The sequence below is a fragment of the Amycolatopsis sp. cmx-8-4 genome, assembly GCF_046548675.1.
GTDB lineage: Bacteria > Actinomycetota > Actinomycetes > Mycobacteriales > Pseudonocardiaceae > Amycolatopsis.
Window position 1 is genome coordinate 1 of the sequence record NZ_JAEBDZ010000039.1, and the last position, 53,324, is coordinate 53,324.

General features: G+C 69.7%; 60 protein-coding genes and 1 pseudogene (1 of these 61 running past the window's edge). 29 read left to right on the forward strand and 32 right to left on the reverse strand.

Going from position 1 to position 53,324, the window contains the following annotated elements; genetic code table 11:
- Positions 1-155: 155 nt before the first annotated feature.
- Entirely contained in the window at positions 156-1,076 is a 921-nt protein-coding gene (locus ACLJQZ_RS43070; protein WP_410626906.1) for an AraC family transcriptional regulator, read from the reverse strand.
- 142 nt (positions 1,077-1,218) lie between these two features.
- On the opposite strand from ACLJQZ_RS43070, the gene ACLJQZ_RS43075 reads away from it, so the two are divergent.
- Positions 1,219-1,551, forward strand: a complete 333-nt coding sequence (locus ACLJQZ_RS43075; RefSeq protein ID WP_410626908.1) for a putative quinol monooxygenase — start codon at positions 1,219-1,221, stop codon at positions 1,549-1,551.
- Positions 1,533-1,811 carry a hypothetical protein gene (locus ACLJQZ_RS43080; RefSeq protein WP_410626910.1) on the forward strand — a complete coding sequence of 93 codons (279 nt, stop codon included), beginning with the start codon at positions 1,533-1,535 and terminating at the stop codon, positions 1,809-1,811. Before ACLJQZ_RS43075 ends, ACLJQZ_RS43080 begins: the two co-directional genes overlap by 19 nt.
- A gap of 5 nt (positions 1,812-1,816) precedes the next feature.
- On the opposite strand, the gene ACLJQZ_RS43085 is transcribed toward ACLJQZ_RS43080, so the two are convergent.
- Both ACLJQZ_RS43085 and ACLJQZ_RS43090 read right to left on the reverse strand, forming a co-directional pair.
- A complete protein-coding gene (locus ACLJQZ_RS43085; RefSeq protein WP_410626911.1) occupies positions 1,817-3,025 on the reverse strand; it encodes an Ig-like domain-containing protein in 1,209 nt (402 codons plus the stop codon).
- Between the two features lie 223 nt (positions 3,026-3,248).
- Positions 3,249-3,695: an Asp23/Gls24 family envelope stress response protein gene (locus ACLJQZ_RS43090; RefSeq protein WP_410627050.1), complete on the reverse strand. Its 447-nt coding sequence runs from the start codon at positions 3,693-3,695 to the stop codon at positions 3,249-3,251.
- Positions 3,696-3,909: 214 nt separating this feature from the next.
- Between ACLJQZ_RS43090 and ACLJQZ_RS43095 the strand changes: the two genes are divergently transcribed.
- The gene (locus tag ACLJQZ_RS43095) at positions 3,910-4,119 is read left to right on the forward strand and encodes a CsbD family protein (RefSeq protein ID WP_410626913.1); all 210 of its coding nucleotides are present in this window, start codon (positions 3,910-3,912) and stop codon (positions 4,117-4,119) included.
- A 408-nt stretch (positions 4,120-4,527) separates the two neighbouring features.
- On the opposite strand, the gene ACLJQZ_RS43100 is transcribed toward ACLJQZ_RS43095, so the two are convergent.
- Entirely contained in the window at positions 4,528-5,856 is a 1,329-nt protein-coding gene (locus tag ACLJQZ_RS43100) for a jacalin-like lectin (protein ID WP_410626915.1), read from the reverse strand.
- 516 nt (positions 5,857-6,372) lie between these two features.
- Entirely contained in the window at positions 6,373-7,305 is a 933-nt protein-coding gene (locus ACLJQZ_RS43105) for an alpha/beta fold hydrolase (RefSeq protein WP_410626916.1), read from the reverse strand.
- A 506-nt stretch (positions 7,306-7,811) separates the two neighbouring features.
- On the opposite strand from ACLJQZ_RS43105, the gene gvpO reads away from it, so the two are divergent.
- The 7 genes from gvpO to ACLJQZ_RS43140 are packed head-to-tail and all read left to right on the forward strand — an operon-like array spanning position 7,812 to position 10,946.
- A complete protein-coding gene (gene gvpO / locus ACLJQZ_RS43110; RefSeq protein ID WP_410626918.1) occupies positions 7,812-8,066 on the forward strand; it encodes a gas vesicle protein GvpO in 255 nt (84 codons plus the stop codon).
- A gap of 22 nt (positions 8,067-8,088) precedes the next feature.
- Entirely contained in the window at positions 8,089-8,439 is a 351-nt protein-coding gene (locus tag ACLJQZ_RS43115) for a gas vesicle protein (protein ID WP_410626920.1), read from the forward strand.
- On the forward strand, positions 8,436-9,386 hold the full coding sequence (locus ACLJQZ_RS43120) for a GvpL/GvpF family gas vesicle protein (protein WP_410626921.1): 951 nt from the start codon (positions 8,436-8,438) through the stop codon (positions 9,384-9,386). Before ACLJQZ_RS43115 ends, ACLJQZ_RS43120 begins: the two co-directional genes overlap by 4 nt.
- Complete coding sequence (gene gvpJ / locus ACLJQZ_RS43125; RefSeq protein ID WP_410626922.1) at positions 9,383-9,568, forward strand: gas vesicle protein GvpJ; 186 nt, start codon at positions 9,383-9,385, stop codon at positions 9,566-9,568. Before ACLJQZ_RS43120 ends, gvpJ (ACLJQZ_RS43125) begins: the two co-directional genes overlap by 4 nt.
- A gap of 30 nt (positions 9,569-9,598) precedes the next feature.
- Positions 9,599-9,850, forward strand: coding sequence for a gas vesicle protein K (locus ACLJQZ_RS43130; RefSeq protein WP_410626923.1), 252 nt, complete (start codon positions 9,599-9,601; stop codon positions 9,848-9,850).
- Complete coding sequence (gene gvpJ / locus ACLJQZ_RS43135; protein WP_410626925.1) at positions 9,847-10,224, forward strand: gas vesicle protein GvpJ; 378 nt, start codon at positions 9,847-9,849, stop codon at positions 10,222-10,224. Before ACLJQZ_RS43130 ends, gvpJ (ACLJQZ_RS43135) begins: the two co-directional genes overlap by 4 nt.
- Complete coding sequence (locus ACLJQZ_RS43140; protein WP_410626927.1) at positions 10,221-10,946, forward strand: GvpL/GvpF family gas vesicle protein; 726 nt, start codon at positions 10,221-10,223, stop codon at positions 10,944-10,946. Before gvpJ (ACLJQZ_RS43135) ends, ACLJQZ_RS43140 begins: the two co-directional genes overlap by 4 nt.
- A gap of 66 nt (positions 10,947-11,012) precedes the next feature.
- Here the strand turns inward: ACLJQZ_RS43140 and ACLJQZ_RS43145 are convergent, their stop codons facing one another.
- The 3 genes from ACLJQZ_RS43145 to ACLJQZ_RS43155 all read right to left on the reverse strand — a co-directional run bounded on the left by ACLJQZ_RS43145 (position 11,013) and on the right by ACLJQZ_RS43155 (position 14,023).
- Positions 11,013-11,894, reverse strand: a complete 882-nt coding sequence (locus ACLJQZ_RS43145; protein ID WP_410626928.1) for a substrate-binding domain-containing protein — start codon at positions 11,892-11,894, stop codon at positions 11,013-11,015.
- A 627-nt stretch (positions 11,895-12,521) separates the two neighbouring features.
- On the reverse strand, positions 12,522-12,956 hold the full coding sequence (locus ACLJQZ_RS43150) for a class F sortase (RefSeq protein ID WP_410626930.1): 435 nt from the start codon (positions 12,954-12,956) through the stop codon (positions 12,522-12,524).
- Between the two features lie 236 nt (positions 12,957-13,192).
- Positions 13,193-14,023 (reverse strand): DUF4397 domain-containing protein, encoded by an 831-nt coding sequence (locus ACLJQZ_RS43155; RefSeq protein WP_410626932.1) that lies wholly within the window; start codon positions 14,021-14,023, stop codon positions 13,193-13,195.
- A gap of 190 nt (positions 14,024-14,213) precedes the next feature.
- Between ACLJQZ_RS43155 and ACLJQZ_RS43160 the strand changes: the two genes are divergently transcribed.
- The 3 genes from ACLJQZ_RS43160 (at position 14,214) to ACLJQZ_RS43170 (ending at position 16,346) form a co-directional block, all read left to right on the forward strand.
- On the forward strand, positions 14,214-14,882 hold the full coding sequence (locus ACLJQZ_RS43160; RefSeq protein ID WP_410626934.1) for an RNA polymerase sigma factor: 669 nt from the start codon (positions 14,214-14,216) through the stop codon (positions 14,880-14,882).
- Positions 14,839-15,570 (forward strand): anti-sigma factor domain-containing protein, encoded by a 732-nt coding sequence (locus ACLJQZ_RS43165; protein ID WP_410626936.1) that lies wholly within the window; start codon positions 14,839-14,841, stop codon positions 15,568-15,570. Before ACLJQZ_RS43160 ends, ACLJQZ_RS43165 begins: the two co-directional genes overlap by 44 nt.
- A gap of 215 nt (positions 15,571-15,785) precedes the next feature.
- Positions 15,786-16,346 (forward strand): hypothetical protein, encoded by a 561-nt coding sequence (locus ACLJQZ_RS43170; protein ID WP_410626937.1) that lies wholly within the window; start codon positions 15,786-15,788, stop codon positions 16,344-16,346.
- Here ACLJQZ_RS43170 and ACLJQZ_RS43175 read toward each other — a convergent pair.
- Positions 16,319-16,951, reverse strand: coding sequence for a DUF6292 family protein (locus tag ACLJQZ_RS43175; protein ID WP_410626939.1), 633 nt, complete (start codon positions 16,949-16,951; stop codon positions 16,319-16,321). The genes ACLJQZ_RS43170 and ACLJQZ_RS43175 overlap by 28 nt on opposite strands.
- Before the next feature lie 73 nt (positions 16,952-17,024).
- Complete coding sequence (locus tag ACLJQZ_RS43180) at positions 17,025-17,465, reverse strand: Hsp20/alpha crystallin family protein (protein WP_410626941.1); 441 nt, start codon at positions 17,463-17,465, stop codon at positions 17,025-17,027.
- Positions 17,466-17,566: 101 nt separating this feature from the next.
- On the opposite strand from ACLJQZ_RS43180, the gene ACLJQZ_RS43185 reads away from it, so the two are divergent.
- Positions 17,567-18,178, forward strand: a complete 612-nt coding sequence (locus ACLJQZ_RS43185; RefSeq protein ID WP_410626942.1) for an HSP18 transcriptional regulator — start codon at positions 17,567-17,569, stop codon at positions 18,176-18,178.
- Positions 18,179-18,572: 394 nt separating this feature from the next.
- On the opposite strand, the gene ACLJQZ_RS43190 is transcribed toward ACLJQZ_RS43185, so the two are convergent.
- The 4 genes from ACLJQZ_RS43190 to ACLJQZ_RS43205 form a co-directional block, all read right to left on the reverse strand.
- Positions 18,573-18,956, reverse strand: a complete 384-nt coding sequence (locus tag ACLJQZ_RS43190; protein WP_410626944.1) for a hypothetical protein — start codon at positions 18,954-18,956, stop codon at positions 18,573-18,575.
- A 375-nt stretch (positions 18,957-19,331) separates the two neighbouring features.
- Positions 19,332-19,982 carry an alpha/beta hydrolase family protein gene (locus tag ACLJQZ_RS43195; protein ID WP_410626945.1) on the reverse strand — a complete coding sequence of 217 codons (651 nt, stop codon included), beginning with the start codon at positions 19,980-19,982 and terminating at the stop codon, positions 19,332-19,334.
- 1,299 nt (positions 19,983-21,281) lie between these two features.
- Positions 21,282-22,724, reverse strand: coding sequence for a HEAT repeat domain-containing protein (locus tag ACLJQZ_RS43200; RefSeq protein ID WP_410626947.1), 1,443 nt, complete (start codon positions 22,722-22,724; stop codon positions 21,282-21,284).
- A gap of 316 nt (positions 22,725-23,040) precedes the next feature.
- Positions 23,041-23,817, reverse strand: a complete 777-nt coding sequence (locus ACLJQZ_RS43205; protein ID WP_410626949.1) for an ANTAR domain-containing protein — start codon at positions 23,815-23,817, stop codon at positions 23,041-23,043.
- A gap of 514 nt (positions 23,818-24,331) precedes the next feature.
- Here ACLJQZ_RS43205 and ACLJQZ_RS43210 point away from each other — a divergent pair.
- Together ACLJQZ_RS43210 and ACLJQZ_RS43215 are read left to right on the forward strand one after the other, a co-directional pair.
- Complete coding sequence (locus tag ACLJQZ_RS43210; RefSeq protein ID WP_410626951.1) at positions 24,332-24,955, forward strand: SGNH/GDSL hydrolase family protein; 624 nt, start codon at positions 24,332-24,334, stop codon at positions 24,953-24,955.
- A gap of 73 nt (positions 24,956-25,028) precedes the next feature.
- Positions 25,029-25,919, forward strand: a complete 891-nt coding sequence (locus ACLJQZ_RS43215) for an IS982 family transposase (RefSeq protein ID WP_410626953.1) — start codon at positions 25,029-25,031, stop codon at positions 25,917-25,919.
- 139 nt (positions 25,920-26,058) lie between these two features.
- Here ACLJQZ_RS43215 and ACLJQZ_RS43220 read toward each other — a convergent pair whose 3' ends face one another.
- Genes ACLJQZ_RS43220 through ACLJQZ_RS43235 form a run of 4 tightly spaced genes read right to left on the reverse strand, consistent with a single transcriptional unit; the run spans position 26,059 to position 27,050 of the window.
- On the reverse strand, positions 26,059-26,370 hold the full coding sequence (locus ACLJQZ_RS43220) for a DUF1048 domain-containing protein (RefSeq protein WP_410626955.1): 312 nt from the start codon (positions 26,368-26,370) through the stop codon (positions 26,059-26,061).
- A 1-nt stretch (position 26,371) separates the two neighbouring features.
- Positions 26,372-26,572, reverse strand: coding sequence for a DUF1048 domain-containing protein (locus tag ACLJQZ_RS43225; protein ID WP_410626956.1), 201 nt, complete (start codon positions 26,570-26,572; stop codon positions 26,372-26,374).
- Positions 26,572-26,727, reverse strand: a complete 156-nt coding sequence (locus ACLJQZ_RS43230) for a DUF1048 domain-containing protein (RefSeq protein WP_410626957.1) — start codon at positions 26,725-26,727, stop codon at positions 26,572-26,574. Before ACLJQZ_RS43230 ends, ACLJQZ_RS43225 begins: the two co-directional genes overlap by 1 nt.
- The gene (locus tag ACLJQZ_RS43235) at positions 26,724-27,050 is read right to left on the reverse strand and encodes a PadR family transcriptional regulator (protein ID WP_410626959.1); all 327 of its coding nucleotides are present in this window, start codon (positions 27,048-27,050) and stop codon (positions 26,724-26,726) included. The genes ACLJQZ_RS43230 and ACLJQZ_RS43235 overlap by 4 nt, the downstream gene beginning before the upstream one ends.
- Positions 27,051-27,229: 179 nt before the next feature.
- Between ACLJQZ_RS43235 and ACLJQZ_RS43240 the strand changes: the two genes are divergently transcribed.
- On the forward strand, positions 27,230-28,786 hold the full coding sequence (locus ACLJQZ_RS43240; RefSeq protein WP_410626960.1) for a Na+/H+ antiporter: 1,557 nt from the start codon (positions 27,230-27,232) through the stop codon (positions 28,784-28,786).
- A 6-nt stretch (positions 28,787-28,792) separates the two neighbouring features.
- On the opposite strand, the gene ACLJQZ_RS43245 is transcribed toward ACLJQZ_RS43240, so the two are convergent.
- From ACLJQZ_RS43245 to ACLJQZ_RS43255, 3 genes are all read right to left on the reverse strand, one after another.
- Entirely contained in the window at positions 28,793-28,927 is a 135-nt protein-coding gene (locus ACLJQZ_RS43245; protein ID WP_410626962.1) for a hypothetical protein, read from the reverse strand.
- 298 nt (positions 28,928-29,225) lie between these two features.
- Positions 29,226-30,878 carry a SulP family inorganic anion transporter gene (locus ACLJQZ_RS43250; protein WP_410626963.1) on the reverse strand — a complete coding sequence of 551 codons (1,653 nt, stop codon included), beginning with the start codon at positions 30,876-30,878 and terminating at the stop codon, positions 29,226-29,228.
- Positions 30,875-31,285 (reverse strand): ArsR/SmtB family transcription factor, encoded by a 411-nt coding sequence (locus tag ACLJQZ_RS43255; protein WP_410626965.1) that lies wholly within the window; start codon positions 31,283-31,285, stop codon positions 30,875-30,877. The genes ACLJQZ_RS43250 and ACLJQZ_RS43255 overlap by 4 nt, the downstream gene beginning before the upstream one ends.
- Before the next feature lie 151 nt (positions 31,286-31,436).
- Between ACLJQZ_RS43255 and ACLJQZ_RS43260 the strand changes: the two are divergent.
- Together ACLJQZ_RS43260 and ACLJQZ_RS43265 are read left to right on the forward strand one after the other, a co-directional pair.
- Positions 31,437-33,856 (forward strand): annotated as a pseudogene (locus ACLJQZ_RS43260) (PQQ-dependent sugar dehydrogenase).
- A 450-nt stretch (positions 33,857-34,306) separates the two neighbouring features.
- Positions 34,307-35,131 (forward strand): response regulator transcription factor, encoded by an 825-nt coding sequence (locus ACLJQZ_RS43265; RefSeq protein ID WP_410626966.1) that lies wholly within the window; start codon positions 34,307-34,309, stop codon positions 35,129-35,131.
- Here ACLJQZ_RS43265 and ACLJQZ_RS43270 read toward each other — a convergent pair.
- The 3 genes from ACLJQZ_RS43270 to ACLJQZ_RS43280 are packed head-to-tail and all read right to left on the reverse strand — an operon-like array spanning position 35,062 to position 37,003.
- Positions 35,062-35,757 carry a hypothetical protein gene (locus ACLJQZ_RS43270; RefSeq protein WP_410626968.1) on the reverse strand — a complete coding sequence of 232 codons (696 nt, stop codon included), beginning with the start codon at positions 35,755-35,757 and terminating at the stop codon, positions 35,062-35,064. The two genes, ACLJQZ_RS43265 and ACLJQZ_RS43270, sit on opposite strands and share 70 nt — an antisense overlap.
- Complete coding sequence (locus ACLJQZ_RS43275) at positions 35,754-36,635, reverse strand: ATP-binding cassette domain-containing protein (protein ID WP_410626970.1); 882 nt, start codon at positions 36,633-36,635, stop codon at positions 35,754-35,756. The genes ACLJQZ_RS43270 and ACLJQZ_RS43275 overlap by 4 nt, the downstream gene beginning before the upstream one ends.
- Positions 36,632-37,003: a GntR family transcriptional regulator gene (locus ACLJQZ_RS43280; RefSeq protein WP_410626972.1), complete on the reverse strand. Its 372-nt coding sequence runs from the start codon at positions 37,001-37,003 to the stop codon at positions 36,632-36,634. The genes ACLJQZ_RS43275 and ACLJQZ_RS43280 overlap by 4 nt, the downstream gene beginning before the upstream one ends.
- A gap of 350 nt (positions 37,004-37,353) precedes the next feature.
- Between ACLJQZ_RS43280 and ACLJQZ_RS43285 the strand changes: the two genes are divergently transcribed.
- Together ACLJQZ_RS43285 and ACLJQZ_RS43290 are read left to right on the forward strand one after the other, a co-directional pair.
- Complete coding sequence (locus tag ACLJQZ_RS43285; protein WP_410626974.1) at positions 37,354-37,788, forward strand: STAS domain-containing protein; 435 nt, start codon at positions 37,354-37,356, stop codon at positions 37,786-37,788.
- 78 nt (positions 37,789-37,866) lie between these two features.
- Entirely contained in the window at positions 37,867-38,148 is a 282-nt protein-coding gene (locus ACLJQZ_RS43290; protein ID WP_410626976.1) for an iron-sulfur cluster biosynthesis protein, read from the forward strand.
- Positions 38,149-38,184: 36 nt separating this feature from the next.
- Here ACLJQZ_RS43290 and ACLJQZ_RS43295 read toward each other — a convergent pair whose 3' ends face one another.
- A complete protein-coding gene (locus ACLJQZ_RS43295; RefSeq protein WP_410626978.1) occupies positions 38,185-38,532 on the reverse strand; it encodes a cytoplasmic protein in 348 nt (115 codons plus the stop codon).
- A 36-nt stretch (positions 38,533-38,568) separates the two neighbouring features.
- Here ACLJQZ_RS43295 and ACLJQZ_RS43300 point away from each other — a divergent pair, with 36 nt between their 5' ends.
- A complete protein-coding gene (locus tag ACLJQZ_RS43300) occupies positions 38,569-39,165 on the forward strand; it encodes a TetR/AcrR family transcriptional regulator (protein ID WP_410626980.1) in 597 nt (198 codons plus the stop codon).
- Positions 39,166-39,259: 94 nt separating this feature from the next.
- Here ACLJQZ_RS43300 and ACLJQZ_RS43305 read toward each other — a convergent pair whose 3' ends face one another.
- Both ACLJQZ_RS43305 and ACLJQZ_RS43310 read right to left on the reverse strand, forming a co-directional pair.
- A complete protein-coding gene (locus tag ACLJQZ_RS43305; protein ID WP_410626981.1) occupies positions 39,260-39,712 on the reverse strand; it encodes a hypothetical protein in 453 nt (150 codons plus the stop codon).
- 62 nt (positions 39,713-39,774) lie between these two features.
- On the reverse strand, positions 39,775-40,038 hold the full coding sequence (locus ACLJQZ_RS43310) for a hypothetical protein (RefSeq protein ID WP_410626983.1): 264 nt from the start codon (positions 40,036-40,038) through the stop codon (positions 39,775-39,777).
- 812 nt (positions 40,039-40,850) lie between these two features.
- On the opposite strand from ACLJQZ_RS43310, the gene ACLJQZ_RS43315 reads away from it, so the two are divergent.
- Positions 40,851-41,183, forward strand: a complete 333-nt coding sequence (locus tag ACLJQZ_RS43315; protein ID WP_410626984.1) for a MerR family transcriptional regulator — start codon at positions 40,851-40,853, stop codon at positions 41,181-41,183.
- Between the two features lie 302 nt (positions 41,184-41,485).
- Complete coding sequence (locus tag ACLJQZ_RS43320) at positions 41,486-42,379, forward strand: hypothetical protein (protein ID WP_410626986.1); 894 nt, start codon at positions 41,486-41,488, stop codon at positions 42,377-42,379.
- A gap of 109 nt (positions 42,380-42,488) precedes the next feature.
- Here the strand turns inward: ACLJQZ_RS43320 and ACLJQZ_RS43325 are convergent, their stop codons facing one another.
- Together ACLJQZ_RS43325 and ACLJQZ_RS43330 are read right to left on the reverse strand one after the other, a co-directional pair.
- On the reverse strand, positions 42,489-43,190 hold the full coding sequence (locus tag ACLJQZ_RS43325) for a TetR/AcrR family transcriptional regulator (protein ID WP_410626987.1): 702 nt from the start codon (positions 43,188-43,190) through the stop codon (positions 42,489-42,491).
- A 58-nt stretch (positions 43,191-43,248) separates the two neighbouring features.
- Positions 43,249-43,947, reverse strand: a complete 699-nt coding sequence (locus tag ACLJQZ_RS43330; RefSeq protein WP_410626988.1) for a TetR/AcrR family transcriptional regulator — start codon at positions 43,945-43,947, stop codon at positions 43,249-43,251.
- Positions 43,948-44,056: 109 nt separating this feature from the next.
- On the opposite strand from ACLJQZ_RS43330, the gene ACLJQZ_RS43335 reads away from it, so the two are divergent.
- Both ACLJQZ_RS43335 and ACLJQZ_RS43340 read left to right on the forward strand, forming a co-directional pair.
- Positions 44,057-45,130, forward strand: coding sequence for a medium chain dehydrogenase/reductase family protein (locus ACLJQZ_RS43335; protein ID WP_410626990.1), 1,074 nt, complete (start codon positions 44,057-44,059; stop codon positions 45,128-45,130).
- A gap of 677 nt (positions 45,131-45,807) precedes the next feature.
- Positions 45,808-46,464, forward strand: a complete 657-nt coding sequence (locus tag ACLJQZ_RS43340) for a TIGR01777 family oxidoreductase (RefSeq protein WP_410626991.1) — start codon at positions 45,808-45,810, stop codon at positions 46,462-46,464.
- Between the two features lie 55 nt (positions 46,465-46,519).
- On the opposite strand, the gene ACLJQZ_RS43345 is transcribed toward ACLJQZ_RS43340, so the two are convergent.
- On the reverse strand, positions 46,520-47,107 hold the full coding sequence (locus ACLJQZ_RS43345) for a TetR/AcrR family transcriptional regulator (protein WP_410626992.1): 588 nt from the start codon (positions 47,105-47,107) through the stop codon (positions 46,520-46,522).
- 83 nt (positions 47,108-47,190) lie between these two features.
- Here ACLJQZ_RS43345 and ACLJQZ_RS43350 point away from each other — a divergent pair, with 83 nt between their 5' ends.
- Positions 47,191-48,129: an alpha/beta fold hydrolase gene (locus ACLJQZ_RS43350; protein WP_410626994.1), complete on the forward strand. Its 939-nt coding sequence runs from the start codon at positions 47,191-47,193 to the stop codon at positions 48,127-48,129.
- A 97-nt stretch (positions 48,130-48,226) separates the two neighbouring features.
- Here ACLJQZ_RS43350 and ACLJQZ_RS43355 read toward each other — a convergent pair whose 3' ends face one another.
- A complete protein-coding gene (locus tag ACLJQZ_RS43355; RefSeq protein ID WP_410626995.1) occupies positions 48,227-49,255 on the reverse strand; it encodes a putative zinc-binding metallopeptidase in 1,029 nt (342 codons plus the stop codon).
- Positions 49,256-49,273: 18 nt separating this feature from the next.
- The gene (locus tag ACLJQZ_RS43360; RefSeq protein ID WP_326950190.1) at positions 49,274-50,416 is read right to left on the reverse strand and encodes an AI-2E family transporter; all 1,143 of its coding nucleotides are present in this window, start codon (positions 50,414-50,416) and stop codon (positions 49,274-49,276) included.
- A 317-nt stretch (positions 50,417-50,733) separates the two neighbouring features.
- Between ACLJQZ_RS43360 and ACLJQZ_RS43365 the strand changes: the two genes are divergently transcribed.
- Positions 50,734-52,989, forward strand: coding sequence for a catalase (locus ACLJQZ_RS43365; protein WP_410626997.1), 2,256 nt, complete (start codon positions 50,734-50,736; stop codon positions 52,987-52,989).
- 12 nt (positions 52,990-53,001) lie between these two features.
- Positions 53,002-53,324 carry the 5' portion of an ankyrin repeat domain-containing protein gene (locus ACLJQZ_RS43370; RefSeq protein ID WP_410626999.1) on the forward strand. The gene runs 76 nt beyond the window's last position, so the window shows 323 of its 399 coding nt (coding positions 1-323); the start codon lies at positions 53,002-53,004; its stop codon lies beyond the right edge, outside the window.

Here is a 53,324-nt window from a genome sequence, read left to right on the forward strand (position 1 = left end):
CTTGCCCGGCGGGATGAGGGGCTCGACCAGCGCCCACAACTCGTCGGGTACCAGCCGTCGTGACAACTCGTCCATCACGCCATGATCTTGCCCGCACCTCCGTCAAGATCCAAGTGAGACACGCTCTCAGACGTCGACGGCACCGAAGAAGGTAGTCAGGTGACGCGGGAGTCGCGCCGGAACTGTGCCGGCGGTGTGTTCAGTTCCCGGCGGAACGCGCGGCTGAAGGCCGCGACCGACGTGTATCCGCTTTCGGCGGCTATGTGCTCGACGGTGTCGTCGCTGTCGCGGAGACGGCGTGCCGCGAGGTGCATCCGCCAGCGCGTGAGGTAGGTGGCGGGACCGTCGCCGGTCGCTGCTTCGAACCGCCGGTTGAGCGTCGTTCGCGACACGGCTGCTTCCTTCGCGAGCGTGGCGGCGGTCCAGGCGCGGGACGGGTCGCGGTGAATCGCTGCCACAGCGGCGACGACGGCGGGGTCGCGGAGGGCGCGCCACAGGCTTGATTCACATTCCGTCTTGCCGTTCGCCCAGGATCGCAGCGCGCAGGCCAGGAGTACGTCGACGAGCCGATCGATGATGATCCGGGAACCCGCGCCGGGCTCGGTCAGCTCGAGGTCGAGCAAGTGCATGGTCGTCACCGTGCGCGCGTCGGTGGCTTCGGCGCGAATGTGGATCACATCAGGGAGCTGGTGAAGCCACGGCAGTGGCGCGATCATGTCGCGGGAATAGGACGTGGCGATCAGCTGGACGGTGGCGTCGCCGGTGCCGAGCCTCATGAAGTCACCGCTGTGCTGCGCCTCGGCGACGGCCCGGCCGTCGCACATCGCGGCCTCGGCGGACGGGGAGGAGGCGATGACGTGCGCGACACCGGAGGTGAGCAGCAGGACGTCGCCCGCGGCGAACGGACGTATGCCGTCTTCCCGGGTGAGGAGCACTCCTTCCCCGGAGACGACACCGTAGAGCGCGGCGTCCGTCCACTCGGGTCGCATCATGCCCCAGTCGCCGCCCGCGACGATACGCAGTCCCGAGCTCGCCGTGATGCCGGACGCGGCGAGCACTTCGGACAGGACGTCCATGCGCTCCACCCTAGAGCGAATGGGTCAAACGGACAAGTTAGCGCTCCATTGTGTCATTGTTCGGCCCAGATCTGCTGTCTAGGCTCGTGGTAGCAGGTTCACGGCCAACTGGCGAAAGGCACAACGAATGAGTGACACTGACGTGGCTGAAGGTCCGCTACCGGTCGACATCGCGACCTCGACCGGCCCGGTCGCCCTGGTGGGTCAAGCCCGGGTCCTCCCAGGGAAGGAAGCCGAGTTCGAAGGGCTGATCCGCTCGATCCTGCCGAAGATCCGGCAGGAGGACGGGAACGTCCACTACACGGTCAACCGCTCGCACGAGGACGCCTCGACCTATCTCATCTACGAGGAATGGGAGAACGGAGCTTCGATCGTGAAGCACGTTCAGCAGCCGTTCATGGTCGAGTACTTCGGGCAGGTACCCGGACTCATGGCGCCCGGCGCCGACGCGCCCGGATGGAGCTCGCCCCTCTGAACGCGCCCTTGCCGGCTCGGGCCGTGGTCGGCCCGGGCCGGGCTCCGGACGCCGAAGAGCACTACCGCACCGCGTTGGCGGCCACCGGGAAAGTGGCCGGCCGCTACGCCGCGGCGCGCGCCCACGACGGCTTGGCGCACTTGCGGGCCGAGGCTGGTGACCGTCCGGCGGCTCGTCGGCTCTGGCTGGACGTGCTGGACACCTACGCCGCCCTCGGCGTCGCCGAAGCCGGCCACGTACGCGACAGGCTGGTCGATTAGGGGGCTCAGCCGCGCAGGGCGCTGCCGGCCTGCCAGGCGCTCCAGCTGATCGCCCAGTCCCCGTGGCCGTTGTTGATGGACAGCTGCGGGCCGCCAGAGTTGGTGATCTCGACGACGTCGCCGGCGTTGAAGTTGTCGAAGAACCACTTGGCGTTCTCGGTGTTCATGTTGAGGCAGCCGTTGGAGACGTTGTCGCTGCCCTGCACGCCGACCGTCTTCAGGTTCTCGTGCAGGTATTCGCCGTCGTTGGAGATCCGGACGTCCCAGTTCTCCGGCGCCTTGTAGTAGCCGGGGTCGCCCTCGCACACGCCGTAGCTGCAGGAGTCCATGATCGTGTGGTCCACCTTCGACAGCACGGTGTGCGTGCCGTTGAACGTCGGCGTCGGGCCACGCGGCGGGGTGTCGACAGTCTTGCCCATGCTGGTCGGCGCGGTCTTCACCAGCTGCCCGTTGTGGAACGCCTTGATCTGGTGCGTCTTGCCGTCCGCCTTGGCGACCCAGGAGTCGTGCACCTTGTAGGTGGCCGAGACGTCCTGGCCGCCGTACACGCCGCCCCCGATCGGCATCCCGAAGGTCGTGGTCTCGAGCTTCACGGTCGAGCCGGCCTTCCAGTACTCCTGGGGCCGGAAGTGCACTTCGCGCTTGCTCACCCAGTACCAGCCGCCGCCCTGGGCGGGCGAGGACGTCACCTTGAAGGACTTCTCCGCCGTGGCCTTGTCGGTGATGGCGTGGTCGAACTTCAGCCCGAGGATCAGGCCGACGCCGATATCGCCCGACGCCGGCTGGAAGAGCGAGGCGGTGGCGACCCCGGACGGCTTGAGGGTGTGCACTTCCCCGCGCTGCTCGCTCGTTGCACCCGCCTGGTTCACCGCGGTGGCGACCGCTTGGTAGGTGGCCCCGTACCGCAGGTTGTCCGCGCTGGTCCAGGTGGTCTTGTCCGGCGACAGGGTGCCCTTGACGGCGTTGCCGGTCTGCGGGTTCGTGACCGTGACCGCCTGTAACGTGCCGCCCGACGCCTTGACGACGATCGGGTCCTTCGGGCTCAGCTGGTCCCCGCCCTCGAACGCCACCGTCGCGGCCGGCATCCCGGGCACCTTCGCCGTCCCGCCCACTCCGACCGCTCCGACCGGTTGCGCGGTCCCCTCGGTCTCGGTCTGTCCACTACACGCGGCCAACAGCAGGGCCACCAGGCCGAGCCCGGCGATGCGGATCACTCTCACGATCCATCAGACGTTCGATCCCGCTGCAAGTTGCGTCACGATCCGGTCTCTCGAGGACGGCTCATCGCCATGTGACGCGCTCGAGCGCGGCCGGTTCGCGGGGAAGTGCCCGCGGGCCTCGACCGCGGGGCGCCTGTGGCGATTGCTCCGAGGTGGCAGCCGTGCGGGCCCGCCACCTCCGGCAGGGCCCGCACGGCCTCGGACGAGCTGCAAGGGCTCACTCGACGCGGTCGGTCTCGGCGGGCGCGTCGTCGCTGTCGGGCAGGTGCAGGTCGCTCACGCTGATGTTGACCTCGACCACCTCGAGGCCGGTCATGCGTTCGACGGCGGTGATGACGGTGCGGCGGATCGAGCGGGCCACGTCGGCGATGGCGGCGCCGTAGTCGACCACGATCTGCAGATCGACCGCGGCCTGCTTCTCGCCGACCTCTACCGAGACACCCTGCCCGGCCGAGGCGGTCGCACCCGGGATCCGCTCCCGCAAGGCGCCGAACGCCCGTGCCGCGCCGCCGCCGAGGTCGTGCACGCCGGGGATTTCGCGGGTCGCGAGCCCGGCGATCTTCTGCACCACGACCTCCGCGATCGTGGTCGAGCCCGGCGCGCCGGTGTCGTTCTTCGCGACCTCCGTTGACGCGTTGCGGGACGTGGTCGACGTGTCGGTCATGGTCGTCATCGTGTCTCCCTCGGTCGTTCCGGGCCCGGTTTGTTCCGGACCTTCCAGGTGTTCATCGAAACGACCCGGCGCAGAGGAAAGCCGCACGCCCCGAACGGGTGGTGATGATCACCTGCGTGGGTGCGTGACCGTTCCGAGCGCGGTCGTGTCGGGGACGGTGGATGCATTCCGCGTCCGCGGTTCGACCCGTGAAAAGGAGATCTTCATGTCGATGGGTGACAAGATCGGTGCGAAGGCCGACAACCTGGGCGGCAAGGCCAAGGAAGCCGCCGGCTCGGTGACCGGTGACGACTCGCTGCGCGAGGAGGGGCGTGCCGATCAGGCCAAGGCCGGGATCAAGGAAGCCGTCGCGAACGTCAAGGACGCCGTCGGTGACGCCGCCGACAAGGTGAAGAACGTGCTCAAGAAGGACTGACCGCGGCGACGTCGACCGCGGGCACGGCGATCGGGACTCGGGTTTCCGTGCCTGCGGTCGACCACGCGTGAATCGTTGACATGCGCCGTTCCGCGAGCCGGCTGCATGTCGATTTGTGGTTCGGAACTGTCCAAAGATCGGTGTTTCCGGCCCGACACGCCAGGCCGGGGCCGGCGAGAGGGGCGCTGTGAGTGACACGGTCCGAGTCGAGCGCCGCGAAGACTTCGAGGTTTGGACAGTTACCGCGTGGCCGGCGCCTCGATCCTGCTCGGGCACCTCGGTCGTGGCCGGCGACGACGCTGGGAAGCGCGGACGGCGGTTTGCGGCGCTCGCATGGCAAACACTTTCCGCGATAGTGGATCGCCGTCGTGATCGGTTGCTGACCGTGGACGTCTCTGGCCGAGCCCGTCAGCGTGCGGTGAAGACGAGGCCCAGCTTGTCGACCTCGGCGCCGGATCGGCCGTGGAAGCCGGCGATCTGCCAGCCCGCCGGTGCGGTGTAGGTGGTGCAGTCCGACGTCGTCGTTCCGCCTTCGAGGGTTTTCCCGGAGTTGGTGGTGAATCGGGCGTAGAAGAGCCGGGCGTGCCCGTTGTAGCTGCCTCGGCACAGATAGGCAGTCGTGGCGTATTCGCCGGCCGCCAGCGTCAACGACTTCGCGGTGCCGCCACTGCCGCCGTGGTTCAGTGTTGTGCCGTCGGTCAGGGTGAGGCCTACCTGGTCGACCCGGGAACCGGTGCGGATGGTCAGTGCGGTCGCGCGCCCGCCGGCGGGAACCCGGCCCAGATCGGTGTAGTAGTCGCCGTGTGGTCCGCCGAACTGATCGCTGAGCTGGTAGCCGGGGTTGCGGGTCCAGCTGAAGCGGACTGTGATCGGGTCGTGGTCGGACAGCATGGTTCCGGCGGAGTCGAGGAATTTCCCGTGCTCGTTGTTGTAGAACGTCGCGCCGAGGTTCACCAGCCGGTTGCCCCGGTAAAGCACCTTGTCGACGACTTCGCAGTCGTTGGTGACCGCGTTCTCGTCGCACACCAGGGCGTCGCTCCCGGCGGCCGGGGGCACGCCGCCCCGCTGAAGCTGCACCCAGGCGTCGGTAAGCCCGTTGCGGGAGGCGAAGTCCCGGATGGTGTCGGCTGCGCGGGTGTAGCGGGTGTTGGTGTCGCCCATGACCAGTACGGCGTTGCCCGCCGAGTGGCCGGCGATGAAGGACGACAGCTGGTTGAGGTTGTCCGCGCGGGAGGCCAGGTCGCCGGCGGAGGTGCCGGCGTTGGTGTGCACGTTGTAAGCGTCGACGTACACCCCTGCGGCCAGCCGCAGCCGCATGAAGGTGAAGCCCTTGGGGGTCAGGCAGTCGCCGGAGTCGAGCTGGCAGGAGTTCCACCGGACGCGTTCGAAGTCGTCGGAGTCGTAGGGCAACGAAGACATGGAGTTCAGGCCGCTGCCGATCCCCGCGCTGCCGCTGGTGGGCGTCCGGTAGGGGTGGCTGTCGGCAGCGTAGAGGTTGGCGTGGTAGTTGAAGTCTTCTTGGACATGGACGAAGTCGTAGGAACCGAGCCGCTCGCCGATGGTGGTGGTGCTCGACGCGCGCGGGGTGGGCGCGCTCGAGATTCCTTCTGGGAGGCCGGCGACGTTGTACGACAGGACGGAAAGCGTCCCGGAGTCGGTGCCCGCGGCTTCGGAGGTGCCGGTGAGCACGCACGAGGTGATCGCGACCGCTGTCAAGGCGGCGAGGGTTCTGCGCATGACGGACCCTTCTGCTGATCATGGAGGGCGGGGGGAGTGCTGAGCCCGGCACACTGTGCCACAGTGGAGGCGCTATCGCGAACATTTCTCATGTTTGACGATTGTTAACGTGAACAGTGCGTGCCACGCGGTCCGTCTTTGCTTCTGTCGTGCAAGCTTCCGGCTTTGAATCCTTCCGTCGGGCAGTTCGCGCCACCTGATCTCCCCGACCGCCATCGGATCTCATGTCTCGGACACGACGAATAGGCCCTGAGCCCGAGCCGGGTGCAGCGCTTCGGATCACGCTCGTCTACGACATCCCGCACGACATCCAGGTCAAACGGCAGTACAAAGTGGACTCCTTCCCGCAGGAGAAGCACAACCCGCTCACCGACCACGACGATGCATCAACCGAAACAAGACCTGCAACGCCTGACAACAGAGGATCCGTCGGCGAGGCGCCGTCTCGCCGACGGATTCTCCTTCTCGTCGACGTTCGCTCGCCGTAGGACGGGTGAGAAGCACCGCGCCCCCGGATCATTTCGGTGATGGCGATCGCACGTGGGCAATCGCGGCCGTGACGGCCGCGGCGAACTCCGCGGGGCGGACGACCGGAGCGTCGTGGTCGGCCGGTAGTTCGAACGACCGGGCTTCGAGCTGGTCGGCGAGCTGCTGCTGGGTGCGGGGGTGGCAGACCGTGTCGTGAGTCGTGATCACGACCGCCGCGGGTATCCGGCGGAGTCCGGCGACCCGGTGGCGCAGGTCGTATCTGCTGACCGCGCGTCCGGTCGCGAAGACCCCGCTGACCGGAGTGCGAGCCAGCTCGCCGCGGAGCCACGGCCACATCGCGGCGAGATCCGGTGACGTCCGGCGGCTCAAGCCGAAGTAGCGGGCGGAAATCGAGGAACCGATCCCGAGCCGGGCCAGCGGTGTCGTGGCGGTGAGGACACGCCACACCGTCCGGTCGCGGAGCGTCTGACGGTAGTTCAGCGCGGTGGCGGCCAAGACCAGCCCGGCGACCCGGTCCGGATGGGAGAGCGCGAGGTGCAGGGCGACAGGACCGCCCAGGGAGTACCCGGACACGATGACCTTGCCGATACCGAGCAGATCGAGCAGGGCCAGGGCGTCCGCGGCAAGGTCTTCGATTTCGAACGGACGGTCGGCGGGCAGTCCGCGTCCGTGTCCTCGCTGGTCGTAGCCCAGGAAGCCGATTCGGTCCGCGACGAACCTGGACATCACGCCGAAGTAGTTGACGTCCAGCGACCAGGACCAGCCGTGCAGCAGGAGCACCGGTGGATCGATCGCGTCGGCGGGTCGATGATCGCGCACGAACAGCTCGCCTCGTCCGGGCAAGGTGATCAGCCGGCCTGGTGGGAGCGATGGCGCCGCGGTCCGGCCGCTCGCCGGGGTGCGGGCCGGTCTGAGGGCGGCGAAAAGCCGCTGCCGCATGGCGCGGACCTCGTCGTCCATGTCCGAATAGTTACTGACAGAGGGTCAATAGTCAACCGTCGGCGGGGCGTCGGCGGCACGCCTCCCTGCCGGCTCCCGTGGGGGATGGTGAGCCGTCGGGTGCAGCGGTAGAGCGCACCCGGTTCTGTCCCGGTCCACTGTGGTGAGTGCCAAGTCGTTGGTGTCGCGGATTGATCGCGAGCGCGGCTCGCTTGTCGTGGCTCAGCGGCTACGAGTCCAAGCGTTATCTTTTCGTTGTTTTTGGCGATTCGATAGCCCGACCATCTTGTTGGCCCATTGTCAACTAGTCCGGGTGGCGCTCTGTGATGATCCGAACACCCCAGGGATCCGTGAACGGCTATCACCACGGGTCGGCCGGCGTCCGATGATCGCCGGATCCGCTGTAACGCCGGCGCGCTCGCCTCGGATGCCTACCTGCGATGACTGTGCCATCATCGGGAACCTCGGATTTCCCGCATAGCCCACCTGTAAATCCCACACCCGCTGTCCCGCCGACGACGTCAGCGTTGACCGCTTCGCGCGCGATTCGTGCTGCCACAGAGGTTTTCACGGCGATCACCGGCCGGCAGCCGGAGGGCGTGACGGGAGCGCGACCTACTGCCGACCGGGGCTGGTCCGTGCTCATCGACGTCGTCGAGCTGGAACGAATACCCGCCACCACGAGCGTCATCGGCACCTACCGGGTCGATGTCGACAGTACCGGCGAACTCGTCTCCTACGAACGAATTCGCCGGTTTACCCGCGGTACCACCGATCTGTAGTGAAGAGCAGGAGTTGTTCCGGGTGGACAGTCAGTCGAGTTCGCTTGCCGATGTGCTGGAACGTGTGCTGGACAAGGGTGTGGTCATCGTCGGTGACATCGCGGTGAACGTCGTCGACATCGAGCTCCTCACCTTGCGGCTCAGGCTCTTCATCGCCTCCGCGCAGACGGCGCGCGAGATGGGGATGGACTGGTGGACGAACGATCCCTTCTTCTCGCCCGGCGCGGCAAACGCGAAGACCCTGCAGGCCGACGCTCCGCCGGCCGGTGAGCTGGATGAACTCCGTTCCCGGGTGAAGCAACTCGAGACAGCGCTGCAGGTGGCCACCTCGGTCGCGACGAATGAACCGGTCGGTCGGAGGGAGGGCTTGTGACTGCCGCGGCGGAGTTCGATCCGGAAGTGACGGCACTGGCTCGGCGCCACGCCCCGCAGGTGTGGGAAGCTGCCTTGCAGGCAGCCAAGAGCGCGGCTGTCGAAGTGCTCACGCGTCGGCTGACCGAGGCGATCTTGACCAGCGCCACCGGTCCGCGGGCCACGGAGGCTCCGGAGCCGGTCGTCCCGGACCCTGGTCCGGGCCTCTGTGCTTATGCCATTACCTGGTCGCACGCCGAGGTGCCGGAAACCCTCGCCGAGATCGACGCCACACCGGCAGTGCGCCTGCTGGCGCACGAAGAACTCGCGGTCGTGGTTGCCCGGGTCGACGTCGGTGTGTTCGCCGATCTGGACAAGGAGGCCGGTCCGCCGGACAGCGTTGATCCCGGCAGCCGGCTCGCCGTGCTCGCCCGGCAGCACGACGCAGTGGTCCGTGCGGTGTTCGAGGGATACCCGGTACTGCCCCTCAGGTTCGGCACCGTCGTTCGCGACGACCGGGCGGCGGTTCTTCTGCTCGAAGATCATCGGGCCGACGTGTCGGAATGGCTCTCGAGGATCGACGGCCACCGCGAGTGGGGAGTGCGGGTCGCCCTGCCGGAGCCGGCACCGGCCCGGAAGCCTCCGCCGGCCGGAATCTCGGGTACCGACTACCTGACCGCACGGGCTCGGCAGCTGAACGGAGATCAGGAGGTGCAAACGCTTGCGCGCAGTGTGGTGAGCACCCTGCACGAGTCGCTCAGCCGCTGCTCGGCCGATGCCGCTCGACGGGAGCGGCTGCCGGCTTTCTTCGATGCCTCCTACCTGGTCCGGCAGGACCAGGAAGAGACTTTCCGGGCCTTGGTCCGGCGCGTCGAAGGCGACCTCGCGGCCGTCGGCGCGACCCTGCGAAGCACTGGCCCTTGGCCGCCGTACTCGTTCACCCCGCCGCAGCTGGTGGTCGGGTCGTGAACGATCTTCCCGCGCTTGCCCCCGATGATGGCGCGCTGACGAGCCTGGTGGATTTGCTGGACCGCGTGGTGACCCGCGGCGCCGTGGTGAACGGCGACGTGATCATCACGTTGGCCGGCATCGACCTGATCCGGCTCGATCTGCGCCTGTTGCTCGCCGCCGTCGACGAGATCGCGGAGTAGGAGAGGACTGCCGTGGGCGCACCGAGACGGATGAGTGCCGACACCGGGCAAGGACTCGGACGGGTCGTCCTCGCGATCCTCGAGGTCGTCGCGGAACTGCTCGAGCGGCAGGCACTGCGGCGGATGGCGGCCGGAAGCTTGTCCGCCGCCGAGGTCGAGCGGTTGGGGCAGGGCCTGCTGTCCTTGCGGCGTCAGTTCGAAGAACTCCGCGCCGTCCTGGACGTACCGGAGCGCACAGCAGACGCGACACGATCCGACCAACCCGAGAGGATTCAGCCATGAGCGCTCCCGCGCCCACCGCCGGTGGTCTTGCCGAGGCCCTGAACATCCTGCTGGACAAGGGACTCGTCATCGAAGCGACGATCCGGGTCTCGGTGATCGGCATCGAGATCCTGACCATCGAGGCCAAGATCGTCATCGCCAGTGTCGATACGTACATCCGGTACCTCGAGGCGATGCAGCGCATCGAGGCGCAACGGCAGGCCCTCCCGCCGGGCACCGTGCCCGCGCCGGGCACTCAAGGGATCGCCGGTACCTACGGCCTGCTCCCGGTGGCGGCCCCCATTCCGGCCGGCTTCGCCCAGCCGGCGGTCGTCACGCCGGGATTCGTCCAGGCCGCCTCAGCGCCCTCGGGGGCCGGCGAAGGTGAACGATGAGACTGAACCTGCACGGTGTCGTCCGGGCCGGGCATCCGCTGCCCGGCCCGGCTCGGTCCGACGCCGCCAGGCTCGTCGTCTGGGAAGATCTCGCGCTGGTGGTCAGCGCGCGGCCGGCGGACCGGGACGTGACTGCGCACGACGCCACGCAGCATCTCCTGACGCTGTCCGCACTGGTGCGCCACGGGCCAGTGGTCCCGTTGCGCTGGGGGACGGTCGCCGCCGACGACGAGTCGGCCCGGACTGAGGTCCTCCGTCCTCTCGCGCACCACCTGCGGGCCGAGCTCGACCGGCTGGACGGATTCGTCGAAGCGCACGTGTACTTGCGGTTCGACGAGGAGACGGCGTTGCAGGCCGTTGCGGATGATCCGGCGAGGCCGAGAAGCCGCGGCGGCAGCGGCCTGACCGATCGGATCAAAGCGGGCGAAGCGATCGCACGAAGTGTCGTGGCCTGGCGGCAAGTGCGGTCCGACGAGTTGCTGGGGCCGGCCATGCGGTGCGCGGAAGAGGTCCGAGCTCTCGAGGAGCAGGAGCACCTGGAAGAACGCCGGGCCCTTCTGGTGCGACGGGAAGATGTGCCCACCGTGCAGGAGATGATCGGCTCGATCGCGGTGGACGGCGTGGACTGCAGGTTCGTCGGCCCGCTCCCGGCATTCACTTTCTTGCGAGCTGTGTCGAAGGCGCCGAACGATCGCGGCCAAGAGTCGCGGTGGGGCTGGTAGGCGCCACCTTCACTCGAGGAGAGGGTTCGCAGCGTCGGTGCCAGGTGAAATATTCGCGCGGGAGGCTCACACCGGGGTCTGAGTCACCGAGGCGGAGCTTTCGCGGACGAGGAACTGCGGGAGCAGGCGGAACTGCTCGGCAGAACCTCCGCCGATCCTCGCCAGAAGGGCGTGGAGCGCCCGTTTGCCGAGTTCGGCGAAGTCTTGGCGCACCGTGGTCAGCGAGGGTGTTGCGTACGCTGCCTCAGGTACGTCGTCGAATCCGACGACGTGAATGTCGCGCGGGACAGCAATGCCGGATTCGGTGAAGGCGCGAATCACGCCGAAGGCCATCTGGTCGTTCGCCACGAAAACGGCGTCGAGGTCCCGTTCGTGCGCGAGCAGTGAACCCGCGACATATCCGGAGTGGGAACTCCAGTCTCCGCGAAGCAGCGGCGGTTGCTGCACCAGGTGCTTGGCCAGCGTGTCTTGCCAGCCGCGCTGACGAGCGTATGAATCCACATTGCACTCCGGTCCGCCGACGTGCCACACAGTGCGATGACCGAGACGCAAAAGGTGCTCGGTGGCCATCCGGGCGCCCTCGTACTGGTCGACGAACACCCGGGATTGCGCCACGTCACCGCTGCCACCGAGCAAAACGACCGGCATCGTCGTCGGCAGGCCGGCTGAGGCTTCGTCCGCCCGGAGGTGCCGGGCGATGACCACGATGCCGTCGAGCGGCCGGGAAGTCAGCCGCAGGACCGCGTCGGTGAACGAGTTGCGGGAGGCCGGCGCCACGGTCACGACCGTCGTGGTGAACCCGCTGTCGTGCGCTGCTTCTTCCACCGCTGTGAGAGCGGCCACCGGCCCGTAGTGGCGGGAGTTCGGGACGATGACTCCCAGATTTGCTCCGGCCGAGGCCGGTCCGGCTGTGCGCAAGGGGGCCGCTGTGATCGTCGGTCTCGGCACTTGTCGGCACCTCGGTGCTTCTCGGGGGTCGCTGACCGCGGAATGCGTTGCCGTGGTTGAAACTTTTCACGCTCGGCTGCAAGTTAGGCGGCGAGGCGGTGCTCGGTCAATCGCCCATCCGGACGTGCTCTCAGCGGCTCGGGCTCACCCGACCCACGCTCTCGGGTACGCCGGCGCGGGTGCTCCGGCACCACGGTGACGAGCTGCTGTACCGATCAGGAAACACCTACGACCTCACCGTGGGGAGTGCACCTGGCCGGTCGGACCGGCGTCGCGCTCGACGGGACCAGCGAATCTTCGCTGCCCAGCGCACTGCGAGCCCGCCGCGTCCACAAGGGACCAGGCCAATGACCAGGTGGCCGAGGATCTCCTGCGCATGCCCGGCCGACCGGTCTCAGCCGCCTGAGTGGGGTTCGCGCGCTGGGTCGGCTCTTCGACGTCCGGGTGGGCCGCGAACTGACCGTCGGTTGCTGCGTCATCCATTCGCTGACACCGCGCTCCTCGGCGACCGGCACCTCGTCGTGCAGGACGCTCGACCTCAACCCCGCCGGCGCTCGGCGTCGCCTGCTCGGCCGGGTGAGCGATCGGATGCGCTGCGAGCAAGCGCCCGCACCCGTTCTTGCTGTGTCATGCGGGAACAGCCGTGACCACGATGTTGTCCCGGTAGCTCCTGGCTGCGCGGTCGAAGGATCCGCCGCAGGTGAACAGCGTGACGCGGGGGCTGCCGGTGGTGGCGAAGTACGGCTGCAGGTCGATCTTGTCCTTGGGTATCTGCTCGCGGGCCACGACGACGTACGAGCGGGTCACGCCATCCTCGCCGGTGAGCGACAATGCCGACCCCGGGTCGAGCTCACGCAACCGGAATAACGCACCAGGCCCGGCGGCGGCACTGTCCACGTGACCGCCGATCACGAGCGAGCCCGCCGGGCTGTCCAGCGCCGGTCCGAACCGGTACCAGCCGACGGTGTCGACGCTCGGCGGGACGGAGAAGGCGCCGGCCTGGTCGACCCCGGCCGGCGTGACCTTCGCCGTGACGCCGATCCGGGGGATCGTCAGGCGCACCGGCCGGATGATGGGTCTCTCGGTTGTCGTTCGGGCCGACCCGGTGGGCGGCACCACGGGCTTCGCCGGCTCCTCCAGCCTTGCGACGATCGGGGCCGGGCCGCCGGGCGGGTCCGCCGAGGTGCCCAGCAGAGTTCCGGCCACGATCGCCAGAATGCCTGTGGTGATGAGCGCGACGGCCGCGAGACGGTGCGTCCCCGCGAACTGCCGGGGCGCACCGCCGCGTCGATCCCGGTTCACCGGGACCGGTTCTCCGCACGCCGCCGGAACAGCAGGAGGACACCGAGGAGCACGAGCACAACGCCGCTCACGGACAGGGCCGTCCACCAGGTGCCGGCGTCGTCGGCGGCCAGCCCGCCGGTGCCGGTCGGCATCGAGGAGGGAGCACCACCCAGCTCCTTGATCGTCTGTGCGGCGAGCGCGAGCGTCTTGGCGTCGGCCGAGCCGATCGCGTAGACGATGGTCGAGGTCCCCGCCGCTAGGTCCAGGTCCTTCGGGCCGAGCACCACGGTGCTGGTCCCGGCGAGCGTCACATCGGCGCTCACCGTCCCCGCAGGCAGGTCGGCCATCGCTTCCTTCGGGTTGGTCAGTCCGGGGAACACCGGCTTGCCTCCTGCCCGGATGTCCACCGCGGGGGCGGCGGCGGTGTGCCGGACCACGAGCCGGGCCTTGCCCGCGGCGATCATCGAGGTGTCGTTGGCAAACGCGGTCAGCGCCGGCTTGCCGCCGGTGTCGAGGTGGGCGACCAGGCTGAGGTCCTTGCCACCCGGGACCGCGAGGCTCTTGTTCTCGAGAATCGCGTTGGTCGCCGGCTCGCCCGGTTTGGTCAGCGCGACGTCGTAGGTGCCGGCGGCCAGGCTGAGCGGCCCGGCGACGGCGGCCGGTTGGAAGTTGTCGAGTGTCTTCTTGCCGTTGACGTAGACATCGACCGGCTGGCCGGGAATGCCGTGCACCACCGACACCATCGACTCGTCGGCCGCCGCCGCCACCCCGGGCAGAGCGACCGGCAGCGTGGCCGCAATCCCGGCCGAGGCCAGCAGGGCGAGTGAACGCAGAGGGGATTTCATCAACTGCTCCTTCGAAGCCGGCGTTCCGGATGCTTGTCGATTCGTCCGAAACCACCCGGCCGGATGCAGGGGAGTGAATCTTCTTCTCGTGCGCCCTCCCGCGACGCGCATCCACGACACGCTCGGTCGACGTATCGTCTCAGCCGGCACTGTTGCCTCCTGCCTGCCACAACCGACCGGAGAGCCGACGATGCTGATGACCGACGGTGTCGCCTCGCCGCCGCCTGCGGCTATGGTGTCGTCCGTGTCCGAAGATGCCGCGCCGAGTGGCACAGCCGACGATCTCGCCTGGCGGTTCGCCGCGGGCGAGCCGGAGACGCTGCGTGCGGCATTCGACCGGCACGGACCCGCGGTGCAGCGGCTGGCCAGGGCGAGCCTGCGTGATCCAGCCGACGTGGACGACGTCGTGCAGGCGACCTTCGTTTCCGCGTGGAGCGGCCGGCAGACCTACGACCCGGAGAAAGCGGGATTGCTGGCGTGGTTGCTGGGGATCGCGCGGCGTCGCATCGTCGACCTGCTTCGGGCGCGCGGTCGCCAGCAGCGGGACAGCGATGCGGCCGCCGCCGTCGCACCGGCGGAGGAGACCATCGCCGACTCGCCGGAACGCGTGCTGGACCGGCTGGTCGTCGCCGAGGGGCTGACCCGGTTACCGGACTCGCAGCGAAAGGTCCTCCAGCTGGCCTTCTACGCTGACCTGACCCACACTCAGATAGCCGAGCAAACCGGATTGCCGCTGGGCACGGTGAAGAGCCACCTCCGCCGCGGAATGCAGAACCTGCGATCCCAGCTCGACCGCACCCCGGAGGAGGTGAACGATGTCGCACCCGGATCCCGATCGGCTCGTACTGCTAGCCCTTGACGAACAACGGCCCGGTCTGGCGGACACCGCCCACCTCGACAGCTGCGCCGACTGCCGTGACGAGATCGAGTCGCTACGTGCCGTCGCGGGGCTCGGCCGTGAGACGGTGACAGAGACTTCGTTGCCGCCGGTGCGGGAAGCCGTCTGGGAACGGATCGCCGCCGAAACCGGTCAGGGTAGTCGCCCGCCGTCGAACGAGGTCAGTGGGCAAGTTCTGCCCCTTCACCGCCCGGGTGGTGAAGAGGCGGACGGCCGCCGGTTGCCACGCGGAGTGCGCTATGCGGTCGTCGCGGCTGCTGCCGCGGCGATCGGCGTGGCCGGCACCTTGATCGTCCTCAACCTCGGCGGCGAGACCGACCGGGTTGTCGCGCAGGCCCAGCTGAAGCCCCAGGCTTCCGCTCCGGCCGGCGCGACCGGCCGGGTCAGCATCGTCGACACGGGAACGGGTTCGTTGCGGCTCAAGGTCCAGCTGACCGGCATGCCGGCTCCCGCCGGGCTGTACGAGATCTGGCTCTACGACGGCCGCAAGACGATGATTCCCCTCGGAGTGACCGCAGGTACCGAAGCCGATGTCTCCCTGCCTCCGAACCTGGCCTTGAGCAGCTATCCGGTCGTCGACGTTTCCGTGCAGGAGCTCGGTCAGCAGGAGCACGGCGTCAGCATGCTGCAGGGAAAACTCGGCACCTGACGGAGCGAATCGCTCACTTCGTGATCGAAAGCCGCGGTGCTCTGGCCTGGCCGGCTTCACTGCCGGCGTTCGAGGCTGGTTCGTCTGGCAAGCCGCTGTTGCGCCGTTTCGGGAAAGGACAGCGGGCCTGTGGAGATTCGGCCGGCCTGGCTGCATCCGTTCGGGTTGCTCCTCGCGTATCCCTCGTGTCCAGGAATCACGAGAACGGAGTCATCATGCGCCTTCGCATGCTCGGGGTGTCCATCGCCGCGGCCGCGGCGATGGCCGGTGTCGTCGCGGCGCCCGCCCAGGCGGCTCAGCCCGCCATCGCGTCGTCCCACACCGTCTCGCATCACAGCTGGCACTACTTCGGCAAGGGCCGGACCGACCTCACGCTGGATGCCGCCGCGGCGAAGGCGCTCACGTCGCTCGGCGTCAAGGTGTCGCCGGTCTTCGCCAAGGTCAGCCATCCCGGCGGCAAGACCGTGTTCGGCTTCACCATCGTCGGCAACCCGAACGACGGCACGATCGAGCACGTGGGTGGTTTGCTGTTGCGCGCGGGAGGTAAGTGTCTTTACCTGACCAGCTACACCATCGACCTGAAGCGGGGAGTGCTCAGCGGGAAGATCAACTTCGGGGCGCGCGCCGACCTGTTCACGATCGGCGCGGCGACGTCCGACGGCGTTGCCCTGGCTCTGACCGCGCCGGCGGCGGCGTTGCTGAACAAGACGTTCGGCGTTACCGCGTTCACCAAAGGCTTGGTCATCGGCTACGGCAACCCGATGATCCGCAAGTAGCGCTCCGCCGGAGGCGGCCGAACAGGAGCGGCCGCCTCCGGCGGTCCTTCGGAACCGTGGTGCACGCCGAGGTGCGTCTCGGTTTCGGTCGTGCTCATGATCGCGACGGCCGACGTTGATGACTGGTTCACGTGCATTTCCGCGAAGCGGAAATGCCGGTGTACGCGGGGCTCACGTCGCGCTCCGGCCGCGGAGCGCGACGTCGAGCTCGGCCAGGCCGGCGGCAGTGCGGATGCTCGGCGGTCGAGGCACCCGATGCGATGGTCGTCCTCACGCAAGGCAACGACGAAACGGGCGACGTCCTCGGGTAGCGGGACGATCGTGGGGCCGCCGAGATAGCGGACGGTGATGAGGTCTTCGCCGGAGTGGGTTTCGATGGCGGCGGCCCAGCCGTGGATCTCGTCCCACAGCAGGGCGACGTCGCGACCGGGATAGCCGGGCAGGTGTTCGTCGAGGGCGATGTAGGCGGAGACCGGGCTGTCGTGGTCGATTGTGCAGGATTCCAGGCCGATGCCCAGTGCCGTGGTGACGTCGGCGAGGTAAGCCCACAGCGCGGCGAGAGCGGGGTGTTGGTGGCCGGTCGGGACGTGCAGCGATGCGGTCACGGGTGAAGGTGCCTTTCGGGACACGGTGGTGCCCGCGCAGGACCGGCTCGGGGTGGCCGGTCCTGCGCGGCGGTCAGGCCTGGATTTCCTTCCGATCGCCGGCGCCGGTGACCTCGATGCGCCGGGGTTTGGCCTTCTCGGCGATCGGGATGCGCAGCGTCAGCACCCCGGCGTCGTAGTCGGCGGCGATGCGGGCGGTGTCGAGGGTGTCGCCGAGGAACAGCTGGCGGGAGAACACGCCCAGCGGCCGCTCGGTGACGTGGATCTGGACATCGTCGCCGCCGGGTGCGGGCCGTCGTTCGGCCTTGACGGTGAGGACGTTGCGTTCGATGTCGAGCTCGATGGCGTCGGGGGAGACGCCGGGAAGGTCGAAGCAGACGACGAATTCGTCGCCGTCGCGGTAGGCGTCCATCGGCATCGCGGCGGGCTTGGACCAGGTTCCGGGGGTCGCGGTGCCGAGCATCTGCTGGGCGAAGCGGTCCAGCTCACGGAACGGGTCGGTGCGCATCAACATGGTTCCACCTCCTGGGGTCGTTGATCTGGTGTCAACACGCCCCACTGTTCTAACATGTCATCCAGTGGATGACAACTGCTAAGTCGTCGATAGGGTGACAGATGACGGATGTGGACCTGATCCGGACGATGCAGGGGGTGCAGGAGGTGGTGCTCGCGGCGCAGAGCGGCCCGGTGTCCGCCGATCGGATCCTGGCGTCGCTCGCGGCGCTGCGGTCCCTGCGTGAACAGCTCGGCGCGTGGGAGCCGGAACTGATCGCGGCCGCACGCGACGGTGGCGCCAGCTGGGCGGCGCTCGCTCCCGCGCTGGGCGTGGCCAGCCGGCAGGCCGCAGAACGCCGGTTCCTCCGGCTGCGACCCTCGGCGACGGGCGAGGAGACCGGGGAAGCCCGGGTCCACGCCGAGCGTGACCGGCGCGCGGGTGATCGCGCGGTCGCCGACTGGGCGCGACGCAACTCCGCGGTGCTGCGGCAACTGGCCGGTCAGGTCAGTGCGCTGGACGGCCTCGACGCCGTGGCTCGGGAGAGCGCCGACCGGCTCGGCGCGGCGCTGGGCGATGACGACGTCACCGGTCTGCTGCCACCGATGGCTGCGGTCCGCGCGCACCTGGCACGCGATCACGCGGGCTTGGCCGACCGGCTCGACGCCGTCAGCGAGCACACCGAACGGTTGCGCCGCGGCGCGGCCGGGCAGCGCCGCGAGCGCGGTCGCTGACCGCCCTGGGCGGCCGGCGTGGGTTGGGGGCGCGTCGGCGTGGGTTCGCCGACTGGTTCCCGCAGTTCTCAGTGGGGTGTGCTCATGCGAGTGGAACCGAACGCCGAGGACATGCCTGTCGTCGGCGCCCTGCTCTACTGGTGCTGGACGAATCGGTGTCGAACGTGGTGCGCCACGGCGCACCGCCGGCCCAGGTCCGCCTCGCCTACGACCTCGGTTGCCTGCGGATCGAAGTGACCGATGCCAGTCGCAGCGCGGCTGAACTGCGGCAGCCGGACTTTGGTGGATGCCTGCAGGAACTCGACGCCGCGAACCGTCCCCAGGGAGAGAAGCTCAGCGAGACGCGGATCCGCATCCGATGTCCGGCGTCACGCCGAGCTCACTTGACCGTCCCTCAGCGTCGGCTGCTCCAGGCGGCGAGCTCCTTCTCCCACGACTTGTTGTCGGTGGTCTCCATGAACTCCTTGCGGTCGATCAGCAGGTAGATCTCATCCGCCGTGGTTTCCAGGATCAACGGTTTGCCCTTGTCGAGCAGCCCGCCGATGAACCGGCCGTACAGCTCGGTGAACTCTCGCCGGACCGAAGTGACGTCGCCGCTGCGCAGGGTCAGGTCCTGGCCGCCGGCCCAGCCGTGCAGGGTGAGCGTGTCCCCGTCGAACCGGATTTCGCCGCGCCGCCGGAACAACGCCTTCTGGCTCACTCCGCCGGCGACCTTGTCCGCCGCGGTGGTGGTCGCGAGTTCCGCTGCGGTCGCGGCCACGTATTCGCCTGACTTCACGTGATACCCCTCCTCGAAACTCCGCGGGGGGAACCGCGGAATCTGCTCGCCTACCGGAAGAGTAGGGGCTTCGGCGGTACTCAGGCGTCAGTCCGACGAGCGACTCCGACTCGTTCTCAAGGATGACCGCACGTTCACCGGGAACCCCGCATCGTTTCGACGTGCGGCCGCTTCGGACGACAGCCACCGTCCACTTCGGATGCTTGCCGGCGATGCGCGTCGGCGACATCGTCCTCGACAGGGCGGCGAGCTTCGGATCAAGCCTCCAGCGGGAGCTGACGAAAATCGCTGACACCGAGGGCGACGTGCGCCGAGGCGTCCGCGCGACTGTCTGCTTGCGTCGGCTGGGCCGTCCGGACGGCGCGTCGCGTCGTCTCAGGACGCGATGGCGAACTCCGTGGTCGCTTGTGCGAGTTCCGTGAGGAACCGGGCACGGTCGAAGCCCTCGTGTTCGGCTGTGCCCGGCGGCGGCGTGTTCATGAAGCTGAAGTGACCGGCTCCCGGCACGATGCGAAGGTCGACCTGGGCCGACGCGTTCTTCAAGTTGACGGCCTGCTCGACGGGCGTGACGGTGTCCAGCTCTCCCGCGTAGACGAGCGTGGGCGCTTTCACCGCGTCCAAGGCGCCCGGAGCGGCGAACCAGCCGGCAGCGGGCGCGTACAAGACAAGACGGCCGACGCGTGGCTCTCGTGGGACGTCCATGGGCCTGCCGTCCCGCCCCCAAGGCGTCGCACCGGCGAGACAAAGACCCGCCCATCCGCCGATCGAGTGGCCGACCACGACAACAGCCGCGTCCGGAGAGGCCCATCGGTGTAGTGCCTCGACCAACCCGGCCGGGCGGGCAAGCAGCTCGGCGGTGGTCGCCTCCCGCGCGACGAGACGCTCGAAACGAGGTGCGATGACCTGGCAGTCATGGGCTGCCAAGTGCTCCAGGACGGGCCGGTAACGCTCCGGATCGCCCCCTGCGCCGGCAGCGAAGAGGACGACACGCTCATGGTCGGCGGGACCAAGTGTCAATGCCTGCATCTCACTCCTCTACCGAAGCGCCGTTCCCTCGAGGACGGAGCCGCGGATCTTGCCGCGCTCTTCGTGATCCCACGTTGGCGCGCCGCAGATCTCGGTACGCGAACGGCGCGTCGCGCCAGCAGGAGCAACGGTTCTGACACGGCGTTGGCTCCCGAAGCACCCCGGACAGCCGGTCCAGGCCCGCGACCCGGAGGTGGCGGGCCGGAGTGGAGAAGGAGCGTAGCTGTGCTCGCCACCGGGCGGCACCGCGATCCGGTCGACGGTGTCGCCTTTCGATGGTTCGGGCGGCTACCGGCTCGCGCGGCGCCTGGCGGGCCGGATCGTGTGCCTGCTGGGCTGACTGGGCACTTGGCCGGGTGCCGGGTCGGCCCAGTCGTCCGACGGCCCGGCCGTGGAGTGGGGTGGCTCGAGGAACAAGCTCTGGTAGCGGTCGTTCTGTGCCGTGGGGCGAAGCTGGGGCCGGGATTGCTGAGCGAGAGGGTGGCTGAACAGCGAACCGTCTGTTGTGTGAGTACTGATGGATAGTCCTTTCGAGAAGATTGATAGATGTAGGCTCGGCGGCCGCGGTGTCCCGGCCAAGCCGGAAGTGGTGCGTCGACGGTGCGCCTCGACCGTCTGTTTTCGGCGTGTGAGCAGTGGACGGCGGGAATACCGGTAGGCGCCGCACCGTCGATGCTCTCGTCTTCGATCGCTGACAGCTGATCGACCCGGTCTCCGAGGACAGCGTGAGCCGGCCATCTGCGTATCGAATGTCCTGGAGCCGACTCCAGTGTACCTCTGCGCGAATCCGATGACTCCGGAGGCAGGGGAACTGGGGCCGGCCTCCGAGGCCGGAGGGCGCCCCGGCCTGGTGGGCATGGAGTTTTCGCTGTCTGTCGGCACGCCGGATCCGTGTGCTCGGAGGCGGGCAGGTCCAACTCCGTCGCGGCGACCGTGGGCGTTACGTCCACCCTGCGTCGGTCTGGTTCGGTGGATCTCGCGGATGGCCGCGGCGACGAGGTAGGGGCTCGGCGGCAAACGGGGGGCGTTCTGCCGCCGAGCCGACTGTCGGTGATCGGGACGGTCGGGGGGCGTGCCGGACCGATCACCTCAGCAGAGAACGAGAGGGACTGCTGCCTGCACTATGACGCCTGAGGCTGGAGATCACCGAGACAGGTGACGCGCAGGTGCCGGCGACGCTGCGTGCTCGAGCGCACCCCGCCGATGCCGACGGCCGGCTGCAGGGCGTGGCCGGCCTCGCGAAGAACCACGCTGATGCCGGCAAACCGGTGAGCTGAGCTGATCGTCCACGGAGGACGGTCAATGGGTGGTCGCTCGCAGTGCCGCGGCGGCGGCGGACCGGACCGCCGGGTGCGGGTCGGCCAAGGCGTCGGCGAGGAGGGAACGCAGGCCGTCAGGGGTGGTTCGGCCCAGAGCGGTCGCGGCGTTGGCCCGGACGCGTGGCCTGGGGTCGCGTAGTGCCTCGGTCAACAGCGGGAGCGTCTTCTCGTGGGTGATCCGCCCGAGTGCCGCGGCGGCGCGGGAGCGGACCAGCTCGTCCTCGTCCTTGAGCGCGTTGGTCAGCGTCCACATGGAGGCGGGGTCGGCTCGTTGGCCGATGATCCAGACGATGACGCGGCGGACGAGCGGGTCGGGATCGTGGCCGGGCAGGTAGTGCCCCGTGCCGATGCGGGCGAGGATTCGTCCGGCGAGCTTGCGGACACGCCGCTCGTCGGTGGCCAGCAGCACCTGCACCACAGTGGGCGCGACCGAGTCGTCGGCCAGGCGAACCAGGCCGGTGAGGGCGGTGTGGACGTGCCGGCTGTCGCAGGCGGCGGTCAACCGGCCGAGAGCGCGGTGATCGCCGTGCTTGGCCAGTACCCGGAAGGCCCGGGCCCGGACCACGGGGTGGACGTCGTCGGTGGCTTTGAGGGCGGCGGAAATCGCCAACGGGCCGCCGATCCGGTTCAGTGCCAGCAGGGCGCTCGTGCGAACGTAGGACGAACTGTGGTCGAGCAGCGGCACGATCGCCGGCGCGGCCTCCAGCGCTTCGAGCTTGCCCAGCGCTTCCACCACGGGCAACGCTTGGGTGCCGTCGGATTCGCGCAGGATGTCGATGAGCGGGCCGGTCGCCTCGGCGACGCGAAGGTTGCCGAGGACTTCCGCGGCCGCGAAGCGGCCCGGGCGGCGGTGGCGGACGTGCTCGATCAGTACCGGCGCGACCCGCGGGTCGCCGGCCCGGCTCAGTGCGCGGGTGATGTCGTGTACGGCGCTGGGATGGACCTGCCCCAGTGCGTCGGCCAGGACGTCCAGCCGCCTCGGGTCGCTGGTCTCGGCGATGCGCTGGGCGGCGTAGCGGCTGATCCAGGCCCGATCGGGGTCCGTCTCGTTCAGCAGCGTGACCAGCTGGTCGAACACCTCGTCCGAGGACTGTGCGGTGAGGCCTTTCAGGGCGGCCCCCACGACGGTGGGGGCGGGGTCGGACAGGGCCTGCACGAGGATGGGCTGATGGGCGGGATCGTTGCCGGAGCCGAGGGCTTCGACCGCGATGGCGCGGATCATGCTGTTCGGGTGGGCCGCGAGGGTGGTCAGCCAGGCCGGCCCGGCCGGTTCGGACAGAACCGTGTACACGTGCCGGTAGAGCGCTTTGTGCGCGTCGACGCGTGCCGTCGGCCATTCTTCCGGCTTGATCGGTTCGAGGTCGACCAGCCGGGCGACCAGCGCGTCCCCGATGGCGGTGTCCGAATCCCGATGTTCGTGCATGACTTTCAGTATGCCCGGCCGCACCAACGAGATTCGCCCACCGGATCGGCACGAGAGCGGCGCAGCAGCGGACCGGCCCGGTCTGCGGTGCCGACCGCGTAGTTCAGCGGGCGCGGCGCTCATGAGCGCTTCCGACAAGGGATCGAGCCGATATCCGCTGGCCTGCGCCCTACGTCGCGGAGGTTGCGCGCCCGGGCTGTGAACCCGACGTTTCGGTCGGGTGCGAAACCTCTTCGGTCCGGTTGACCCCCTTCGCTCGCCGCTGGCACATTTCGCTTCATCGAGAGCGCGTTCACCCGGCTCGGGCAGACCTTCGTCACTCCCGAGCGGGTTGGCGGCGGGGGAGGATCGCGGCCAGGTCGACGGTGCCGTTGGTGATCGCGGTGGCGAGGTCGGTCAGGCGCAGGTGCCGTGCGCGGGCGTAGGACCGCAGTTGCGTGAACGCCTCGTCCATCGAGAGCCCGCCGCGCTGGGCGAGTACTCCTTTGGCCTGCTCGATCACGATGCGGCTGTGGAGCGCGGTCTGCAACTGGCCGGCGACCTCGTTGCGCTGCTCGATGGTGCGGTGCTGCAGGATTCCGATGGTCGCGACGTCGGCCAGTGCCTGTCCGAGTTCGATGTCGTCGCGCTGCGGGTCACCGGGATCGACGCCGAGGAACGTCAGGACGCCGATGACCCGGTCGCGCAGGCGCATCGGGACGGCGTGCACCGCGCGGAATCCGCACTCGCGGGCCGCGGCGGTGAACCGCGGCCACTGCTCGGTCTCGGTGCGCAGGTCGGCGCAGGAGACCGGGGCGCCGCCGCGAACGCAGTCGATGCACGGCCCGTCGTCGGTCTCGACCGCGAACAGCTCCAGCAGTTCGGCGCGCTCGGAGGAGGTCGCGGCCACGCGCAGCCCGCCGTCGGGGTCGAGCAGGATCACGCTCGCCGCGGACACGCCGAGCAGGTCGACGCACTGCTCGGCGAGCATGGAGAGGAAGTCGGAGACGTCGAAGTCGGCGACGAGGGTGTCGGCGAGCCGGACGAACGTCCGCGAGACCGACCTTTCCCGGTCGCGCACGACCTCGCCGTGGGGTTCGGGTTCGTCTGTCATGCTCGGCCCCTGACCGTTCAGTGGTGACTTGTGCCGGCGAGGAATGCGGTGATCGGCTGCCACCAGGAGCTGCCGGGGCGGCGGCCGAAGGCGTCCTGACGACGCTGTTCCCGGGTGCGGTGGGGAGGTGTCGGGGCCAGCAGGTCGACGGCCCATCGATCCGCCCACCCGGATGACCGGGCGGGATGGTTCTCGGAGGTGGCACGATCGGTCATGGCTGACCCCGGCATTCCCACAGGGCCGCTGGGGTCTGGAGCGGCGACTCAGACGTACTCGGTCTCAAGTGGTTCGGTGACCGGCCTGCCGCGGTTTGGCCGGATCCGGTGACAACTTCACGAGATTACACTGCCGGCCGAGCCCCGGAGTGGAAGCCCGTGACATTTGCTCCGGGCCGGTCCACCGCACGGCCGATCAGCCGGCGGTCTCCACGGCCCGCGAACATCCGGGAGCGTACCTGCCGCACCGGCCTGTGACCTCGGGAAACAATGACGGTGAACCTGCGTTGTACGAGGTGATGACTCCGCCACGCCCGTCCACCACCCTCCGGTTCTGCCTGCTCGGCGACTCCCTGGCCGCCGGGGTCGGCAGTACCCGCCCGGAGGACACGCTCGGCCACCGGCTCGCCCGGCGGTTGCGGGCCGCGGGCCACCTCGTGACCCTTCGGAACTTCGCCGTGCCCGGCGCCCGCTCGACGGATCTGCAGCGCCAAGCCGGCGCCGCGCTCGGCGAAGGAGCCGACCTGGCGCTGATCGTGATCGGCGCCAACGACCTCGCCGGCTTCGTGCCACCCGCCGTCGGCGCGCGGCAGCTGCACGACGCGGTCTCCCGGCTGGTCCGCGCCGGTACGCGCGTTCTCGTCGTACCGGCACCGGACCTGGGCATCGTCTCGCGCGTGCCGGCGGCCTACCGCGCGCTGGTCTCCGCGGCGAGCGAGCACTACGCGCGGGCCCAAACCGAGGCCGCCGTCCGCGCGGGTGGTTCCGTCGCCGCCGCGGGCCCCGAACTCGCGGCGCGGTTCACGGCCGATCCCGCGCTGTTCTCGGCCGACCGGTTCCACCCGTCGTCGGCCGGGTACGCCGTGATCGCCGACGCCCTCGCGCCCCACGTGCTGACCGTCGTAGCCAGCCCCGCCGCCTAGATGATTGATTCCGTGAAGATCATGTGAGCTGACCCGGTTCAGGACGTGAGAGGAGGGTGTCCAAGATCAATGTGTGAGCAAAGAACTAGACACCCTCCTGACAGCACTCTACGTGCTCGTGGATGACCATGTGGTCCCACCTCGGGTCGGTCGTGGCCGCCGACCCGAGTTGACTGACAGTGAACTGATCTGTCTTGCGGTGGCCCAGGTGCTGCTGCGCTTCGACAGTGAACGCCGCTGGATCCGCCACCTTCACAGTGAGTCGAAGTGGCGCGCCTGGTTCCCCCGCCTGCCGGGACAGTCCGGCTACAACAAACGGCTCAGGGCGGCGTACCCGTTGGCGCGCAAAACGATCATTGCTCTGGCCGCGTGCTGCCCATCCTGGTTCGACGACCTGTGGATCACCGACGCGACCCCGGTGCCGTGCGGCATGTCGAAGGAAACGGTGAAACGTTCCGAGCTGGCAGGACACGCCAATTACGGATACTGTGCGTCACATTCCCGGTGGTACTGGGGCCTGAAGCTGTACCTGGTCTGCACCGGGGACGGCATGCCGGTCATGTGGTGCCTGGCCGACCCCAAGATCGGGGAACGCGAGGTGCTCGCGGCGTTGCTGGACAACAATCATCACCTGATCCGCAACGGCCAGATCTTGCTGGCGGACAAGGGTTTCTCCGGCCAGGAGTTCGCGGCGCTCGCCGAGACGATGGCGCTGCGTCTGCTGCGTCCGGATCGTAAAGACGAGACCTACCGCAATGGCAACCTCGGCGGAGTCCGGCAGTGGATCGAGTCGGTCAACCAGACTCTCAAAAGCCAGCTCGGTCTCGAACGGCATGCCGGGCGCACCCCGTCGGGGGTGTTCATCCGTGTCGCGCAGCGTCTGCTGGCGATGGCAGCCGGCATCTGGCACAACTGGCAGACCGGTCTGACCAGCAAAAGGTCACTGATCGCCTACGATCACTAACACCAACTTCACGGAATCAATCATCTAGAACGAGCCGAGCCCGGCGTCCGGGAACGGCCTGCCCTGTGTGCCGTCGTAGGTGACGGCATTCTTGGTCAACGACGTCGACCAGCCGACAACACGTGAAGCAGCGACATGCTTACGGGCGCCCGCTGATGGACTTTTGACAGATGTCGGCGTAGGTAGGCGAGTCCTTGACCAGATCGTCGCAGAAGGCGGCGACGTTGTCGCCGATGAGCTCCAGGACTCCCTTGCCGGCCGTGACGCCCTCTTCGAAGAAATCGATGATCCCCGAGAGCAGGGGCCCGTCAGGCAAGTCGATCGGTCCTACCTTGAAGAGGTACCTCTGCATCTCCTTGTAGACGATCCGGTAGTCCGGTGGGAGCGCCTTGACCCGCGCCACGTGCGCCCGCCACTGCTTCTTTCCCTCGATGATGTCCTGAATGCCCACATCAGCCTCCTAGCTGGCCCAATTTCCTTGCGACGTTCCTGTTCAGCTGTTCGCGCCACCGGTCGCGATAGCTCGGGGCTCCTTCTCCGCCGGCCAGTGCCGCGCAGAAACCGTTGATGTCATCTCCCAGCACTTCGTGAATGCCCTGCCCGTCGGCCGCGGTCTCTTCGAGCAGTCCCAGGGCGCCGTCGAGAATCGGCATCAGGTTTCGACCGGTGAAGTCCGAGTAGGGAGAAGATGACCCTTGATTTCCTCCCACGCCGTCCGGTAGTCGGCCGGCAATGTCTCGGCCCGGACCTCGAACGCCTTGTATTCCCGGGTGAGATCGCTGCCGGTAATGGTCTCCCAGAAGTTCATCTCCCGCCTTCCTTGAGCTTGTCGATCCGTGAAGTGATGTACGTCCATTTCGCCCAGAACGTCGCGAGTTTTTCGCGCCCCGCGTCGTTGAGCGCGTAGAACTTGCGCGGCGGGCCCAGTCCGGACGGTCGTTTCGTCACTTGGACGAGCTCGTTCTTCTCCAGCCGCAGCAGGATGGTGTAAACCGTCCCCTCCACGACGTCGGCGAAGCCGAGTTCGTTCAGCCGGCGCGTGATGGCGTACCCGTAGGTCTCCTCGCTGCCGATGATTTCAAGCACGCAGCCCTCAAGCGTGCCCTTCAGCATCTCCGTCAGGTCGTCCATCGTGGGTCCTCTTCGATCCTCCCGGTACTCAGTGGCACTGAATACCACTACACGGTACCACGGAGTAGTAGCGGGGGAGGACGCGTATCGCCCCGATGGGCGGGCGCGTCGAGTAGGCTGATCGCGGCGCGCCGGGAAGTCTGGTCGGCATCCGGATTCGGGATGTGGAGGACCGGCTGATGCGCGGGGTCGAAACCGTACTTTTCCTCGTGGTCGTCGCGACTGTGGTGGCGACGTTCGCCAAGCGGTTGCGGGTGCCCGCGCCGTCCTTGCTGGTCGTCGTCGGGGTCGCGGTCGGGCTGCTGCCCGGCGCGGCGGCCGTGCAGGTGACGCCGGAGATCATCAGCCTGGTCGTGCTGCCCCCGCTGTTGTTCGCCGCGGGGGAGGAGCTGCCGTGGCGGGACCTGCGCGCCGTCGGGCGGCCCGTCGCCGTGCTGTCGGTGGGGCTGGTCCTGCTCTCGGCCGCGGCGGTGATCGGCACGGCCGTCCTCGTGACGCCGTTGCCGGTCGGCATGGCCTTCGTGCTCGGCGCGATCCTGGCCAGCACGGACCCGGTCGCGGTGACGGCGCTGGCGCGGCGGCTCGCCCTGCCGCCGCGGGTGCAGGCGCTGATCCAGGCGGAGAGCCTGTTCAACGACGCGACGAGCCTGCTGCTGTTCCGGGTCGCGCTGTTCCTCGCCGTCGCGGGCGGGGCGGCGTCGTGGGGCCGGACGCTGAGCGAGTTCGCGATCCTCGCCGGCGGCGGCGTGGCGGTCGGCGTGCTGACCGCGCTGGGGGCCTTCCTGATCCGGCGGCGCACCGAAGATCCGGTGCTGGAGACGGTGATCTCGCTGGTCACGCCGTACGCCGGGTACGTCGTCGCGGAGTCCGTCGGCGGGTCGGGGGTGACAGCGGTCGTGGTGGCGAGCGTGATCCTGGGGACCCAGGCCGAACGGCTGACGACCGCGCGGATCCGGCTGCAGGTCGGCGCGGTCTACCAGACCGTCGTGTTCTTGCTGGAGAGCGTCGTGTTCGGACTGATCGGCCTGCAACTGCCGACCCTGGTGCGGCGCTTGGCCGGCACCGGGGCGTGGTGGCTGCTTCAGGCGATCGCCATCGCGGCGACGCTGGTCCTGGCCCGGCTGCTGCTCGTGTTCGTGCTTTCGGCGATCCGGCAGCGCCGCGGCGGTGAACGGCTCTCGTGGCAGGTGCCGGCCGTGGTCTCGTGGGCGGGCGCACGCGGGGTGGTGCCGCTGGCCGCGGCACTGTCGCTGCCGGTGCTCACGCTGGACGGCTCCGCGCTGCCCGCGAGGGACCTGGTGTTGTTGCTGACGACGGCGGTGATCGTGCTGACGCTGGTGGTGCAGGGGTTCACGCTCGCGCCGCTGGTGCGCCGCGCCGGGATCGCGCTGGACCCGGCGGATCTGCGGACCGAGTACGGCACCGCCCGCCGGAAGCTCGCCGAGGCCGGGTTGAACCACCTGGACCACCTGGCCGAGACGGAGTCCGCGCCGGCGTTCGTGGTCGACCAGCTGCGGGCCGGCTGGCAGGCCCGCCTCGACCGCATCGAGGGCGACATCGAAGACGATGCGACGGACTCGGCTCGGTGGATCGACTACCGGACGCTGCGGCGGGAACTGATCGACGTCGAGGCCGCCGAGCTGACCCGGCTGTTCGAGGCGGGGGAGATCACCGACGGCACCCGGCGGCGCGTCCAGCGCCTGCTCGATCTGGAGCAGGCCGGGCTCGAGGACTGAGCGGAGTCACCGTGGCGGCAGTATGCGCCGCGCCGCGGGATCCTCGTCGTGCACGTCGAGCCAGTGCCCGGCGAGCCGCAGCAGCAGGGCCACCAGCACGAATCCGCCGATCAAGGTCAGCGTCCACGTCAGATCACTCATGGAGCCACGATGCGGCCGCGGCGATCGGCCCACCGGGTCCCCAGACGGATCTTTCACGTCGGCAGGGAGGTCGTTGACGGCGTGTTGACCCATCAGGAGCGGTGTTGCGGGGGGTGATGCCGCGGCGGGTGTCGCCGGGCGGCGGGCGGGCGCGCTGGAGGTCTCGGCGGCTGGTCGAGTGCAGCTGCCGGGGCACACTGCTTCATGGTCCGCTGCCCCCCTGTGCTGCTGCCGCACTCGCGACGGCTTTCGTGATCCGGCGCGTCGGCGGCCACCCGTTCACCGTTGCCGGTGAACCTCACGCCGGATGGGCGTGCCGCACGTGGGACCGGGCGTGTGTCACCGCTTCGTCGAGTGTGGTGAAGAGGTGGTTGCCGTGGCTGAGTTTGCCGAGGGCGCCGGTGGCGGTCAGCAGGTGCCGGTGGTGTTGCCGGACGCCCTTGACCAGGACGGTGACACCTCGGCCTTCGAGCTCTTCGATGGTTTCGCCCAGGGCTTTCGCGCCGGTCGCGTCGAGGGTGTGCAGTCCGGACAGCCGCAGGACGACGACGTCGACGTCGTCTGTGGTGCCGGCGAGGTCGGTGAGGACACGTTCGGAGGCGCCCCAGAACATGGCACCCTCGAACCGGAACACCGCGATGTGCTCGTCGCCGGCGGTGGCCGGGCCCTGCAGGGGTTCGCGACGGGCGTGGGCGGCGCCGGCGAGGTGTCGCAGGGCGAAGAAGGCGGCGACGAGCAGGCCGATCTCGACGGCGAGGATGAGATCGGCCGCGATGGTCACGAGCGCGGTCGCGGCGAAAGTGATCGCGCTGGCGCGGCTCGCGCGGACGACTTCGCGGATCGCGGCGAACGGCACCATCCGCAGGCTGGTCACCATGAGCACGCCGGCCAGCACGGCCAGGGGGATCCGGGACACGAGCCCGGTCGCGGCGTAGATCACCGCGAGGATGACCAGCGCGTGGGTGATGGCCGAGAGGCGGGTCCGGGCGCCGGAGCGGACGTTGACCGCCGTGCGGGCGATCGCGCCGGTGGCCGGCATGCCGCCGAAGAGGCCACTGGCGATCGAGGCGAGTCCCTGCCCGACGAGTTCGCGGTCCGGGCGGGTCGGGCCGACCGGTGGCCCGCCGCGGGTCATGGTCGCGGCTACGCGAGCGGAGAGCAGGGATTCGATCGCCGCGAGTGCCGCGACCGCGACGACGGCTCCGGCGAGGTCGCGGACCGTGCCGAGGGCGAAGGACGGCAGCGCGGGGGTCAGCGTGCTCGGCAGGCCGCCGATCCGCGGGACAGGCGCGTGGACGATCTCCGCGGCGACGGTCGTCACGGCGACCGCGACCAACGACGCCGGTATTCCGCGGTGCAGCTTCGGCAGGGCGAGCATGAGTCCCGCGACCAGCGCCACGATGGCTGCCGTCCAGGCGGCGCCGGTTCCGGTCACGGCGTGCGCGATGGCGGTTCCCGCGGCCGGCAGCGGGTTCCGGCCCGGTGACGCGGTCGTGCCGAGGGCCTGGGGGACTTGCTGGAGGAAGATGATGCAGGCGATCCCGAGTGTGAAGCCCTCGACGACCGGCCACGGGAGGTAGCCGACCAGCCGTCCGAGGCGCGCGGTGCCGGCGACGAGCACGACCAGCCCGCCGAGGACCGCGACCATGGCCACCGAGGACGCGCCGTGGACCGCGACGATCGGAGCCAGCACGACGGCCATCGCGCCGGTCGGCCCGGACACCTGGACCGGGGAGCCACCGAAGACCGCGGCCACGATCCCGGCCACGACGGCGGTGACGAGCCCGGCGGCGGGGCCGGCGCCCGAGCTGACCCCGAACGCCAGCGCCAGCGGGAGGGCCACGACGCCGACGGTGACCCCGGCGAGCAGGTCCGCGCGCAGTACCGGAGGACGGAAGTCGTAGTCGTCCCGGCCGGGGAGCAGTTCCCGGGCCGTCGCGAGGACGCTCACACCCGTCGCACGATCGCGTCGAGCACGGCCTGGGGGCTGGCGCCGGGCAGCGGCGGCAGCTCACGGGCGGCGGCCAGCTGGTCCGACCCCGGTTGCAGGCTCGACAGCAGGAACGCCCGCGCCACCACGAGGAGTTCGGCCACCAGCGGCTGCGCGAGCCAGTATTCGACGGCGTTGCCGCTGCGCGTGGAGGTGACGACTCCGGTGCGGCGCAGGACCGCGAGGTGCTGGGACAGCTGGGACGCTTCACAGCCGGTGACCTCGAGCAGCCGGGTCACCGGCGCGCCCTCGGCACCGGCCGCGGCGAGGACCTCCAGGACCTGGATCCGGGTCGGGTGGGCGAGGCATTTGAACAGGTCGGCCTTGATCCGGTAGAGCGGCTCGGTCGTACGGGACCTCACGGGCATGGTTACCTCCTGGATTGATGATTCTATCAATCCATCAAGTCGTGGTCCGGGGAGGTGTCCTCTGCGGGCATCGAGGCTCTACCCCGGACCTCCGGCGCCTTCCCGTTACGCCTTGGTGGCAGTGGTGCTGACCGGGGCGTTACTGCCCGTCATGTCCACGGCGGCGGCAGCGGCGGCGGCCCTCCCGCCTGGCTTCGTGCTGCGGACACCGACACCGGACTCGGTCAGTACCAGCTGACCGACTTCGCCTACCTGCCCGACGGCTCCGTCCTCGCCACGGGCAAGGACGGCCGGGTGCGCTGGCTGTCGGTGACCGGGACGGGCAAGACGATCGCGACGCTGCCGACCCGTTCCGTCAGCGACCTCGGCCTGGTCGGCGTCGCCGTCGCGCCGGACTACGCGACCTCGCACAGCGTGTACCTGATGCGGTCGCTCAACGTCGGCAGCGGCTTCGTTATGCGCCTTTCGCGGTTCACGGTCACCGTGGACGGGGCAGGCGCGCCCACCGCGCTGAGCGGTGAGCAGCCGCTGTTGGAGGTGCCCGGCATCTTCGACGTCCACGGCATCGGCGGCGTCATCGCCGCCGCCGACGGCACACTCTGGATGTCCATCGGCGACAACGGCGACTTCGCGAAGGTGGACCCGGGTGCGCTGCGGTCGCAGGACGTCAACCAGCCCTACGGCAAGATCCTCCACTTCACCCCCGACGGCAACGGGGTGCCGGGGAACCCGTACTACGACGCGGCGAACCCGGCGTCGACCGCGAGCAAGGTGTTCGCGCGCGGGTTCCGCAACCCGTTCCGGTTCACCATCGACCCGAACCTCGGCCTGCCGGTCGCCGGTGACGTCGGCTGGAACAGCTGGGAGGAGGTCGACGTCGTGCAGCGCGGTGCCAACCAGGGCTGGCCGTGCTGGGAAGGGACTCACCCGACGCCGGGGTACAGCGCTCTCGCGGGTTGCGCCGGCGTGGCGAACCAGCCGCCGATCTTCGAATACCAGCACGGCAACGGCGCGATGCAGGGCAACAGCGTCACGGGCGGCATTGTCTACAATGGATCCAGCTACCCGGCCGCCTACCGCGGGTCGTTCTTCTTCGGTGACTACGTCACCAACAAGATCTGGACGATGCGGTACGACGACCAGGGCAAGCTCACGCAGGCTCCGCAGAACCCGCCGGCGTTCACCGGCATCGGCGGCCCGACGAAGTTCGCGGCCGCGGTCAACGGCGACATCGTCTACGCCGACATCCTGTCCGGCAACCTGCGCCGGCTGACGTACTCGGCCGGGAACACCGCGCCGGTGGAGAGCGCGTCGTCGACGACTGACCCGGACACGCGGACGGTGTCCTTCGACGGTTCGGCGTCGGTCGATTACGACAACGATCTGCTGAAGTACGACTGGGACTTCGGTGACGGGGCGGCCGCGGCCGACGCCGGTCCGAAGGTGGCCCACACCTACGCGGCGGGCACCGGGTCGTTCACCGCCAAGCTGACGGTCCGGGATCCGCTGGGAGCCACCGGCACGACGACCCTCGTGGTCGCGCCCGGGAACCACACCCCGCAGCTCACCTTCACCACGCCGGGCGACACCGCGACGTTCGCGGTGGGCCGGCAGGTCAGCCTCACCGGCACCGCGACCGACGTCGAGGACGGCGCCTTGCCGATCACGTGGACGTCCGCGGTGCGGCACTGCCCGAGCGAGGCGACCTGTCACTCGCACCCGGGTGTCGGTGGGACGGGGGCGAGTTGCGGTCTGCCGTTCACCGAGCACCCGGACTCCCGGCAGGAGTTCACCGCGACGGTGACCGACAGTGCCGGGGTGAGCGCGTCGAAGACCTACGTGGCGCGGCCGCGCGAGCATCGGATCACCTTGGTCGGCACGCAGCCCGCCGCCCTGAGCATCCCGGTCGAGGGCGGCGTCAGCACGGCGATGGTCGCCGAGGGAGCCACGTTCGACGTCGAGGCCACTCCGCTGGGCATTGACGGCGTCTCGAAGTTCACCGGCTGGCAGGGCGGCCCGGCGGACACCACGTGGGTCATCACCGTCGGCACGGGTGACATGACGTTGACGGCGAACTACGCCACGCCGATCGACCAGCGCTCCGACGCCGACCCGGCGTTGCGGACGAAACTCGGCGCGCCGACGGCGGCCGAGGTCACCGACGGCACGGTCCACTACCGGACCTACGCCAACGGCCGGCTGTACTGGAGTGCGGTGGGCGGCACGAAGGTCGTCACCGGTCAGGTGCTGACCAAGTACCTGGCCTTCGGCGGCCACAGCGTCCTCGGGCCGCCGACATCCGATACGGCGTCCACTTCGGACGGTGTCGCGCAGTTCGCCCACTTCGTCGACAACGGCAACGTCGGGTCGATCTACTACACGGCCGCGACGGGCGCGCACGCGGTGAAGGGCGAGATCCGCAAGCGCTGGGCGGCGCTCGGGTGGGAGAACTCCTACCTGCACCACCCGAAGACCGACGAGTACGTGGTGAACGGGGTGTACCGCAGTGACTTCCAGGGCGGGTACATCACGTTCACCCTCGCCGGCGGGGCGGTCGACCGCCCCTGGTGACCGGGCGGGGCGGGCCGTCTCCGGACCTTCCGGAGCCGGCCCGCCGCACCGCACCGGGCAGCCGCGACCGGGCGGTGTGAAGGTCGCGGCGATCATGACCTCGGGTGCAGCGCGGTTCACCCGGGGCGATGTCGCCGAGATCGTGCAGCCCGGTGAAGCCGCCACAGCGCCGGGTTTGTTGTGCCTGAAGGATGCCGGCCGGGAGCCGTGCCGGGTGCACCAGGTGTGCAGGGTGGCGAACCGAGTTGTCCGGGTCGAACGTCCGGCACAGCCGCTCGTTGATCGGCGTGACTCCGACGTCCGGCCTGATCAGAACGTCGGCATGGCGTCCCGCGGAGGGGTGTCCACGGATTGTCGACGGGGTTTGGGACGGTGGCCGGCACGGGGATCGGGGCTGTGGGGCGGCCCGTCCGGACCAGCGAGCGGGGAGACTGTCGGATGTATGGGGTAGTGCGTTCTGAGGCGGCCGGGCCGCCGGGAGTCCGGGTCGTCGTCATCTCCGGCGTCCAGATCTACCTGCAGGGCCTGGTGCACCTGCTCCGAGCCGAGGAGGGGTTCGAGGTGGCGGGAACGGCCTCGGGGGTCGAGTCCGCCGTGCCACTGCTCCGGCAGGCACGCGTGGACGTCGTGCTGCTCGACATGACCGGTGACATGGCGGGCGAACGCGGTCTCGACGCGCTGCATCGGCTCGCGGGCAGCACGCCGGTGCCGCTCGTCGTCCTCGGCATCCCGGACCGCGCGGCCGAAGTGGTGGCTTGTGTTGAGGCGGGGATCGCGGGCTACGTGACCAACGAGAATTCGTTCGCCGACTTGACGGGCACGCTCCGGTCGGCGACCAGGGGCGAGTTCGCCTGGCAGGCCCCGGTCGCCGCGAGGCTGGTGGTGCGGCTGGCCGCGTTCGCCCGGGAGCGCCGGACGTCGCCGGTGCCCCAGCTGACCGGCCGCGAGCTGGAGATCACCTCGATCGACTGGCGAGTGATCAACGGCGCGACGCCGGCCTCCGCCCAGCCGCTGGACGTCAAGCAGGTACTGCCCTACGCGGACCTTCACCTGAAGGCCGATGTCGTGCTGGACAAGGCGGCTTACGGCACGGGGGACCGGATGGTCCTGACCGTCCGGATCGGCCCCAGCCGGGGCCGTCGGCGTGGCCGGTCTCCTCGCCGACCGCGTCGACGCGCTCCCGATGCGGATCCACGGCGAGCCGTTCAGGCGGTCGCGCGCCGGAGGACCAGCCACGCCGCGCCGCCGAGCGCCAGTGCGAACACCACGGGGTAGGCGGTGAAGAGGGCCAGCGACGGCTGGCCGCTGAGGAAACCACCGATCGAGGGCCACCAGCGCTGTGCTGTCACCAGCGCCTTGGCCCCGGCCAACAGCAAGGCAGCGGCGAAGACCGTCAGGTAGATCCCGTTCTGCCGCCAGCGCTGGAACACCACGCCGGCCACCACCGCGATCGCGGACACCGCGATCAGCGGTCCACTGTAGACAAGCCACCGCGTGAGCGGGTCGCCGTGACCGAACACGTCCAGCCCGAAGATTCGCGCGTGCCGGCCCCAGCCGCCGGTCAGCCGCTCGACGGCGTCGAAGGCCGTCAGTCCGAGCCCGAGGAGCAGGGCCTGTCCGAGGACGACCAGGGCGGTGGCCGCGGCGAACGTCCGGCGGGTGACGCCGAGCCCCAGCGTGAAGGGGAAGATCTGCGTCATCGTCTGCAGGTGCGCGGGGGCGATCAGGCCCCACATCGCCGGCAGCAGGTAGATCTCGTGGGCGGCGGCCGCGGTTTCGCCGTTGGAGATGTCGATGCCCCAGCCCAGCAGTGGCATCGCGGCGAGCAGGATCAGTGGGTAGGCGAGCAGGGTGGGCCAGTGGACGAGCTGGATCCGGGCGACGTCGAGCACGCGGGTCATCGGGATTCCTTTCCGGCGGCGACCGGCCCGCCGTGGCGCTGGGTGGTGCGGACGACCAGCTGCTGCAGCGAAACCGGCTCGAAGTCCAGTCCGGGTTCGGGCCGGGCGGGGGCGCCGGTGAGGGTGACGCGCAGGGCACCGCCGATCCGCTCGCGGTGCAGCTCCTCGTATCCGGCGGCGAAACGCTCGACGGCGTCGGCGGGCCCGGTGACCGCGACAGCCTCGCCCCGCAGTGACTCCGCGTCGGCGTCGATGAGCACCTGGCCGCGGTCGAGCAGGACGACGTGTTCGATCAGGTCGCTGACCTCGTCGATCAGGTGCGTGGAGAGCACGATCGTGCGCGGGTGTTCGGCGTAGTCGGCGAGCAGCCGGTCGTAGAACAGCTGGCGCGCGACGGCGTCGAGGCCGAGGTAGGGCTCGTCGAACAACGTCAGCGGGGCCCGTGCGGCCAGCCCGATGATCACCCCGACCGCCGAGAGCTGGCCACGCGAGAGCTTGCCGAGCAGCCGGCCGGCCGGGACGGCGAAGTCCGCCAGCAGCGCCGTGGCGAAGGAGCCGTCCCAGTTCGGGTAGAACAGCCGCGCGGCCAGCAGCGCGTGCTTCACCCGGAACTTCTCCGGGTAGCGCTGGCTTTCCTTGACGAAGCAGACCCGCGACAGCACGTCGGCGTTCTCGTACGGGTGCTGCCCGAAGACCTCCACCGTGCCGCTCGTTTCGAAGTCCTGCCCGGTGAGGATCCGCATCAGCGTGGTCTTGCCGGCGCCGTTGCGGCCCAGCAGGCCGTTGATCGTGTTCTCCGCCAGCTCCACGCTCACTCCGTCGAGTGCGGCGAGCGGGCCGTAGCGCTTGCTCACCCCGGTTGTGCGCACCACGTTCATCGCTGCGGCTCCCAGACGTCGATCAGCTTCTTGATGTCCTCGGCATCCATGCCGAGCTTGCTCGCCTCCGTCATCAGCGGGGCGAGGAACTGCTGCGTGAAGTCCTGGCGCCGCCGCTGAAGCAGCTGCGTGCGGGCGTCGGTGGCGACGAACATGCCGATGCCTCGTCTCTTGTAGAGGATCCCGTCGGCGACGAGCTGGTTGATGCCCTTGCCCGCGGTCGCCGGGTTGATCCGGTGGAAGGCCGCGAGCTCGTTGGTGGAGGGCACCTGCGTGTCCGCGGTCAGGCTCCCGTCGACGATCGCGTTCTCGATCTGCTCGGCGACTTGAAGGAACAGTGGCCGTCCGTCGTCCTTCACGCCGACCACCGCGTGTCGCGGTTCGTCGGTTCATTACTCATGTAACTAACCATGGAGGCTCGGACTGGGTCTTGTCAAGCCGGTGCGAGCAGCTCGGCCGCGAACCGCCACGCCGGCGACGGCCTCCCGCCCCGTTGCCGGCCAGTGCCACGACTCGTGATCCTGGTTCGGAAACCCGGCCCGGAGTCACCGCTGCCGCTCCGGCGTCGCGGTACGATCCGGAAGGACAGCGCCGGAGCGCCCAGACCTCGCCTCGCGACGATCGATCGCCGATGACGGCCGCATCTGTCCACATGCCGCGCGCACGTCTTCACAGCGGTTGAGGGTCAGGAGCGGTCGGCTGGGTCAGGAGCCCGATCGTGAAACGCAGGATTCCCGATCTTCGCCGTCCACCGGCGGAACCCGTCCGGCCGGAACTCCCGGCGCCACGCCGGCACCGGCCGCTGACCGTGTCGACGGAGCGCTGTGGACGGTCTCTGGTGCTCGTCGTGGCCGGTGACATCGACCTGCACACCGCCCCGGCCGTGCGGCTGGCGCTCGAACTCGCGTTGGGCCAGGGCCCGTCGCGGCTGGTGGTCGACCTGTCCCTGGTCCGGTTCCTCAACTCCGTGGGGCTGGAAGTCCTGCTGGCCGCGCACCACCGGGCCGCACCGCGCACCGATCTGCGGGTCGTGGCCGCCACCCGCGCGGTCTGGCGCCCGCTGCGGATCACCCGGCTGCACGAGCAGCTGACCATCCACGCCTCGCGGGCCGAGGCGATCGCCGCACCCGGGCGACGCGGGGACGGCGACTGACGTCAGCCATCCGGATCTCCCCGACGACCCGGTTCCGCGATCACCCACCAGCAGAAGGCGAGACCGCCGATGTTCACCATGACCGAATCGGCCACCGAAGCGATCACCCAGCTCACCGCGGCCCAGCACGTCCAAGCCGACGGCGGCCTGCGCCTGACCCTCGGCGGTCGCCCCGGGGAGGGCGCCGAGCTGACGGTCGAGGTCGCCGCGCACCCGATGGCCGGCGATCGTGTCATCGGGTGCGCGAACACCCAGGTGTTCCTCGGCCGGGAGACCCGGGTCCACCTCGCCGACAAGGTGCTCGACGTCCGCAAGGACATCGACGGGCACTACACGTTCCTGATCACGACCCCGAACTGACGTCGCGGGCCAGGGTGACGCGCCGGCTGTGCGTCCTCACGGTTCGGCGGGCCCCAAGGCGGTGGTCGGGACGAAGCCGTCGGGACGAGGCTCCTTCAGTTCGATGAACACCGAGTGCGTCGGGGTGTCACCCACGTTCTCGCCTGAATGTTCCTGTTCGTCGAGCCACCGGACGGCGCCTGCCGGCAGATCGACGCCGACTTCCCGGCCGCCGGCGTGGATCCGGCGGCGGAACGAGCTGAGTGTGACCATCACGCTGTCCGGGTGCCGGTGCGGCGCGGTCCGGTCGCCGGGCCCGTCGAGGTACTCGAGCACCCGGACCCGTTCGTTTTCGAAGGCGACTCGATACAGCTCGGGGTTCGTTTCCACAGGGTCATCGGCCACGAATGCCTCCTTATGGCACTGAAGTACCATGATGGCATGGCGGTACCATACGAGTCCACCGGCCGTCGGCGGCAGAAGGGCCGGACCCGGGCCGCGCTGGTGGCGGCCGCGCACGAGTTGCTCGCGGCGGGGGAGTCGCCGGCCGTCGAGGACGCCGCCGCGATCGCGGGCATCTCGCGGACCACGGCGTACCGCTACTTCCCGAACCAGCGCGCCCTGCTGCTCGCCGCCTATCCGGAAATCGAGGACGGCGTCGGGTTGCTGCCGGCCGACGCGCCGGCCGACGCGGAGCCGCGCCTCGATCTGGTCATGCGGTCGTTCCTGGATTTCGTGGTGCGCTGGGAGCCGCAGCTTCGGGCGCAGCTGCGGCTGTCCCTGGAGCCGGGAGCGGCGCAGCCGATCCTGCGTGGCGGCCGGGCGATCCGCTGGATCGAGGAGGCGCTGGCGCCGCTGGCCGGGACCCATCCGCACGTCGACGTCCGCGAAACCGCAGTCGCGATCCGGTCCGCGACCGGCATCGAGTCGCTGGTGTGGCTGACCGACATCGGCGGGCTCGACCGCGAACGCGCCGCCGAGGTGCTGGCCGGTTCCGCGCGAGCGATCCTTCGCGCGGCGCTCGAGCCCACGGACTGAAGGGCATCGCGCAAGCGTGACGTGCCCGAGGGGAACGCGGCCGGAGCGGGTCGGTGCCATGGTCGGTGGATACCGGTCTTGCGATGACCGGCTGTCAGTCTCGCCGGTCCGGTGGTGGCACGGCGATGTCCGCGGCCTCCCGGGCCGTCCAGACGCGGCGCAGGTGTTCGACCAGGCCTTCCAGCCGAGTGCGCTCGGCTTGGGTGATGCCGCGCAGTTCCTCGATCGCCGCGTCGGTGACGCGGGTGAAGTCGGCCTGCGCCGCTGCTACGGCCGCGTGCGCGGCAGCACGTCTGTCGTGGTCGTCGGTCTGGCCGGCGACCCTGGCGGCGCCGCGGGCCGCCGAGAGTCGTCGGGCCGCGGCGTCCTGGGCGGCGAGCAGGCTTCGACAGCGAGCCTCGGCGACGACCTTCTCGGCGGAACTGATCGCGATCTGCTGCGCGAGCGTGCGCTGCTCCGCGTGGGCGGCTTCAACCAGGCGATCTGCCGCACTGGTGCTCGTTTCCTGGTCCCGCTCGGGATCTTTGCCGATCGGTACGGCCGGCATCGCCACCTCCTGATCGTGTGCGGACCCGACGTCCCGGGTCGACGGCGGTACCCGCCGGTGGGTCAGGCGCCGAGCCGGTTGTAGATGCGCCCGGCCAGTGACGCGGCCAGCTGGTTCATCGCGCCCAGCGGGTCGAGCTGGGCGAACTGCCCGAGCAGCTCCGCCGCCGCGTAGGCCTCGGCCTCCGACAGCACGGCCGCGCACCGCTCCCGCCGGCCCCGCTCCAGCAACCGCGTCAAGGCTTCGGCGTATTCGGCCATGTCACGCACTCCGACCAGGCCGTATCGCTCGTCCAGCGGGCTCTGCTGCGTGATGTCGTCGCTCATGGCCCTGCGTGCTCCTCGTCACCCGTTCGACTGTCTTCAGAAAATCTATGCCGCCCGGAGTAGACATTCAACGACCGACGTGTGTAGTGTTCTGCTCATACCGAGAGAGACAACGTCAAGCAGGCGCGGGAGATGACGTAACTACCCGCGAGGTGAGACAAGACGGTCAGGCAGCACGGAGCCGATCAAGGGAACAAGGTTTCGGCTGGTGACCGGGAGCAGTGCTCCAGGACCGGGTCGTGAAGAAGGTTCGACCGAGCAGTACCGGTCCGGAGTGGACGTGGAGGACGCGGGCAGAGGATGTGTGCCCGTGAAGCTGAGTATGTACAGCAGTTGCGGTATCGCTAGGTGAAGTTCAGCAAGATCAGCAGTGTCAGTAGTAGTTGTTGTGTGCATGTGCAGTGGCAGGACATGTCAGGTGGCCGGGGCCGATCAGTGAACGGGGCTCCGGGCAGTGACCAGCGGCGTCAGCGTGCTGGGACCGATCAGTGGAAGGGTTCCGGCAGTGATGTCCGCAGCAAGCGAAGTAGCAGTGGCAGTAACTGGTAAGTGGAAAACACAGGAGAGAAGGGAACGGGAGCATCATTGGATCGCCCGCAGCGGCCAGGTAGTGCCGCGCGGGTGCCGCAGTTCCATCGAGTTCGGAGGTGGTGCTCGGTCACGAGTAAGCGATCCCCGCACGATCCGGCTTTCGGTCGGATGCGGGTGCAGGACGCCGGCGGTCGCGCCGGTTGACAATGGTGAAGATCCCTACCCTTGAGGACCCCGGGTGCCGCGGTGGCACCCGGGGTCCTCTGTGACGTGGAGGCGGAATGATCCCTGATCAGCAAGGCCCGGTCACGCCCAGCGGGGCCGGCAAGTTCGATGACGAGCAGTACCCCGGTTACACGATGGGCCGGGCCGCCGACATGCTCGGCACCACCCAGGGTTTCCTGCGCAGTCTCGACGAAGCCGGTCTGATCATTCCGCAACGTTCGGCGGGTGGGCATCGCCGCTACTCCCGGCATCAGTTGCGGTTGGCCGCGCGGGTGCGGGAGCTGGTTGATGGGGGTACCGCCATCGACGCCGCCTGCCGCATCATCACCCTCGAAGACCAGTTGCACGAGGCGCAGCGGCGCACCACCGAAATCCGCACCGGAGACTGAACTCGACTCGGCACGCGGCTCCGGCGCCGCGTGCCGATGTGTGCGGCCGGAGCCACCCCCTTTCGGGGCCATGGCACGTACGCCCGGCCCCGGGCGCTCTACTGGTTGCCATCGCACTTGATGACCCCGCACTTCACCGTGCCTGCCGGCAAGCCGGCTCGGGCGACGAGCTCGGTTGGCGATGGTGTCGATGCGACCGTCCACTACCAACGAGCCGATGGCTCGGCCGGGAAGATGCTCGACTCGGCCGGGTAGCCGTCGAGCGACATCGACGTGTCCAGTCCGGCGGTAGGGTCGCGAGTGTGATCATCCCGGACGGAGTGGACGTCGTTTTCCCGGACACGGCGGCGGCGATCGACGCGCAGCGGGCCGCGCTGGTCGGGCACCGCGAGGGTGGCGAGCGGACCGTCCTGCTGATCGCCGACGTCGAGGCGGGCGTGCGTGAACTCCTCTTGCCCGACCCGGGCTTGTTCGACCGGGCGGCGTTGCTGGTGGGTGGCGGTGAACTGGTCGTCGCGATGAACCACGACCGGGTGGTGCGGGTGGGGACGGACCTCGAAGAGCTGCCGGTCGATCCGGGTCCGGACGTGCCCGCTCCGGCGCCGCCGGTGGTGGCCGGGGGGACCGCGCACAGCGCCGATGGCCGGGCGTGGCCGGTGCGTCAGCAGTTCGACCACGATGAGCCGCGCTACCTGCGGGACCTGGTCGTCGAGAAGGGGTCCGCGGCCTACGGTGATTTGCTCAGCCTGGTGGCGGCGGACTTCCCGGCCGCCGGCCAGGAGGACCCGGACCAGCTGCCCGACCTCGGCGATGTGTGGACCGACGGCGACGAGCGCCTGGTGTTCGTCGTGGGGCGCGGGTGGTGGGCGCGCCGCAAGCACGGCGTGGGCTTCTACGGCTGTTACCGGCTGGGGCCGGACGGCCGGGTCATCGACCGGATCTGGGAGGAAACGGGGTTGCACGAGCGGTCCGGCAAGCACGGCGTGGACGGGCGCTTCACCCACGGCGGCGAGTACGTGATCCTCACCCCGGTCTTCAAGTCCGGTGGCCGTCAGCGCGTGCTGTGCGTGGCCGACGGCTCCGTGCGGACCGTCGGGCTTCCCGCCACCACGCACCTGTTCGATCACGTCGCCGGGTTCTGGTGGGCCCGCACGGAAACGGAAGTCGTGCGCTACCCGGACGACGAAGTCCTTTGACCACGACCTGTGCGGCCGCGGGTCACAGACGTCGCTGACGCCGACGAGCGGCATCGGGAGGCCGGACCAGGTCCGAGGTGTGGCTGAACAGGTCGGGTGGCTGCGTGGCTCAGGGAGTGGTGGCTGTCATGGAGTGGATGGCGTTGTCGATCTCCAGGTCGATCAGCCGCTGGGTCTCGATGGCGCGGTTGTCGAACATCCCGGTGAGCTCGAGGCTGACGATCCCGTGTACCCGGGTCCAGATCAGGATGGCGGCGGTGGCGGCGCGGGGCGCGGTGTCCGGCCGCTCCTGTGAGCGTGCCCAGTGCCGCAGTTGCCCGTCGAGGGTGCGGTCGCCGGTGGTGCTGTCGGCCGGCGCCGGGTTCTGGACGGCGGCCAGCAGGTCGATGAGCAAGGCCATGGCGTGGTCGAGCGGGGTCTGCCCGGGCGTTTGGCCGGGTGTGCTGTCGGCGCGCTCGGCGAAGAGCATTCCGTAGCGTCGTCGGTGGCGCAGGGCCCAATCGCGGTAGGCGGCGACCAGGAGCCGCACTCGCGTGCGTGGTGCTCGCCTGGCGCCCTCGGCGGCTTGGCTCATCGCGGTGGCGAGCTGCTGGTAGGACAAGGTGACCAGGTGCGCGATCAGCGCGTCTCGTGAGGGGAAGTAGCGGTAGACCGCCGGTGCGGACATCGCCATGCTGCGGGCGAGGGCCGCGATGGACAGCGCGTGTACGCCCTCGGCGTCGATGATCGCGAACGACGAGTCCTCGATCTCCTGGAACGTCTGGGCCCGGAGCCGTTCACGCCGGTTCATCGCCGGCGGTTGGTCGGTCATCGTCGCATCGTAATGGACCGTCACGATGTCGACGGGGACGTCGCCCTGTTACGGGGGATCACGCTGTCGCGCCGTACCGGTGGCGCAGGCTGCCCATCATCGCCTCGATCTCGGTCCGGTAGAGCACCGCGGTGTCGATGCCGGTGGCGGTCAGGTGCCCGCCCAGTTCGAGGCTGATCAGGCCGTGCAGCCGGCTCCACCAGACCAGCCCGAAGTGCGGCACCCCGCGGGGGAGGTGGCGCCGGCCATCGCCGCCGTTCCAGCACCGGATTTGCCGGTCCAACGCGGCCGGGAGCGAGGGGGCGGGTGGCTCGCCGGCTTCGGCCACGACGCCCAGGAACACGTCCATGCACCGCTGCGCGGCTGACGCGATGCGGTCGGCGGCCTGGTCGCGGGCCGAGCCGTAGGTGGTCTCGTAGGCCAGGTGGTAGGCGTGGGGCTGGGCCAGAGCCCAGTCGCGGTAGGTGTTGGCGACCGCGCCGACCCGCGCCGAGGCGGACGTCTCCCGGGCGGAGGCGGCTTCGAGGGCGCCGGCAAGCGCCAGATGGATATCGACCGCCAGGTCGGCCAGTAGTTCGTCGCGGCAGGCGAAGTAGCGGTACAGCGCCGGTGCGGACATCGCCATGCTCCGCGCGATCGCGTTGAGCGACACCGTCTCCGCGCCGCCTTCGCGCAGCTGGTCCATCGCGGCGGCCTTGATCTCGGCCACGGTCTGGCGCCGGTATCGCTCGCGCCGGGTCGGCTCCTGCTCGGGCATCGTGCAGCACCTCCTTTTGCGCTATGGGTTGACGCAGTATGACATAGCGATGCATAGTTACGACCATTAACAGAGCGACTGAGCGTCGCGCTACCTTCAGGAGTCGGCCATGACCGAGACGAACCTCCCTGCCGAGGCCACCGTGACCGCCACCGAGGTGGTGCTGCCGGGCAAGGTCGAACCGTCCGGGTTCCAGGTGCTCCGGCGCTCTTTGCCGGCGCCGGCCGCCGGTCAGGCCCTGGTGCGCGTCGAGTCGACCGCTGTTTCCTTCGCCGAGAGCGCGATGCGCCGCGGCCGCTACTACGGCCAGCCCGCGTTCCCGTTCGTGCCCGGTTACGACCTCGTCGGCGTCGTCGAGGCGGTCGGCCCGGGGGTGGACCGCGCCCTGATCGGCCGGCGGTTCGCCGCGCTGACCAAGACCGGCGCCTGGGCGACGGCCGTCGTGCTGCCCGCCGCCGACCTGGTGGCGGTGCCCGACGGCGTGAGCGCGGACGAGGCGGAGACGTTGACGGTCAACGGGCTGACCGCCTACCGAATGCTGCACCACGTCGCGAAGGTGAAAGCCGGGCAGACCGTGCTCGTGCTGGGCGTCGCCGGTGGCGTCGGCACCCTGCTGGCCCAGCTCGCCCGCCACGCGGGCGCACGGGTGATCGGCACGGCGAGTCCCCGCCATCACGAGGCCCTGCGTGAACTGGGTGTTCAGCCGGTCGACTACCGGGATCCCGACGTCGCCGCCCGGGTCCGGGAACTCGCCCCCGACGGCGTGGATGCCGTGTTCGACCACCTCGGCGGGGCCGGCATCTCCCGGTCCTACCGGTTGCTCACCAGCACCGGCACCCTCATCTGCTACAGCATCGCGAGCAAGCTCGACGACAGCACTCCGGTGCTGCTCAGCTTCCTGCACGTGCTGACGAAACTGACGTTCTGGAACTACCTGCCCACCCACAAGCACGCGAGCTTCTTCGACGTGTGGTCGGGCGCGGGCAAGCCCGGCTCGGCGAAGCGGGAGGCGTTCCGCGCCCGGATCCGCACCGACCTCACCCACGTCTTCGGGCTTCTGCGTGATGGGGTGCTCACCGCGAAGATCGCCGCCCGCTACCCGCTCACCGAAGTGGCGGCGGCCATGGAACTCTCCGAGTCCTCCGGCCGGACGACCCTGGGAAAGATCATCCTCGTTCCGTAGTCGGAGCCGGTGAACCCTTGTACCGGAAGGACGATCGACCATGGAGAACCCGCCCGTCGGCACCCGGCCGCCGAGCAGGATGTCAGCGGCGCCGGCGGGTGCCGCCATCGCCCTTGTGCTCAGCGCGCTGGTCTACGCGATCAGCGAGACCGTCACAGCCCGCGCCTGGTCCACGCCGGCCTACAGCTACAGCGCGAACTACGTCAGCGACCTGGGAAACCCGCACTGTGCACCGTACGACGGGCGGACCGTCTGTTCTCCGTTGCACGCACTGATGAACTGGGGGTTCGTCGCCCAGGGACTGCTGCTGGCCTGCGCCGTGCTGCTGGTCGGCCGGGTGGTTCACGGCCGGACGCGAGCAGTGGTGCTCGGCATCGGCGCGGCAACCACAGTGGGCTTCGCGTTGACTGGAGCCGTGCACAGCTCGCCCGACGCGGTGGCGCGGGGCACGCTGTGGCCGCACTACGCGGGGGCGACGATGGCGATCCTCGGCGGCAACGCGCTGGCGATCGTCGTCAGCCGGCACTGGCGCCGGCTGCGGATCCCCACGGGTCGTCGTCGTCGGCGTACAGCTGCGCGAACCGGCTCACCGGCGCCGACCGCGCGGGCGGCTCGCGGAAGAACGTCTCGGCCGGCGCCTGACCGACGAGGTCAAGGACCGCGTCCGACGGTCGCGCGTGTCCGGCACCCGCAACCTGGTCGAAGGCCTGCGTGCCACTGCCGAGGCGGAACGGCCTCGGGTCCTCGTCTCCAGCTCGGGCGTTGCCTACTACGGTCCGCGGGGCGACGAGGAGGTCACGGAGGAGGCGCCACCGGGTGACACGTTCCTCGCCAGGGTTTCCGTCGAGTGGGAGCGCGAAGCGGCCCGGGCGGCCGAGTTCGGCGTCCGCGTCGTGCGGATGCGTACCGGTGTCGTGCTCGACGCGTCGGGCGGGACGCTGAAGTCGCTGCTCGCGACCTACCGTGCCGGCCTGGGCGGGCCGATCGCGGGAGGTGCGTTCGCCGTGCCGTGGATCCACCTCGACGACATCGCCGGCTTGTACGTCAAGGCGGTCGACGACGCGTCGTGGAGCGGCGCCTACAACGGCACGGCGCCCGGACCGGTCACCCAGCGGGAGTTCTCGAAGGCGCTGGGCCGGGCACTGCACCGCCCCGCCGTGGTGCCGATGCCCGGATTCGCGCTCAGGATGGCCCTCGGCGAGATGGCGGACATGGTGACCACGGGCCAGCGCGCCGTTCCCCGCCGGGCACTCGACGGCGGCTATGTCTACGCGTACCCGCTTCTGGACGCGGCGTTGACGGCCGCGTTGAACCCTCCGGATGAAGGTTCGTGATGACGACCGCGGCGGCAGGTGTGGCCGTTGCCGCTGCGACGTCCCATCGCGTTGGTCAACGTAGTGGATGTGGTCTCGCGGGGATGCGGGCCGCGCCCGCGGCCACCGTCGCGAGGTCTTCGTTCGAGAAGCCGGCGCGACTCAGCACCGCCAGGGACTTGTTCGTGGCCAGCGCGCACAACGCCAGCTCCGCCGCTTCCCGCTCGTCGGCCCCCGCCGCCAGCATCGCCTGGTCCAGCATCGCCCGCAAACCGTCGATCAGGGCGCGGACCATCGCCTGGCCCGCCGCGTCGAGGGCCGGGAACTGCGCTGCCGACATCGTGAGCAGGCAGCCGTCCGGGACCGTCGGGTCGGCGATGCGGTTCAGGGTGACCTGCAGGTAGGCGGCCACCACGGCGCTCGGGCTCGGGTGGGGGCCGGCCAGTGCCCGGGCGTACAGCGGGTGGTAGGTCTGCGCGTACCGCTGGAGGGCCTCCCGGAAGAGGGCGCTCTTGTCGCCGAAAGTGTTGTAGAGCGAGCTCCGGCCCAGGCCCGTGCCCTCGGTCAGGCGGTCGATCGAGGCCTCCGAATAGCCCCAGCGCCAGAAGACGTGCATCGCGCGTCGCAACGCCTCGTCGACGTCGAACTGCTTGCGGCCCGCCATGTTCGTCAGCCTACACATCTTGCACCGATCGTTTCAAGATGCGTATGGTGGCCGGCATGACAAGTTGCACCGATCGTTCCAAGATGAGCCCGGCCGCCGACACGACACACTTGAGTTCGCTGCGGCTACCCGAAGGATTCACCGACGTCTTCACCAGCCGGCTCGTGGAGCTGGACGGGCTGCGGCTGCACGCGGTCACCGGCGGGGACGGCCCGCCGCTGCTGCTGGTCGGCGGCTGGCCGCAGACCTGGTACGCCTGGCGGGAGGTGATGCCCGCGCTCGCCCGCGAGCACACCGTCGTCGCCGTCGACTCGCGCGGGGCCGGGCTGTCCGACAAGCCCGGCGACGGTTACGACGCCGGCACGCTGGCCGCCGATCTGGTCGCGCTGATGGCCGCGCTCGGGCACGACCGGTTCGACGTGGCCGGCCACGACATCGGCATGTGGACCGGGTACGCCCTCGCCGCCGATCACCCCGAGCGCGTGGGCCGGCTCACCGTCGTCGACGCCATCATCCCCGGCCTCACGCCGACCCCGTCGGTCTTCAGCACGGCCGCGGTCAACCAGCGGCTCTGGCACTTCGGCTTCAACCGGCTCAGCGACCTCAACGAGGAGCTGGTCCGAGGACGGGAGCGGTTGTTCTTCGGCCACCAGTTCGCCACCAAGGGCGCCACCCCGGCCGCGATCCCCGCCTACGCCGTCGACGTCTACGTCGACGCGATCGTCGCGGATCCTCGCGGGCTGCGGGCGAGCTTCGCGTACTACCGCGCACTGGACGAGACGATCGCGCAGAACGAGCGGCGCAAGAAGACCCGGCTGACACTGCCGGTGCTCGCCGTCGGCGGCGCCCGGTACAGCGGCGCACTGGTCGCCGACACGATGCGGGCGGCGGCCGACGACGTCACGGAGGTGGTCCTCGACGACTGCGGCCATTACGTGGCCGAGGAGCAGCCGGCACGGTTCACCGAGATCCTGGCGGACTTCCTCGCCGGCAAACCGGTAGCAGGCGCGACGCACGGCTGACGCGTTCGCGGCGGAGTTTCGCCACGCTTGTCTTCGCCCCCGCGACCATGGCCGGCGCCGCCGTCGTGTCCTCCCGGTCGTTCCGCACGCTGCGGGCTCAGCGCGTGGAGGCCGCCGGGTCCTGACCGCCCGCGGGCGTCCGGTTCGCGGTGACGATCGCGCCGGCGAACCGGAGCTTCGCCTGCACCGCCGGCGAGAGCGCGAACGGGTAGAGGTCGTCCTTGCCCATGCTGCGGTTGAGCTGGTTGAGGGCGCGCGACAGCGGGATCCAGGTCGCGATCAGCTCGTCGACGTCGTCGGTCCGGTCTTCGGGGACGGCGTCGACCCGGCTGCCGGGGTGGGGCGCGATCGGCGTGCCGGCGACGAGGACGCCGAGTGCCGCGGCGGTCTGCACGGTGTCGCGGATGTGCAGCAGGTGGGCGAAGGTTTCGGCCCAGTCCTCCCAGGGGTGCGCGGCCGCGTAGTGGCTGACGTGGTCTTCCGCCCAGCCGGTCCCGGGAGCACTTCCGTAGTGCTTCTCCAGGGCCTGCTGGTAGTCGGCTCGCTCGTCGCCGAACAGGTTCCGGAACGCGGCGGGCGCGTCGGCGATGAGCAGATCCCAGTACCAGTGACCGATCTCGTGCCGGAAATGGCCGAGGAGGGTGCGGTACGGCTCGGCCAGCCGCGCGCGCAGGCCTTCGCGGAACCCGTCGTCGCCTTCGGCGAGGTCGATGGTGATCACGCCGCCGGCGTGCCCGGTGGTGACCGGCCGGCCGGTGCTGGAGAGCAGGTCGAACGCCAGGCCGTGCCGGGGATCGACGCTTCGCGGCGTCACGGGCAGGCCGAGGTCGTCCAGTTGGTAGACCAGCCGTCGTTTGGCGGCTTCGGCGGCGCGGAAGGCGTCGAGGGCGTCGACGTCTTCGTCGGCGGGGCGGGTCCGGGTCAGCTCGCAGCAGCCGCAGAGGGGACCGTCCGCGGCGAGCCAGTTGCAGCCGGCGAGTTCGGTGTTGGCGCAGCGATCGCGTCCGGTCGTGCGGAGCATCGACGCGGTCGCGCGGTCGTAGCCGACGTCGGTGCCGCACACCACGCAGGCCGAGTTCTCGAAGAACAGCAGGTTCGCGCAGTGCGGGCAGGTGAACGTGCGCAAGCTGGACGTCCTTCCGGTTCAGGTGCGGTCGAGCCGCGGGTAGAGGACTTCCCGGACGAGGAGCAGGAGCGCGGCCGCGACCGGGATCGCGACGAGGGCGCCGACGACGCCGAGCAGCGCCCCACCGAGGATAACGGCGACGACCGTGATGAGCGCGGGCACCTTGACGGCGCCGCCGATGATCCGCGGCACCAGGACGTAGTCCTCGACGAGCCGGTAGCCGATGAAGAAGCCGATCGTGCCCAGGCAGACGGGCAGGGACACGGTGAGCGCGACCAGGCTGACGAGCACACCGCCGACGACCGACCCGACGACCGGGATGAGGTCGAGGATCGCGACGGCGATCGCCAGCAGGGCGGCGTAGGGGACGCCGAAGATCAGCAGCCAGACCAGCGTCAGCACCCCGGCGATGACCGAGATGGCCAGGTTGCCGAGTACGTAGCCGCCGACCTTGGTGAAGATCTCGTCGCCGATCAGGATGGCCCGCGGCCGCCGGGAGTGCGGGATCAGCCGGTAGCCGCCGGCGCGGATGCGGGGGAGGTCGACCAGGAAGTAGACGGTCAGCACGACCAGCAGCAGCACGTTGGTCAGCGCGCTGAACACGGCTTGGCCGGCGCCGAGCAGCCCGCTGCCGATGCCCGGGCCGCTGACCAGGCTCTCCAGCTGCTGCTGCAGGTGGAAGCGTTCGTTGAGCTGGCCGAGGGCGGTGTTGTGGTTCTGGGCGTCGTGGAGGTAGCCGGGCGCCTTGGTGACGAACTGGGTGGCTTGCTCGACCAGGACGGGGATCGCGGCGGTGAGGAACCCGCCGATGGCGAGCAGGCCGACGACGAAGACGGTGGTGACGGCGAGCCAGCGGGGGAAGCGGTGCCGGGTCAGCCAGGCGACGGCGGGTTCGAGGCCGATGGCGAGGAACAGGGCGAGCCCGATGAGGACGAGGACGTCCTGGAGCCCGGCGATGATCTGCACGAGCGCGTAGATCACGGCGACACCGGCGGCGCCGGCCATGCCGATCAGGAACGGGGAGCGCCGGTTGAGCGGTTCCCCGGTCGCTCCCAGCGGCTGAGCCGTGGTGCTGAGCTCGGCCGCGGCGGCTTCCGCGTCGGCGAAGGAACCCCCGTCGTGCGGGGCCTCGTCGGGAAGGCGGTCTTCGGGTTCGGGCATGCGTCGGACTCCCTGCGCTCACTGGAGTTCGCCTGGTTACCCACTGCGGCGGTCGTTACTCGGTCATCGGCGAGAGGGTTCGCCGCGGCGGGGACGGGTAGTCTCGGACGACCCGACGCGGAGCCGCGCGGGGAACGGCGGGCCGGGTGATTACCCCACCTGCGACGAGATAACCGTGGCACGGGGACATCGGACGGTCCCTTGTGGACTTGGCCGGCTCGGGGCGGGTCATTCGGCACTTGATCGGGTCATCGCCGGTTATCCGGCGGATCCGCGGGTACCTGATCCCTCAGCTTTCCACCACGAGGAGGACGCAAGTGGCCCGCAAGACCCCCGGCAAGCTCGTCAAGACCGCACTCGAGAAGGCGGTCGAGAAGGTCACCGAGCTGACGAACCCCCCGATCCCCGGTACACCCGGCAGCGGAACGCCGTCCCTCGACGAACCGATCGACCCGCGTGAGCCGCTGCCGCCCAAGCCGGACCAGGACGCGCCGGAGACCGTGACCCCGACGGGCGCGCCGACCGGCGCCCCGAAAACGTCGATGGGACAGCAGGGCGAGTACCTCACCACGACGGCCGGTGCCCGGCTGGCCGACACCGACCACTCCCTGAAGGCGGGCGAGCGCGGCCCGACGCTGCTGCAGGATCACCACCTGCGCGAGAAGGTCATGCACTTCGACCACGAGCGCATCCCCGAACGGGTCGTGCACGCGCGCGGTTACGGCGCGCACGGGGTGTTCGTCGGCTACGGCACGGCCTCGCACGTCTGCCAGGCCGGTTTCCTGGGCGACGGGGTCGAGACGCCGGTGTTCGTGCGGTTCTCCACGGTCGTCGGCTCGCGCGGCTCGGCCGACGCCGTGCGCGACACCCGCGGGTTCGCGACGAAGTTCTACACCCAGGAAGGCAACTTCGACCTGGTCGGCAACAACATCCCGGTCTTCTTCATCCAGGACGGCATCAAGTTCCCCGACATCATCCACGCGGCCAAACCGCACCCGGACCGGGAGATCCCGCAGGCGCAGAGCGCGCACGACTCGTTCTGGGACTTCGTCTCGACCCACACCGAGGCCACCCACCACGTGCTGTGGCAGATGTCCGACCGCGCGATCCCGCGGTCCTACCGGACGATGGAGGGCTTCGGGGTCCACACCTTCCGGCTCGTCAACGCCGACGGGGAGTCCGCGCTCGCGAAGTTCCACTGGAAGCCGAAGCTGGGCGTGCACTCCCTGGTCTGGGAGGAGGCACAGCTGCTCAACGGCGTCGACCCGGACTTCCACCGCCGCGACCTCGCCGACGCCATCGAGTCCGGCGCGTTCCCGCAGTGGGAGCTGGGCGTGCAGATCTTCCCGGACACCCCGAGGCAGACGTTCGAGGGCATCGACCTGCTGGACCCGACGAAGCTGGTGCCGGAGGAGCTCGCCCCGGTGCAGCCGGTGGGGATGCTGACGCTCAACCGCAACACGACGAACTACTTCGCCGAGACCGAGCAGGCCGCGTTCCACGTCGGGAACCTGGTGCCCGGCATCGACGTCACCGACGACCCGCTGCTGCACGCGCGGCTGTTCTCCTACCTGGACACCCAGCTGACGAGGCTGGCGGGCCCGAACTTCAACCAGATCCCCGTCAACCGCCCGCACGTGCCGGTCAACGACATGACGCGCGACGGCTTCCACCAGCAGGCGATCCACGGCGGGGTCGCCCCGTACAAGCCGAACTCCCTCGACGGCGGTAACCCGTTCGAGGCCGGTGTCGAGGCCAAGCCGTTCGTCGAGGTCGCCCAGCCGCTGCCGAAGGCGGCGAAGGTCCGGCAGTCGCCGGTGTCGTTCGCCGACCACTACACGCAGGCGAGGCTGTTCTGGCTGAGCCTGACGCCGATCGAGAAGCAGCACGTCGTGCTGGCGTTCACCTTCGAGCTCGGCAAGTGCTACGAGCAGGCGATCAAGGAACGCGAGCTGCTCGTACTGGCCGAAGTGGACCGTGAACTGTGCCAGAAGGTGGCGCTGGGCCTTGGTCTTCCCGCCCCGACCGCCGGCGGACGGCCCAAGAAGGTCACGCCGAGCCCCGCGTTGTCCCAGATCGGCGGGACGTGGCCGACCGACGGGCGCATCATCGGGATCGTGGTCGACCCCACCGACCTCGACGGGGTGCGCACGGTCCGCGAGACCATCCTGGCCGCGGGCATGGTGCCGTTGCTGATCGCGCCGACCGGTGGACCGCTCGACGCCGACAGCGGCCTGGTCGCCCAGCGCACCCTCCTCACCGCGCGTTCGGTCGAATTCGACGCCCTGCTGCTCGCGGGGAGCCCGCCGCCCGGTGCGGACGCGCTGTCAGCCGAGGGCCCCGAAGCCGGCGCTGCCGTCGATCCCCGGGTCGTCCTGATCGTCCAGGAGTGCTTCCGCCACGCGAAGGCGATCGGGGCCTGGGGCAGCGGGCGGGCCGCGCTCGAGGCCGCCGGCTGCGCCACGGGAGCGGGGATCGTCCTGGACGACGACCCGGCGACGGTGTTGGCGAAGACGACGAAACTGCTCGGGGCCCACCGCGTGTGGGAGCGGTTCCCCGTGTCGATCTCCTGAGAAAGGCCGGTCGTGACCGAAGCACTCACCGATGAGGAACTCGACTACCTCCGCTCGCTGTTCGACCTCGCCCGCACCGGCGACACCGGACGGCTGGCGGCGGCGATCGAGGCCGGGATACCGGTGAACCTCACCAACGAGGCCGGCGACTCCCTGCTCGTGCTGGCCGCGTACCACGACCACCCGGACACGGTGCGCGCGCTGCTCGACGCGGGTGCCGACACGGCACGGGTCAACGACCGGGGCCAGACCGCGCTCGGAGCGGCGGTGTTCCGCCGCTCCGAGCGCAGCGTCACCTGCTTGCTGGCCGCAGGCGCCGATCCCGCCCTCGGCCC

Coding starts and splice junctions, on each gene's coding strand:
- gvpJ (WP_410626925.1), top strand. CDS start 9,847: ATGAGCGCTCCCGCGCCCACCGCCGGTGGTCTTGCCGAGGCCCTGAAC.
- ACLJQZ_RS43240 (WP_410626960.1), top strand. CDS start 27,230: ATGCGCGGGGTCGAAACCGTACTTTTCCTCGTGGTCGTCGCGACTGTG.
- ACLJQZ_RS43350 (WP_410626994.1), top strand. CDS start 47,191: ATGAGCCCGGCCGCCGACACGACACACTTGAGTTCGCTGCGGCTACCC.
- ACLJQZ_RS43170 (WP_410626937.1), top strand. CDS start 15,786: ATGCGCCTTCGCATGCTCGGGGTGTCCATCGCCGCGGCCGCGGCGATG.
- ACLJQZ_RS43315 (WP_410626984.1), top strand. CDS start 40,851: ATGATCCCTGATCAGCAAGGCCCGGTCACGCCCAGCGGGGCCGGCAAG.
- ACLJQZ_RS43325 (WP_410626987.1), bottom strand. CDS start 43,190: ATGACCGACCAACCGCCGGCGATGAACCGGCGTGAACGGCTCCGGGCC.
- ACLJQZ_RS43105 (WP_410626916.1), bottom strand. CDS start 7,305: ATGGACGACGAGGTCCGCGCCATGCGGCAGCGGCTTTTCGCCGCCCTC.
- ACLJQZ_RS43070 (WP_410626906.1), bottom strand. CDS start 1,076: ATGGACGTCCTGTCCGAAGTGCTCGCCGCGTCCGGCATCACGGCGAGC.
- ACLJQZ_RS43165 (WP_410626936.1), top strand. CDS start 14,839: ATGTCGCACCCGGATCCCGATCGGCTCGTACTGCTAGCCCTTGACGAA.
- ACLJQZ_RS43210 (WP_410626951.1), top strand. CDS start 24,332: ATGACTCCGCCACGCCCGTCCACCACCCTCCGGTTCTGCCTGCTCGGC.
- ACLJQZ_RS43300 (WP_410626980.1), top strand. CDS start 38,569: ATGGCGGTACCATACGAGTCCACCGGCCGTCGGCGGCAGAAGGGCCGG.
- ACLJQZ_RS43310 (WP_410626983.1), bottom strand. CDS start 40,038: ATGAGCGACGACATCACGCAGCAGAGCCCGCTGGACGAGCGATACGGC.
- ACLJQZ_RS43200 (WP_410626947.1), bottom strand. CDS start 22,724: ATGCACGAACATCGGGATTCGGACACCGCCATCGGGGACGCGCTGGTC.
- ACLJQZ_RS43080 (WP_410626910.1), top strand. CDS start 1,533: ATGGAGCTCGCCCCTCTGAACGCGCCCTTGCCGGCTCGGGCCGTGGTC.
- ACLJQZ_RS43095 (WP_410626913.1), top strand. CDS start 3,910: ATGTCGATGGGTGACAAGATCGGTGCGAAGGCCGACAACCTGGGCGGC.
- ACLJQZ_RS43160 (WP_410626934.1), top strand. CDS start 14,214: ATGCTGATGACCGACGGTGTCGCCTCGCCGCCGCCTGCGGCTATGGTG.
- ACLJQZ_RS43290 (WP_410626976.1), top strand. CDS start 37,867: ATGACCGAATCGGCCACCGAAGCGATCACCCAGCTCACCGCGGCCCAG.
- ACLJQZ_RS43140 (WP_410626927.1), top strand. CDS start 10,221: ATGAGACTGAACCTGCACGGTGTCGTCCGGGCCGGGCATCCGCTGCCC.
- ACLJQZ_RS43195 (WP_410626945.1), bottom strand. CDS start 19,982: ATGCAGGCATTGACACTTGGTCCCGCCGACCATGAGCGTGTCGTCCTC.
- ACLJQZ_RS43180 (WP_410626941.1), bottom strand. CDS start 17,465: ATGTTGATGCGCACCGACCCGTTCCGTGAGCTGGACCGCTTCGCCCAG.
- ACLJQZ_RS43335 (WP_410626990.1), top strand. CDS start 44,057: ATGACCGAGACGAACCTCCCTGCCGAGGCCACCGTGACCGCCACCGAG.
- ACLJQZ_RS43205 (WP_410626949.1), bottom strand. CDS start 23,817: ATGACAGACGAACCCGAACCCCACGGCGAGGTCGTGCGCGACCGGGAA.
- ACLJQZ_RS43235 (WP_410626959.1), bottom strand. CDS start 27,050: ATGGACGACCTGACGGAGATGCTGAAGGGCACGCTTGAGGGCTGCGTG.
- ACLJQZ_RS43345 (WP_410626992.1), bottom strand. CDS start 47,107: ATGGCGGGCCGCAAGCAGTTCGACGTCGACGAGGCGTTGCGACGCGCG.
- ACLJQZ_RS43090 (WP_410627050.1), bottom strand. CDS start 3,695: ATGACCGACACGTCGACCACGTCCCGCAACGCGTCAACGGAGGTCGCG.
- ACLJQZ_RS43270 (WP_410626968.1), bottom strand. CDS start 35,757: ATGACCCGCGTGCTCGACGTCGCCCGGATCCAGCTCGTCCACTGGCCC.
- ACLJQZ_RS43360 (WP_326950190.1), bottom strand. CDS start 50,416: ATGCCCGAACCCGAAGACCGCCTTCCCGACGAGGCCCCGCACGACGGG.
- ACLJQZ_RS43230 (WP_410626957.1), bottom strand. CDS start 26,727: ATGAACTTCTGGGAGACCATTACCGGCAGCGATCTCACCCGGGAATAC.
- ACLJQZ_RS43255 (WP_410626965.1), bottom strand. CDS start 31,285: ATGCCCGTGAGGTCCCGTACGACCGAGCCGCTCTACCGGATCAAGGCC.
- ACLJQZ_RS43305 (WP_410626981.1), bottom strand. CDS start 39,712: ATGCCGGCCGTACCGATCGGCAAAGATCCCGAGCGGGACCAGGAAACG.
- ACLJQZ_RS43130 (WP_410626923.1), top strand. CDS start 9,599: ATGAGTGCCGACACCGGGCAAGGACTCGGACGGGTCGTCCTCGCGATC.
- ACLJQZ_RS43155 (WP_410626932.1), bottom strand. CDS start 14,023: ATGAAATCCCCTCTGCGTTCACTCGCCCTGCTGGCCTCGGCCGGGATT.
- ACLJQZ_RS43245 (WP_410626962.1), bottom strand. CDS start 28,927: ATGAGTGATCTGACGTGGACGCTGACCTTGATCGGCGGATTCGTGCTG.
- ACLJQZ_RS43185 (WP_410626942.1), top strand. CDS start 17,567: ATGACGGATGTGGACCTGATCCGGACGATGCAGGGGGTGCAGGAGGTG.
- ACLJQZ_RS43275 (WP_410626970.1), bottom strand. CDS start 36,635: ATGAACGTGGTGCGCACAACCGGGGTGAGCAAGCGCTACGGCCCGCTC.
- ACLJQZ_RS43225 (WP_410626956.1), bottom strand. CDS start 26,572: ATGCCGATTCTCGACGGCGCCCTGGGACTGCTCGAAGAGACCGCGGCC.
- ACLJQZ_RS43330 (WP_410626988.1), bottom strand. CDS start 43,947: ATGCCCGAGCAGGAGCCGACCCGGCGCGAGCGATACCGGCGCCAGACC.
- ACLJQZ_RS43100 (WP_410626915.1), bottom strand. CDS start 5,856: ATGCGCAGAACCCTCGCCGCCTTGACAGCGGTCGCGATCACCTCGTGC.